Origin of the sequence: Streptomyces sp. NPDC006458 (assembly GCF_040612135.1) — a bacterium.
Classification (GTDB): Bacteria; Actinomycetota; Actinomycetes; order Streptomycetales; family Streptomycetaceae; genus Streptomyces.
Genome location: NZ_JBEXPR010000007.1, coordinates 99,121 through 155,200, shown reverse-complemented (window position 1 = coordinate 155,200; position 56,080 = coordinate 99,121). Strand labels below are relative to the sequence as shown.

51 protein-coding genes (1 of these 51 cut by a window edge) are annotated in these 56,080 nt (G+C 72.8%); 30 read left to right on the top strand and 21 right to left on the bottom strand.

The genetic code is table 11. The annotated features are described in order from the left end of the window. Positions 1-342: the 3' portion of a hypothetical protein gene (locus ABZZ79_RS11935; protein WP_356688772.1), read on the top strand. Its footprint begins 39 nt before the window's first position; the window shows 342 of its 381 coding nt (coding positions 40-381); the start codon falls outside the window, past its left edge; its stop codon occupies positions 340-342. Beyond that, positions 339-605: a DUF4031 domain-containing protein gene (locus tag ABZZ79_RS11930; protein WP_356688771.1), complete on the top strand. Its 267-nt coding sequence runs from the start codon at positions 339-341 to the stop codon at positions 603-605. The genes ABZZ79_RS11935 and ABZZ79_RS11930 overlap by 4 nt, the downstream gene beginning before the upstream one ends. Before the next feature lie 225 nt (positions 606-830). Here ABZZ79_RS11930 and ABZZ79_RS11925 read toward each other — a convergent pair whose 3' ends face one another. Continuing rightward, positions 831-1,925 carry a GNAT family N-acetyltransferase gene (locus tag ABZZ79_RS11925; protein ID WP_356688770.1) on the bottom strand — a complete coding sequence of 365 codons (1,095 nt, stop codon included), beginning with the start codon at positions 1,923-1,925 and terminating at the stop codon, positions 831-833. Positions 1,926-1,951: 26 nt separating this feature from the next. Next, a complete protein-coding gene (locus ABZZ79_RS11920; protein WP_356688769.1) occupies positions 1,952-2,596 on the bottom strand; it encodes a hypothetical protein in 645 nt (214 codons plus the stop codon). Positions 2,597-2,644: 48 nt separating this feature from the next. Between ABZZ79_RS11920 and ABZZ79_RS11915 the strand changes: the two genes are divergently transcribed. Then, complete coding sequence (locus ABZZ79_RS11915) at positions 2,645-3,316, top strand: maleylpyruvate isomerase family mycothiol-dependent enzyme (RefSeq protein WP_356688768.1); 672 nt, start codon at positions 2,645-2,647, stop codon at positions 3,314-3,316. A gap of 92 nt (positions 3,317-3,408) precedes the next feature. Continuing rightward, a complete protein-coding gene (locus tag ABZZ79_RS11910; protein WP_356688767.1) occupies positions 3,409-4,101 on the top strand; it encodes a copper homeostasis protein CutC in 693 nt (230 codons plus the stop codon). A 276-nt stretch (positions 4,102-4,377) separates the two neighbouring features. Here the strand turns inward: ABZZ79_RS11910 and ABZZ79_RS11905 are convergent, their stop codons facing one another. Beyond that, complete coding sequence (locus tag ABZZ79_RS11905) at positions 4,378-6,342, bottom strand: UvrD-helicase domain-containing protein (protein WP_356688926.1); 1,965 nt, start codon at positions 6,340-6,342, stop codon at positions 4,378-4,380. A 738-nt stretch (positions 6,343-7,080) separates the two neighbouring features. Here ABZZ79_RS11905 and ABZZ79_RS11900 point away from each other — a divergent pair. Further along, positions 7,081-7,266: a hypothetical protein gene (locus ABZZ79_RS11900; RefSeq protein ID WP_356688766.1), complete on the top strand. Its 186-nt coding sequence runs from the start codon at positions 7,081-7,083 to the stop codon at positions 7,264-7,266. Positions 7,267-7,301: 35 nt separating this feature from the next. Here the strand turns inward: ABZZ79_RS11900 and ABZZ79_RS11895 are convergent, their stop codons facing one another. Together ABZZ79_RS11895 and ABZZ79_RS11890 are read right to left on the bottom strand one after the other, a co-directional pair. Continuing rightward, positions 7,302-8,945 (bottom strand): DNA repair helicase XPB, encoded by a 1,644-nt coding sequence (locus tag ABZZ79_RS11895; protein WP_356688765.1) that lies wholly within the window; start codon positions 8,943-8,945, stop codon positions 7,302-7,304. A 113-nt stretch (positions 8,946-9,058) separates the two neighbouring features. Further along, positions 9,059-11,578 (bottom strand): helicase C-terminal domain-containing protein, encoded by a 2,520-nt coding sequence (locus ABZZ79_RS11890; protein WP_356688764.1) that lies wholly within the window; start codon positions 11,576-11,578, stop codon positions 9,059-9,061. Positions 11,579-11,937: 359 nt separating this feature from the next. Between ABZZ79_RS11890 and ABZZ79_RS11885 the strand changes: the two genes are divergently transcribed. Together ABZZ79_RS11885 and ABZZ79_RS11880 are read left to right on the top strand one after the other, a co-directional pair. Continuing rightward, the gene (locus ABZZ79_RS11885) at positions 11,938-12,873 is read left to right on the top strand and encodes a hypothetical protein (RefSeq protein ID WP_356688763.1); all 936 of its coding nucleotides are present in this window, start codon (positions 11,938-11,940) and stop codon (positions 12,871-12,873) included. A 67-nt stretch (positions 12,874-12,940) separates the two neighbouring features. Beyond that, positions 12,941-13,576: a haloacid dehalogenase-like hydrolase gene (locus ABZZ79_RS11880; protein ID WP_356688762.1), complete on the top strand. Its 636-nt coding sequence runs from the start codon at positions 12,941-12,943 to the stop codon at positions 13,574-13,576. Positions 13,577-13,594: 18 nt separating this feature from the next. Here the strand turns inward: ABZZ79_RS11880 and ABZZ79_RS11875 are convergent, their stop codons facing one another. Next, positions 13,595-13,849, bottom strand: coding sequence for a hypothetical protein (locus ABZZ79_RS11875; protein ID WP_356688761.1), 255 nt, complete (start codon positions 13,847-13,849; stop codon positions 13,595-13,597). Between the two features lie 154 nt (positions 13,850-14,003). Here ABZZ79_RS11875 and ABZZ79_RS11870 point away from each other — a divergent pair, with 154 nt between their 5' ends. Beyond that, positions 14,004-14,387 (top strand): cold-shock protein, encoded by a 384-nt coding sequence (locus ABZZ79_RS11870; protein WP_356688760.1) that lies wholly within the window; start codon positions 14,004-14,006, stop codon positions 14,385-14,387. Positions 14,388-14,399: 12 nt separating this feature from the next. On the opposite strand, the gene ABZZ79_RS11865 is transcribed toward ABZZ79_RS11870, so the two are convergent. The 4 genes from ABZZ79_RS11865 to ABZZ79_RS11850 form a co-directional block, all read right to left on the bottom strand. Next, positions 14,400-15,239, bottom strand: coding sequence for a 1,4-dihydroxy-6-naphthoate synthase (locus ABZZ79_RS11865; protein WP_356688759.1), 840 nt, complete (start codon positions 15,237-15,239; stop codon positions 14,400-14,402). Next, positions 15,236-15,934: a futalosine hydrolase gene (locus ABZZ79_RS11860; protein ID WP_356688925.1), complete on the bottom strand. Its 699-nt coding sequence runs from the start codon at positions 15,932-15,934 to the stop codon at positions 15,236-15,238. The genes ABZZ79_RS11865 and ABZZ79_RS11860 overlap by 4 nt, the downstream gene beginning before the upstream one ends. Before the next feature lie 17 nt (positions 15,935-15,951). Beyond that, complete coding sequence (locus tag ABZZ79_RS11855; RefSeq protein ID WP_356688758.1) at positions 15,952-16,431, bottom strand: DUF2771 domain-containing protein; 480 nt, start codon at positions 16,429-16,431, stop codon at positions 15,952-15,954. A gap of 187 nt (positions 16,432-16,618) precedes the next feature. After that, positions 16,619-18,043, bottom strand: coding sequence for an MFS transporter (locus ABZZ79_RS11850; RefSeq protein ID WP_356688757.1), 1,425 nt, complete (start codon positions 18,041-18,043; stop codon positions 16,619-16,621). A gap of 329 nt (positions 18,044-18,372) precedes the next feature. On the opposite strand from ABZZ79_RS11850, the gene ABZZ79_RS11845 reads away from it, so the two are divergent. Continuing rightward, a complete protein-coding gene (locus ABZZ79_RS11845) occupies positions 18,373-19,299 on the top strand; it encodes a DUF3027 domain-containing protein (RefSeq protein ID WP_356688756.1) in 927 nt (308 codons plus the stop codon). Positions 19,300-19,318: 19 nt separating this feature from the next. Here the strand turns inward: ABZZ79_RS11845 and ABZZ79_RS11840 are convergent, their stop codons facing one another. From ABZZ79_RS11840 to ABZZ79_RS11830, 3 genes are all read right to left on the bottom strand, one after another. Further along, positions 19,319-19,864, bottom strand: a complete 546-nt coding sequence (locus ABZZ79_RS11840) for a Uma2 family endonuclease (RefSeq protein WP_356688755.1) — start codon at positions 19,862-19,864, stop codon at positions 19,319-19,321. A 25-nt stretch (positions 19,865-19,889) separates the two neighbouring features. After that, on the bottom strand, positions 19,890-20,774 hold the full coding sequence (locus ABZZ79_RS11835) for a helix-turn-helix domain-containing protein (RefSeq protein WP_356688754.1): 885 nt from the start codon (positions 20,772-20,774) through the stop codon (positions 19,890-19,892). A 199-nt stretch (positions 20,775-20,973) separates the two neighbouring features. Continuing rightward, complete coding sequence (locus ABZZ79_RS11830; protein WP_356688753.1) at positions 20,974-21,465, bottom strand: ATP-binding protein; 492 nt, start codon at positions 21,463-21,465, stop codon at positions 20,974-20,976. Between the two features lie 153 nt (positions 21,466-21,618). On the opposite strand from ABZZ79_RS11830, the gene ABZZ79_RS11825 reads away from it, so the two are divergent. From ABZZ79_RS11825 to ABZZ79_RS11805, 5 genes are all read left to right on the top strand, one after another. Further along, a complete protein-coding gene (locus ABZZ79_RS11825) occupies positions 21,619-22,494 on the top strand; it encodes a helix-turn-helix transcriptional regulator (protein ID WP_356688752.1) in 876 nt (291 codons plus the stop codon). Further along, positions 22,491-22,736, top strand: a complete 246-nt coding sequence (locus ABZZ79_RS11820) for a DUF397 domain-containing protein (RefSeq protein ID WP_356688751.1) — start codon at positions 22,491-22,493, stop codon at positions 22,734-22,736. The genes ABZZ79_RS11825 and ABZZ79_RS11820 overlap by 4 nt, the downstream gene beginning before the upstream one ends. A 1,090-nt stretch (positions 22,737-23,826) precedes the next feature. Continuing rightward, positions 23,827-27,021: a molecular chaperone Hsp90 gene (locus tag ABZZ79_RS11815; protein ID WP_356688750.1), complete on the top strand. Its 3,195-nt coding sequence runs from the start codon at positions 23,827-23,829 to the stop codon at positions 27,019-27,021. Between the two features lie 395 nt (positions 27,022-27,416). Next, positions 27,417-28,172: a calcium-binding protein gene (locus ABZZ79_RS11810; RefSeq protein WP_356688749.1), complete on the top strand. Its 756-nt coding sequence runs from the start codon at positions 27,417-27,419 to the stop codon at positions 28,170-28,172. Positions 28,173-28,312: 140 nt separating this feature from the next. Then, positions 28,313-29,194 (top strand): calcium-binding protein, encoded by an 882-nt coding sequence (locus ABZZ79_RS11805; RefSeq protein ID WP_356688748.1) that lies wholly within the window; start codon positions 28,313-28,315, stop codon positions 29,192-29,194. 25 nt (positions 29,195-29,219) lie between these two features. Here ABZZ79_RS11805 and ABZZ79_RS11800 read toward each other — a convergent pair whose 3' ends face one another. Beyond that, positions 29,220-31,616 carry a cation-translocating P-type ATPase gene (locus ABZZ79_RS11800; protein ID WP_356688747.1) on the bottom strand — a complete coding sequence of 799 codons (2,397 nt, stop codon included), beginning with the start codon at positions 31,614-31,616 and terminating at the stop codon, positions 29,220-29,222. Positions 31,617-31,737: 121 nt separating this feature from the next. Then, a complete protein-coding gene (locus ABZZ79_RS11795) occupies positions 31,738-32,007 on the bottom strand; it encodes a DUF2530 domain-containing protein (RefSeq protein WP_356688746.1) in 270 nt (89 codons plus the stop codon). A gap of 86 nt (positions 32,008-32,093) precedes the next feature. On the opposite strand from ABZZ79_RS11795, the gene ABZZ79_RS11790 reads away from it, so the two are divergent. Next, positions 32,094-32,222, top strand: coding sequence for a hypothetical protein (locus tag ABZZ79_RS11790; RefSeq protein ID WP_356688745.1), 129 nt, complete (start codon positions 32,094-32,096; stop codon positions 32,220-32,222). A gap of 45 nt (positions 32,223-32,267) precedes the next feature. Here ABZZ79_RS11790 and ABZZ79_RS11785 read toward each other — a convergent pair whose 3' ends face one another. Then, on the bottom strand, positions 32,268-32,450 hold the full coding sequence (locus ABZZ79_RS11785) for a ribbon-helix-helix protein, CopG family (RefSeq protein WP_356688744.1): 183 nt from the start codon (positions 32,448-32,450) through the stop codon (positions 32,268-32,270). Positions 32,451-32,625: 175 nt separating this feature from the next. On the opposite strand from ABZZ79_RS11785, the gene ABZZ79_RS11780 reads away from it, so the two are divergent. From ABZZ79_RS11780 to thpR, 3 genes are all read left to right on the top strand, one after another. Next, positions 32,626-33,063: a MarR family transcriptional regulator gene (locus tag ABZZ79_RS11780; RefSeq protein ID WP_356688743.1), complete on the top strand. Its 438-nt coding sequence runs from the start codon at positions 32,626-32,628 to the stop codon at positions 33,061-33,063. Positions 33,064-33,087: 24 nt separating this feature from the next. Next, positions 33,088-34,485 (top strand): MFS transporter, encoded by a 1,398-nt coding sequence (locus ABZZ79_RS11775; protein ID WP_356688742.1) that lies wholly within the window; start codon positions 33,088-33,090, stop codon positions 34,483-34,485. Between the two features lie 97 nt (positions 34,486-34,582). Further along, entirely contained in the window at positions 34,583-35,155 is a 573-nt protein-coding gene (gene thpR / locus ABZZ79_RS11770) for an RNA 2',3'-cyclic phosphodiesterase (RefSeq protein ID WP_356688741.1), read from the top strand. Positions 35,156-35,425: 270 nt separating this feature from the next. Here thpR and ABZZ79_RS11765 read toward each other — a convergent pair whose 3' ends face one another. Together ABZZ79_RS11765 and ABZZ79_RS11760 are read right to left on the bottom strand one after the other, a co-directional pair. Beyond that, positions 35,426-36,415, bottom strand: coding sequence for an aldo/keto reductase (locus ABZZ79_RS11765; RefSeq protein WP_356688740.1), 990 nt, complete (start codon positions 36,413-36,415; stop codon positions 35,426-35,428). 75 nt (positions 36,416-36,490) lie between these two features. Next, entirely contained in the window at positions 36,491-37,171 is a 681-nt protein-coding gene (locus ABZZ79_RS11760) for an SGNH/GDSL hydrolase family protein (RefSeq protein WP_356688739.1), read from the bottom strand. A 124-nt stretch (positions 37,172-37,295) separates the two neighbouring features. On the opposite strand from ABZZ79_RS11760, the gene ABZZ79_RS11755 reads away from it, so the two are divergent. Both ABZZ79_RS11755 and ABZZ79_RS11750 read left to right on the top strand, forming a co-directional pair. Beyond that, positions 37,296-38,270 (top strand): WD40 repeat domain-containing protein, encoded by a 975-nt coding sequence (locus ABZZ79_RS11755; RefSeq protein WP_356688738.1) that lies wholly within the window; start codon positions 37,296-37,298, stop codon positions 38,268-38,270. Beyond that, positions 38,267-38,551 (top strand): hypothetical protein, encoded by a 285-nt coding sequence (locus ABZZ79_RS11750; protein ID WP_356688737.1) that lies wholly within the window; start codon positions 38,267-38,269, stop codon positions 38,549-38,551. The genes ABZZ79_RS11755 and ABZZ79_RS11750 overlap by 4 nt, the downstream gene beginning before the upstream one ends. Before the next feature lie 63 nt (positions 38,552-38,614). On the opposite strand, the gene serC is transcribed toward ABZZ79_RS11750, so the two are convergent. Then, a complete protein-coding gene (gene serC / locus ABZZ79_RS11745; protein ID WP_356688736.1) occupies positions 38,615-39,733 on the bottom strand; it encodes a phosphoserine transaminase in 1,119 nt (372 codons plus the stop codon). Positions 39,734-40,283: 550 nt separating this feature from the next. Here serC and ABZZ79_RS11740 point away from each other — a divergent pair. Together ABZZ79_RS11740 and ABZZ79_RS11735 are read left to right on the top strand one after the other, a co-directional pair. Continuing rightward, on the top strand, positions 40,284-43,160 hold the full coding sequence (locus ABZZ79_RS11740) for an FAD-binding and (Fe-S)-binding domain-containing protein (protein WP_356688735.1): 2,877 nt from the start codon (positions 40,284-40,286) through the stop codon (positions 43,158-43,160). Between the two features lie 143 nt (positions 43,161-43,303). Then, positions 43,304-44,215: an EamA family transporter gene (locus tag ABZZ79_RS11735; protein ID WP_356688924.1), complete on the top strand. Its 912-nt coding sequence runs from the start codon at positions 43,304-43,306 to the stop codon at positions 44,213-44,215. A gap of 374 nt (positions 44,216-44,589) precedes the next feature. Here ABZZ79_RS11735 and ABZZ79_RS11730 read toward each other — a convergent pair whose 3' ends face one another. Continuing rightward, the gene (locus ABZZ79_RS11730; protein ID WP_356688734.1) at positions 44,590-44,856 is read right to left on the bottom strand and encodes a DUF397 domain-containing protein; all 267 of its coding nucleotides are present in this window, start codon (positions 44,854-44,856) and stop codon (positions 44,590-44,592) included. Then, positions 44,816-45,661 carry a helix-turn-helix transcriptional regulator gene (locus ABZZ79_RS11725; RefSeq protein ID WP_356688733.1) on the bottom strand — a complete coding sequence of 282 codons (846 nt, stop codon included), beginning with the start codon at positions 45,659-45,661 and terminating at the stop codon, positions 44,816-44,818. The genes ABZZ79_RS11730 and ABZZ79_RS11725 overlap by 41 nt, the downstream gene beginning before the upstream one ends. 146 nt (positions 45,662-45,807) lie before the next feature. Between ABZZ79_RS11725 and ABZZ79_RS11720 the strand changes: the two genes are divergently transcribed. The 8 genes from ABZZ79_RS11720 to ABZZ79_RS11685 all read left to right on the top strand — a co-directional run bounded on the left by ABZZ79_RS11720 (position 45,808) and on the right by ABZZ79_RS11685 (position 55,906). Next, positions 45,808-46,602 (top strand): TIGR03084 family metal-binding protein, encoded by a 795-nt coding sequence (locus tag ABZZ79_RS11720; RefSeq protein ID WP_356688732.1) that lies wholly within the window; start codon positions 45,808-45,810, stop codon positions 46,600-46,602. Continuing rightward, the gene (locus ABZZ79_RS11715) at positions 46,599-48,284 is read left to right on the top strand and encodes an acyclic terpene utilization AtuA family protein (RefSeq protein ID WP_356688731.1); all 1,686 of its coding nucleotides are present in this window, start codon (positions 46,599-46,601) and stop codon (positions 48,282-48,284) included. Before ABZZ79_RS11720 ends, ABZZ79_RS11715 begins: the two co-directional genes overlap by 4 nt. Continuing rightward, a complete protein-coding gene (locus tag ABZZ79_RS11710) occupies positions 48,281-49,879 on the top strand; it encodes a carboxyl transferase domain-containing protein (protein ID WP_356688730.1) in 1,599 nt (532 codons plus the stop codon). Before ABZZ79_RS11715 ends, ABZZ79_RS11710 begins: the two co-directional genes overlap by 4 nt. Before the next feature lie 5 nt (positions 49,880-49,884). Beyond that, positions 49,885-51,735, top strand: coding sequence for a biotin carboxylase N-terminal domain-containing protein (locus tag ABZZ79_RS11705; protein WP_356688729.1), 1,851 nt, complete (start codon positions 49,885-49,887; stop codon positions 51,733-51,735). Positions 51,736-51,823: 88 nt separating this feature from the next. Then, positions 51,824-52,963 carry an acyl-CoA dehydrogenase gene (locus ABZZ79_RS11700; RefSeq protein WP_356688728.1) on the top strand — a complete coding sequence of 380 codons (1,140 nt, stop codon included), beginning with the start codon at positions 51,824-51,826 and terminating at the stop codon, positions 52,961-52,963. Between the two features lie 29 nt (positions 52,964-52,992). Next, positions 52,993-54,561, top strand: a complete 1,569-nt coding sequence (locus ABZZ79_RS11695) for a 4-coumarate--CoA ligase family protein (protein WP_356688727.1) — start codon at positions 52,993-52,995, stop codon at positions 54,559-54,561. Continuing rightward, positions 54,558-55,301 carry an enoyl-CoA hydratase family protein gene (locus ABZZ79_RS11690; RefSeq protein ID WP_356688726.1) on the top strand — a complete coding sequence of 248 codons (744 nt, stop codon included), beginning with the start codon at positions 54,558-54,560 and terminating at the stop codon, positions 55,299-55,301. The genes ABZZ79_RS11695 and ABZZ79_RS11690 overlap by 4 nt, the downstream gene beginning before the upstream one ends. Further along, on the top strand, positions 55,289-55,906 hold the full coding sequence (locus tag ABZZ79_RS11685) for a TetR/AcrR family transcriptional regulator (RefSeq protein ID WP_356688725.1): 618 nt from the start codon (positions 55,289-55,291) through the stop codon (positions 55,904-55,906). Before ABZZ79_RS11690 ends, ABZZ79_RS11685 begins: the two co-directional genes overlap by 13 nt. Positions 55,907-56,080 lie beyond the last annotated feature (174 nt).

Here is a 56,080-nt window from a genome sequence, read left to right as displayed (position 1 = left end):
GCACGCGCCCTCGTGCTGGCCGATCTCGTCGCGGGCCGGGTGGCCGAGGCCGACGTGGTCTCGCTCGTCGAGGAGTCCGTCGCCCGGCGGCGCTGGTGGGTCGAGCAGTGGCCGGAGGGCGCCGCCTACGTGGCCGGGCTGATCGCGCAGGACGTGCAGGACGCACTGCTGGAGCGGTACGGGCGCTGGCCGTTGTGCCCGGTGTGCGGCTCCGGTGACCCGCACGCGCTCGACGTGGAGCCCGAACTGGGTCCCGATCCGCACTGGGTGTGCCACAAGGCGGGCGTGCGGGTGGCCGCCGTGGGCTCGCTGGGGGCCGCGGGCGGGCCGTCGCCCTCGTGACCCTCTACATCGACCCGCCCCAGTGGCCGGGGCACGGTCGTCTGTGGTCCCACCTGGTCAGCGACGTCTCGTACGAGGAACTGCACCTCTTCGCCGACCGGTTGGGCGTGCCGCGCCGGGCCTTCGAGCGTGATCACTACGACATCCCCGCGCACCGCTACTCCGACGTGGTGCGGGCCGGAGCCGTGGAGGTCAGCAGCCGTGAGGTGGTGCGCCTGCTGCACGGCGCCGGGCTGCGCCGGCGCAAGAGACGGATTCCCTGACGCCGGTCGTCCGTGGGCGTGGAGGCGCGGAGGCGTGAAGGCGTGAAGGCGTAAAGGTGCGAAGGCGTGAAGGCGTGAAGGCGTGAAGGCGTGAAGGCGTAAAGGCGTAAAGGTGCGAAGGCGCGGAGGCGCGGAGGCGCGGAGGCGCGGAGGCGTGAAGGCGTGAAGGCGTGAATGTGCGGAGGCGTGTGCGGTGAGCGCGGCACGGGGGCGCGGTGGGCGGCCTCAGCCGCGGCGCTCGTACGCCAGCATCTCCCCCTGCTCACCGGCCTCGCTGACCAGTGTGAACCCGCTGCGGCCGACCACGGCCTGGGACGGCAGATTGTCCCGCTCGATCGTCGCGAACACCGAGGTGACGTCCTCGCGTGCCAGGGCCCACTCCGCCAGGGCGCGCAGCGCCTGCGTGGCGTGGCCCCGGCCGCGGGCGGACTCGGCCAGGTCGTAGCCGACCTCCACGCGGCCGTCCCCGTCCGGTGACCCGTGGAAGCCCATGCCGCCGATCGCGCGGCCGTCCTCCCGGCGAACCAGGACGTACACCCCGAACTCCGGTCGGTGCACCCCGGCCTCGTAAGCCTTGACCATCATCCCGGAGGCGGCCCGGGTGCCGTCGAAGGGGCCGTCCTCGACCCAGTCGAAGCCGCCGTCGCCGCCCGCCTGGAGGTCGGCCGCGGCGGCCGGGGTGACGCCTTCGAGGGTGAGGTGCTCGGTGGGCAGGACCAGATTGTTGGACCAGCGCCAGTCGGTGACCCGGGCACGGCCGGGCAGTTCGCCGCGGCCCGTGGCCCACAGCAGGGTCGGCCAGGGGGCGGGGCCGGGCTGGACGGCGGGGAAGATCGTGGTGAGGACGTACTCGGCGAGCTCGGCTGGAGCCTCGTAGGGCACACCGAAGCCCTGGGCGATGTCATGGGTGTGCAGCAGCGCCTCGGCGATGCCCATCGCGGCGAAGCCGTCGCGGTTCGCGCTGCGGAAGGGGTACGGATGGAAGGCGCGCACCTCGCGCGGCGTGGTGCGCAGGGTCGCGGCGAACAGCGCGCCCATCGTCGTGACCACGTGGATCAGGCCCGCGTTGTCCGCGCGGTAGAGGCCGTCCTCGGCGCCGTCGACGGTGATGTCGAAGGGCACGTACGACGACTGGGCGCGGCCGGCCAGATTGCTCGCGTAGCCGATGAAGTCGCTCGCGATGTGCGTGGCCGTGAACCGGCAACTCCACTCCAGGCCACCGGCCTTGGTGTTCTCCCAGTCCTCGCCGACCACCGTCCGCAGCAACGCCGCGCAGCTCTCGGCAGCCTGTTCCACTCGTTCCGCACCCATGAATCGCATGCGGGCAGGCTAGGCGGCGGGCGACCTCAGGTCGACAGCATTTCGAGCTCGCCGCGCAGGTTGTAGCGGGCGGTCGCCTCCCAGTGCCGCTCGCCGTAGGGGGTGTGGAACAGCCGTGGCAGACCGAGGAGTTGGCGCAGAATGTCCGAACGGCCCGCGCGGAAGGCGTCGTTCGGCACGAAGTGGTACTCCTCGCGCACGGCCGCCGTGTAGGCGGCGTACACCGACGGCGGCCCGGCCAGCACCGCGAGGTCCGCGTCGCACAGCACCTGCCCGTCGAAGTCGTCCTCGCCCGGGTCGTGGGTGACGGTCAGCCGCACCAGCCGGGCGACCTCCGCCGTCTTCTCCTCCGGCACCCCGGCCTCCGGCAGCGCCCGCTCGGCGAGCCGGGCGGACCGCTCCTCGTTCTCGGACCGGTCGGGCAGATAGACGGCGTCGTGGAACCACGCGGCCAGCCGGACGACGTCCGCGTCCGCCGCGTATCTCTCCAGCGTGTCAACGTGGTCGAGGACCGAGGTCAGATGCGCCAGCGTGTGGTAGTGCCGCTGCGGCTCCTGCCAGCGGGTCAGCAGATTGTCGGCGTACGGCGTCGGGTCGGGGCCCTCCTCCGAGCCGCGGGCGTCTTCCAGAGCACGGGCGAAACGGGCGCGCAGAACGTCGAGATCGGCCATGCGGCCATTCTCCCGCGTGTTCGAACGGGCCCGGCCTAGCGTGGCCGCATGAGTGATGTGACGAAGGACGAACGCGACCCCGAACTGCCCGGACTGCTGCTCACCGTCGAGCGGGACGCGCTGATCCCGCTGTTGCGGACGCTGCCGGAGGAGGACTTCGCGCGCCCCGCGCCCGCCTGTCCGGGGTGGACCGTACGGGATCTGCTGGCGCACTCCTCGTCCGCGCTGACGCGGGTGGTGGAGAGCCGCTTCGAGAAGGACTCGTTCTCGCCGGCGGCGAACGACCGTGACATCGCCGAGCGCGCGGGGTGGAGCGACCAGCAGGTCGTCGACGAGCTGGAGCGCGGGATGACGGAGGCGGGCGCGGTGATCGCGCGGGCCGGCGGGGTGCTGGACGCGGTCGGGCTCGGGGAGTGGGTGCACGCGGGTGATGTGCGCGACGCCCTCGGCAGGCCGGGAGCCTACGCGGGCGAGGGTCTGCCGCACGCCCTCGCGCTGCTGGCCGGGGTGACCCGGCACAAGGCGCACGTGCCGCTGATCGCCGACCTGGACGAGGCCGACGAGCCGCTGCTGCTGGGCGAGCCGAGCGGGGAACGGCCGCCCGCCCGCTACATCGGCGACGCGCCCACCCTCGTCCGGCTGTACGCGGGGCGGCCGCTCGGCGCGGCGACGTACGAACTGGCCGGGGTGGAGGCGGCCGAACTCAACATCTTCGACTGAGGTGCGATCTCGCGGGGCGGTGCCTTTCCGACGTACCCTTAGATTGGACTAGACCTGTAGTCGTTCCAGGGAACACCGACGGAAGGGGTCGTATGAGTACGCGTGCAGTCCTGGAGGTGATCGCCCTCGACGCCGAGGACGCGGTCGCCGCTCAGGCCGGAGGCGCGGACCGGCTGGAGCTGGTCACCGACATGGCGGCCGACGGGCTCACCCCGCGGCCCGGGACCGTCGCCGCGATCCGTGCCGCCGTCGACATTCCGCTGCGCGTGATGCTGCGGAATGTCGACGGGTTCGCCGCGGGGGAGGTCGACCGGCTGGTCGACGCCGCGCGGGAGATGAGGGGGGCCGGGGCACGGGAGTTCGTCCTCGGCTTCCTCGACGCGCACGGCGGGGTCGACGTGTACGCCGTGGAGCGGGTCGTCGCCGAGCTGTCCGGCTGCGCGTGGACCTTCCACCGGGCGATCGACGGGGCCGCAGACCGGGACGCCCTGCGCAAGCAGCTCGACGGGCTGCCGGGCCTCGACACGTATCTCACCGCGGGGGCGGCGGGCGGGGTGGACGACGGTCTGCCCACGTTGTTCGCCGAGGCCGCGCGTCGGGGTGAGCCGGGCTACCAGCAGCAGATCCTCGTGGGGGGCGGGTTGCGGCTGGAGCATGTGCCGCGGCTGCTGGAGGCGGGGATCGACGCGTTCCACATCGGCGGGGCGGCTCGCCCTGAGGGCTGGGCCGGGCCGGTGTCCGCCGCTGCGGTCGCCGAGTGGCGGAGGGCGCTGGACGGGGTGTGAACGGGCCCGTCGGCTCGCGCGAGGGATCGGCCGCGGGGCGAGGGGCCGCGTGCTCGAACTCCGCGCTGACCGCGTCCAGGCCGACCGCGCCGCCCCTTTGTGGGGGGTGACCGTCCGATCGCGGGCCGCGGGCCGCGGGTCCGTCGTGGTCGCTCGCGCAGTTCCCCGCCGCCCCTCGGGGCGGCGGGGACCCGGGGGCGCGGGGAACTGCGCGACCGGCAACGCACCACCCGCACCCCGCCGACGGCGGTCACCGCCCCCGAACGGACCCGGACCTCAGCCCAGCGCCGCTGGCAAGGGCGCCGCGTGGGTCACGATCAGGCCGGACACCGCCCGGGTGAGGGCCACGTACAGCCGCCGCAACCCCGTCCGCTCGTCCGGCTCGCCGTCCACCACCGCCTGGGGCTCGTCCAGGACCACGTAGTCGTACTCCAGACCCTTCGCCAGGGACGCCGGCACCAGCGTGAGGCGCGTGTCGGGAGTCGTCTCCTCACCGGGGTCGAGGTGACCGATCCCGGCCTCGCCCAGCGCCTCGGCCAGCGCGGCGACCCGCGCGTCCGCGGCGATCAGGCCGATCGACCCCTCCTGGCGGAGCGAGTCCCGCACGGCGGCGATCACCTCCGCGTCCCCGCCGACCGCGCGCACCTCGAAGGAGCCCGGGTTCTCCCGGACGGAGGCGACGGGCGTCAGACCGGGCGCGATGTGCTCAAGGAGCCGGGAGGCGTAGGTGATGACATCCGTCGGCACCCGGAAACCGGCGGTCAGTTCCTCGACCACCGCGTCGGACTTGCCGAGATGGTCCAGGGCTTCCGCCCAGCTCCGGGTCGCCCAGGGCGTCGTGCCCTGGGCGAGGTCGCCCAGCACGGTGGCGGAGCCGGTCGTGCAGCGGCGGCCCACCGCGCGGTACTGCATCGGCGACAGATCCTGCGCCTCGTCCAGCACGACATGCCCGAGCGAGGAGGTGCGGTCCACCAGGTCGGCGGTCTCGTCGATCAGCACCGCGTCGGCCGCGGACCACTTCGCCGACTTCACCGAGCGGACCGGCTTCGCCCACAGGATCGTCTTCCGCTCCTCCTCGGTGAGCACCCCCTCGGCGTGCTCCGCGAGGAAGTCGGCGTCCGTCAGCAGACGCAGCACCAGCCTGGCCGGGTCCACGGCGGGCCAGACCGCCTTCACGGCCGCCTTGACCGCGCTGTCGCGGGCCACCGCGTCCTGCACCCGGTCGTCCGGGGCCTCGCCGGACCGTTCCATCTGCACCAGCACCGCGTGCGCGATCCGCTGCGGCAGGGCCTCGCGCGCGGCGCCGTAGCGCAGGCCGCGGTCCAGCAACTCGCGGACGATGTCCTCCAGTTCGTAGGCCGCGACGCGCCAGCGCCGGGAGCCGCGTACCACGACGACGGGCTCGGTGGGCATCGTGACCTGCCCGTACACCGCCCGGCGCAGCACCTGCGCCATCCTCGCGTCGCCCTTGACGACCGCGGCGGCCGCGTCGTCCGCGCCCCGCACCTCCACGTGCGCCACCAGGTCGTCGACGGTGGCCTGACGGACGGTCAGCTCGCCCAGGGCGGGGAGCACTTGCTCGATGTAGTGGAGGAAGGACTTGTTCGGTCCGATGACGAGCGTGCCGGTGCGGGCCAGCCGCTCGCGGTGGGCGTAGAGCAGGTAGGCGACCCGGTGCAGACCGACCGCGGTCTTCCCGGTGCCGGGGCCGCCCTGGACGCAGACCGTGCCGCCGAGGCCGGAGCGGACGATCTCGTCCTGCTCGGGCTGGATCGTCGCCACGATGTCCCGCATGGGGCCGACGCGCGGGCGTTCGATCTCCTGCTGGAGCAGCTTGCTGGTCCGGGCCGTCTCGGCCGGGTCGGACAGATGCTCGTCCTCGTACGCCGTGAGGTCGCCGCCGGTGTAGCCGAACCTGCGGCGCAGCCCGACGTCCATCGGGTCCTTCTTGGAGGCGCGGTAGAACGGCTGCGACACCGGGGCACGCCAGTCGATCACCATCGGGTCGCCGCCGGCGTCATGGACGTGCCGCCGCCCGATGTAGAAGCGCTCGCCCTCCGCGCCCTCGGCCTGGTCCGCGCCCGGGGCGTGCAGGTAGTCGAGGCGGCCGAAGAACAGCGGGGTGTCGCTGAGGTCGGCCAGCGCCTTGATGCGCTCCTCGATCTGGCGGGCCAGGACCTCGGCGTTGACCCAGTTCGCGGTCACGTCGCTGATGTCCAGGGACTCCACGTCCTCGCGCATCGCGCGCAGGGCTGCCCGGGAGGCGGACAGGTGGGAGCGCTCTCGGGTGAGGGGGTCGACGGTGGGCGTGGACAAGGGGGTGCCTCCGGGTGACCTGCTGGGCTGCTGGCTGCGGGGTGCCGCCCGGTTTCCGTCCGGGCGGCCGCGCTCCGTGGGGAGGCGGGCAAGAGCGGAGAGTTTAGGTGGGGCGGGGGTGTGTGTGCCAGTCGTTTTTCGCGGGGTTGGGCGGGGCGTCGGCGGGGGCCGGCGGGGTCCGGGCCGAGTCCGCTCGGGGGTGGTGACCGTTCGTATCGGGCCGCGCGTGCGTAGTGGTGGTTCGCGCAGTTCCCCGCGCCCCTGACGTTGGGCTGCGGGTGCGTCGTGCGCGGTCGTGCGGTTCCTCGCGCCCCTGATGTCGGGGTGCGCGTGCGTCGAGGTCGTTCGCGCAGGTGGCCTTGCCCCCCGATCTCGGGTGTGGGTGGGTTGTGGTGGGGCTCGCGTGGGTTTCGGGTTTCTGTGAGGGGTCTCGGTGGCGTGTTTTTCAGGGGCGCGGGGAACTGCGCGACCGGCCACGGGCGACCTGTGCCCCGCAGACGGGACGTCACCACCCCGAACCGGTCGGGCCGGGCCCGCGCCCCCTAGGGGGCGGCCGGCCCTCCCCGGGGGGGACCGGGTCCGTCCCCGGGTGTACCCGGGCCTCCGCACGATTCCCTCTCAGGACCGATGCGCGCTTTATGTCGGAAATCGCACCATGGATGTATGAGTGCAGCGACCGTCCACCCCGCCCCCGTCATCCCATCCGGAGCGACCGCCGTCCAGACCGTCACCCACCACCAGCACCGCCTCGGCGACACCCTGCACGCGATACGCGTCTTCGTGGGCGCCGCCGTGGACGTGGTCCTGCTGGGGGAGTACGGCGAGGAAGCCGGAGTCCGCAGGCGTTAGGGCCCGCCGACCAGCTCCGAACCCCCCGACCAGCCCTAGTTCTCCGCGAGCAGCTCGTCCGCGTCCATGATCCGGTACGCGTACCCCTGCTCGGCCAGGAAGCGCTGCCGGTGTGCGGCGAAGTCCTGGTCGATCGTGTCGCGGGCGACGACGGAGTAGAAGTGCGCCTGATGGCCGTCCGCCTTGGGCCGCAGCACCCGGCCGAGGCGCTGGGCCTCCTCCTGGCGCGACCCGAAGGTGCCCGACACCTGGATGGCGACCGTGGCCTCCGGCAGGTCGATGGAGAAGTTCGCCACCTTCGACACCACCAGCACGCTGATCTCGCCCTCCCGGAACGCGTCGAAGAGCTTCTCGCGCTGCGCGTTGGAAGTCTCGCCCTTGATCACAGGCGCGTTCAGATGCTCGCCCAGTTCGTCGAGCTGATCGATGTACTGCCCGATGACCAGGATCTGCTGCCCGGCGAACCGGCGCACGATCGCCTCGGTCACCTTCCGCTTGGTCGCGGTGGTCGCGCAGAACCGGTACTTCTCCTCCGTCTCCGCGGTCGCGTAGGCCAGCCGCTCGGAGTCGGTCAGGTTCACCCGCACCTCGACACAGTCGGCGGGCGCGATGTACCCCTGCGCCTCGATCTCCTTCCAGGGCGCGTCGAACCGCTTGGGCCCGATCAGCGAGAACACGTCCGACTCGCGGCCGTCCTCGCGCACCAGGGTCGCGGTGAGGCCGAGGCGGCGCCGGGCCTGGAGATCGGCGGTGAACTTGAACACCGGCGCGGGCAGCAGATGCACCTCGTCGTAGAGGATCAGCCCCCAGTCCCGGGAGTCGAACAGCTCCAGGTGCGGGTAGACGCCCTTCCGCCGGGTGGTGAGCACCTGGTAGGTGGCGATGGTGACCGGGCGGATCTCCTTGCGCGTGCCGCTGTACTCGCCGATCTCGTCCTCGGTCAGCGAGGTCCGCTTCACCAGCTCGTGCTTCCACTGCCGGGCCGAGACGGTGTTGGTGACCAGGATCAGGGTCGTCGACTTGGCCTCGGCCATGGCCCCGGCCCCGACCAGCGTCTTCCCGGCGCCGCAGGGCAGGACGACGACACCGCTGCCGCCGTGCCAGAAATTCTCCACGGCCTGCTTCTGGTACGGCCGCAGCGCCCAGCCGTTCTCGTCCAGGTCGATAGGGTGCGCCTCACCGTCCACGTAACCGGCGAGGTCCTCGGCCGGCCAGCCCAGCTTCAGCAGCGTCTGCTTGATCTGCCCGCGCTCGGAGGGGTGCACGGCGACGGTGTCGGGATCGATCCGGGCGCCGACCAGCGGGGCGATGCGCTTGGAGCGCAGCACCTCCTCCAGCACGGGCCGGTCGGTGCTGGTGAGCACCAGCCCGTGCGCGGGGTGCTTGAGCAGGCTGAGCCGTCCGTAGCGGTCCATCGTCTCGGTGATGTCCACGAGCAGCGCGTGCGGCACGGGGTAGCGGCTGTACTGCACCAGCGCGTCCACGACCTGCTCGGCGTCGTGCCCGGCGGCGCGCGCGTTCCACAGGCCCAGCGGGGTGACCCGGTAGGTGTGGATGTGCTCGGGCGCCCGCTCCAGCTCCGCGAACGGCGCGATGACCCGGCGGCAGTCGTCCGCCTGCTCGTGGTCGACTTCCAGAAGCAGAGTCTTGTCCGACTGGACGATCAGCGGTCCGTTCACGTGTGCGTCCATCCCTTCCACGCGGGCCAAACCTCCAGTGTGCCGCACGCCCCGCCGAAGTGGGCCGGTCGTGGGCGAGCCGCCCCGTCGGTCGCCCTCCGGTCCCGGCCGGCTCAGTCGTCCGCGAGCTCGGCGACTCCCGTGATCCGGTGCAGCGGATAGGTGCGGACCTCGTCGGCGGTGTGGTCGTACGCCGTGACGAAGCCGCCCTCGACACGGACCGGGGCGATGACGCGCTGGCTGGCGGTGCCCTCGGCGTTGACGTAGCCGATCCACAGGGACTGGCCGGTCAGGACGGCGGCCTGCATGGTGGCGAGGGTCTCGGCGGAGGAGGTGCGGGGCAGCTCACCGGCCGCGAGCGGGGCGCTGTCGACCGGCTTGCGCGGGGCCGTGGAGGCCAGGTCGCCCGCCCGGATGGCACGGATCGCCGCCGTCAGCAGCGTGGCGTCCGGGGTCGGGGGCCCCTCCGGCACCGGCTCGGGGGCGGTGCGCGGCGGGGTGCGGTGGGCGTGGGCGCGGGTGATCACCACATCGCCCTCCGCCGACTCGGCCGCCGGTGCGAACCCCATCGCGCGCAGCCCCTCCAGCAGGCTCGCCGGGTCGGCCAGAGCGGCCAGCACGGTCGGCGCGAGGCGGCGCAGCCGCAGTCCGGCCGCCCGCTTGTCGGCGAGGATCTCGTTCAGCACGCCGTCGTCGTCGCAGCGGACGTACGCCGAGGCCGCGCCCACCCGCAGATGGCCGTGCCGGCGGGCCACGTCGTCGATCAGATAGGCGAGCGGCTGCGGCACGGGCGTACGGGAGTGCGCGGCGAGGAAGGCGTGCAGGTCGGAGGCGGTACGCCCGGCGTCCAGGGCGCGCCGGACCGAGCCGGGCGTGAAGCGGAAGACGGTCGCGCCGCCCTTGGACTCCACGTCGGCGAGCACGCCCAGCATGTCGGCCAGCGGCCGCTGAAGCGGGCCGGGCGCCACCGCCGTCAGGTCGGCCTGGAGCAGCACGTGGTCCAGCGGCTCGGGCAGCAGCGGCGCGAGCAGCCGGGCGGCGGCCGCGGAGGCGACGGCCTGTTCGGCGGGGGAGAGGGGTTCGGCGAGGGCGGTCCGGTGATGGACGGGCAGCTTGTCGCCGGGGCCCTTCGGGGCCCGCCGCTCCACCGCGGCCGGCAGCGCCAGCAGCGCCCGGCCCTGCGCGGACAGCGCGCCCCGCCCGGTCACGCCCAGCTGTTCCGCCTCGTCCAGGGTCCAGCGGGCGAGCCGGGTGCGCAGGTCGTCCTCACCGCGCTGCCCTCCCCGCAGGGGCCGCTCCCAGTGCAGGCGGGCCAGCACCGACCCGGCGTCCGGGGCCGCGCCCTGCGGCAGCCCGGCCAGCAGGCTCAGCACCCGGTGCCGCACCTCGGGGGCCGCGGAACGGTCCAGCCCCGGGCCCAGCGCCGACAACGGGCGGTCCTTGGCGTCCCGGCCGCCGACCACGCCCGAGGCGCGGGTCGCCGTCAGCCAGGTCTCGGCGAGGTGCGCCCAGCGCTCGGCGGCGGGGCGCTCCAGCCATTCGTCGTAGCCGGGGGTGGCCGCGTACCGCTCGTCGGCCTCGCCGTCGGAGGCGATCAGGCCCGCCGCGTAGGCCAGTTCCACCCAGAACGCGGCGACCGGCTCGGACACGTCCAGCGCGACGGCGGTCCGCTTCAGGTCGCGCACGCTCAGCCCGCCGGCCCGCATCACCGCGGGGCCGCCCTCGTCCCAGTCCTTCAGCAGCTCCTCGACCGTCGCCAGCGCGGTGAACGCCTGCCCGGCCGCGGTCGCGTCCACCAACTTCGGCGCGTGCGTGGCCGCCGCGACGACCGTGGGCGGTGCCGGCTCCGCCGCGCGGTGGGCGCGTCCGCCGCGCAGTGCGAGCGCGACCTCGCGGGGCAGCACGACCGTGCCCGGGGAGATCGGCAGCAGCAGCCCGCGGTCCAGCAGCCAGCGCAGCCGGGCCGCCGGATCGGCGGTGACCTGCCCGTAAGGCGGCCCCCACACGAGCCGCTCCAGCACCTCGACGGAGTCCCGCGGCGCCCCGCCGAGCAGGGCCGCGAGCCGCTCACGGTCCTGGAACAGTCCGCTCAGCGCGTCGGCGGCGGACACGGGGTCGTGCGTGGTGGGCAGCCCGGCGGTGGTCACGATCTCCTGGATCCGCCCCGGCGACATGCCGGCCGTCGCCTCCCGCACGCTCGGGCCGAGACCCGTCGGGGACGGGTGCTGCGGGGAGGGCGCGAGCAGCTCGCGGGCCGTGCGCACCAGCCGCAGCCGGTCGTCGCCGCCCCACACCAGGGCCTGCTCGCGCAGCGTGCCGAGAGCCTGCGGCAGCGCGGCCGCGACCAGCGGGTCGCCGTCGTCGCCCGCCATCAGCCCCAGCAGTTCGCCGTACGACGCCGGGTCCCCGGCCACGGCCAGTGCCTCCGCCGTCTGCAGCGAGAACCGGTCCAGCCGCTCCACCGCCCTGACGACGGACGCGCGCGTGCCGGCCCTGGTCGCCAGCTGCGTCAGATCGGTGGGGACGGGCGTGATGAGGTCGGGGCGGCTGCGCAACAGCGCCGCCAGCGAGGTGTCGTCCCTGCCGCGAAGCGCCTCCGCGAGGGACCGTGGAGCCGTGGCCTCGGTGCTCATCTGACCCACGTTAGCGGGTGAGTACGACAGCGAGGTGCGGCTCGATGACGGGCCGAGGGCCGCGGGGCGGCGCGGACGGGTCTCGGCTCACCCCCCGCGGACCGGCGCTCGTGGTCGCGACGGACTTCGGGCGCACCCGCCGGGCCTACGTACGCACTACCTCGGCTACGTACGAGGAGTCGCGCTGGTACGGAGCCCCGGTGGGGTGCGGGGCCGAGCCGGTGTGCGGCTCCGCCGCGTGGGCGCGGCCGGCCGCCCACCACCCGCGCCCCGGCACGGACATGAGCCACCCGGCACGGTCCGCGCGGTACCTTCGTCCCCGACGGGGTTACCAACACTGCCGCCCCGGAGGGGACTTCGTGGGGATCGAGAGCGACCAGGTCGTCTACGAGTATCTGAGCCGGGTCGGGGACGTGGCTCACCAGAGGCAGCTGCCCTCGGCCGAGCGCATGCGCCTCGTGTCGGCGCTGCGCGACGAGATCGACCGGCGGCGGGCGAAGTCGGTCGTGGACTCCCCGGCCGCGGTCCGCCGCATCCTGGACCGCATCGGCACCCCCGACGAGGTCGTCGACGCGGCGGGCGGCACCCGCGCGGGCGGCGGGCAGACGCCCCGGGCGGTACCGGCGCAGCGCGACGGCGAGGGGCAGACGCGCGGGGCCGTTCCCCGGCCGCGCTCCGGGGGCGCCCTGCCGCCCCATCTCGCGGGCGCGGACGAACTGGGCGGCAGCGCCGTCCAGCCCGACTGGTGGCGGGTGGAGAGCAGCCCCTTCGGCACCGGGGACGAGGTGCCCGGTTTCGTCGGCGGCGTGATCGTCCCCGAGCTGCTCAAGCGGCCCCCCAAGGACGCCGGGGACAAGGCGGAGCCGGAGGCCGAGGACGAGCCGGGGGAGGACACGCGGGAGGAGGCCGAGGAGGCCGGGGCTTCTGCCCGGCGGCGGCTGAAGGTGCCCGCCGTGCGGGAGTGGAACAACCCCCTGCTGCTGTGCGCGGCCGCGCTGCTCGTGGCCGGCGCGGTGCTCGGCAGCCTGCTGCCCCTGGCCCTGGGCTGGCTGATCGCCTGGGCCTCGAAGCGGCTGACCAGGGCGGAGGTCAAGGGCGCGGTGATCGTCGTGCCGAGCCTCGCCGTCGCGGCGGGCATGCTGTGGCTGTGGGGGCGCGACACCGGCCGCTGGGGCGAGCCGATCGTCGACGGCGGGATGCGGGACGCCCTGTCCGGCACCTGGCCCTGGGTGCTGCGCGGCGCGGCCGTCACCTCGGCCCTGTTCCTGGTGTGGCGCTCGCAGCGCCGCAAGTGAGACGGGGCGTGTCCGGGCCCTGGGCACCGGCGGCCCGGGCCGCACGGCCCTCGGCACAATGACCCGTATGGCCTACCCCATCGCATCCGCGCTCACCGTCGGCTTCGACCTCGACATGACCCTGATCGACTCCCGTCCGGGCATCCACGCCTGCTACACGGCCCTGGCCGAGCGGACCGGGACTTACATCGACGCGGACCTGGCGGTCACCCGGCTGGGGCCGCCGCTCGTGGACGAGCTGGCGAACTGGTTCCCGGCGGAGCACGTGGCGGAGATGGCGGACCTGTACCGGGCGATGTACCCGGCGCACGCGATCACCGGCACGGACGCGCTGCCCGGCGCGCGCGAGGCCATCGACGCCGTACGGCAGGCCGGCGGCAGCTCGGTCGTGGTGACGGCGAAGTACGAGCCCAACGCCCGGCTGCACCTCGACCACCTGGGCATCGAGCCCGACGCGCTGGTCGGCGATCTGTGGGCCGAACAGAAGGCGCGCGCGTTGCGCGAGCACGGCGCACAGGTGTACGTCGGGGACCACGAGGGCGACGTGCGCGGCGCACGCGCGGCCGGCGCGCTGTCGGTGACGGTGGCGACGGGACCCTTCGCCGCGGCGGAGCTGCGCGCGGCGGGCGCGGACGTCGTGCTCGGCGACCTGACGGAGTTCCCGGCCTGGCTGACGGGCCATCTGCAGACGTCAGGAGTCTGAGAGCACGCCTGGTCCGGGTCAGCCCGAGGCGTCCGCCCGCGCCCTGCGACGCCCCTCGGCGACCGAACGCAGCACCCCGGCACCGGCGACGAGGAATCCGACGCCCATGAGCATGCTCAGTCCGAACATGTAGGTCGGAAATGGTGTCGTCCCCAGCAGGAACGGGGCCACCGTGACGAGAGTGGCCACGGCACCGATGAAGAACACGACTGCACCGGCACGGATCAGTCCGTCACCGGGCGCGGCGGAATTCGTTTGGGTTTTGTCACGCACTCGACCAGGGTAGTTCCCTGCCCGAAGGAACAACCGGGCGACGTCTTGTCAGTCGCTCCGGGACCATTAGCCTTGGTACCGGCGGGTCAGGGACGACCCGCCTCACGGCGTTATAAGCAGCAGTTTTCCGACGAGTACGAGGACGAGGACAGACGTGCCTACCGGCAAGGTCAAGTGGTTCAACAGCGAGAAGGGCTTCGGCTTTCTCTCCCGCGACGACGGCGGTGACGTCTTCGTCCATTCCTCGGTTCTCCCCGCCGGCGTCGAGACGCTCAAGCCGGGACAGCGCGTGGAGTTCGGAGTGGTGGCCGGTCAGCGCGGCGACCAGGCCCTGTCGGTGACGCTCCTGGAGCCCACCCCGTCGGTCGCGGCCGCCCAGCGCAAGAAGCCCGACGAGCTGGCCTCCATCGTCCAGGACCTGACGACCCTCCTGGAGAACGTGACCCAGACCCTGGAGCGCGGCCGCTACCCCGACAAGGTCGCCGGCAAGCAGGTCGCGGGTCTGCTGCGCGCGGTCGCCGACCAGCTCGACGTCTGACCCCCGTATCCCTCAGGGGAATTCCAGCGCGTCCGGGCCGAGGGGCGGCAGCAGTCCCTCGGCCGCCGCGCGGGTGAGCAGCCCGCGCACGGCCGCGTAGCCGTCCTCGCCGAGGCCCGCGGTGAATTCGTTGACGTACAGCCCGATGTGCTGGTCGGCGACGGCCGGGTCCATCTCCTGGGCGTGCTCCATGACATAGGGGCGGGAGGCCTCGGGGTCGTCCCAGGCGGCCCGTACGGAGGTACGGATCGCGTCGGAGAGCCGTCGCAGGGTCTCCTCGCCGAGGGAGCGCTTGGCGATGATCGCGCCGAGCGGGATCGGCAGGCCCGTGGTGCTCTCCCAGTGCTCGCCCATGTCGGCGAGCTTGTGCAGGCCGTAGTTCCGGTACGTGAAGCGGGCCTCGTGGATGACCAGGCCCGCGTCGACCTTGCCGTCCCTTACGGCCGGCATGATCTCGTGGAACGGCATGACCACGATCTCGCCCACCCCGCCGGGCAGCGTGTCCGCCGCCCACAGCCGGAACAGCAGATACGCCGTCGACCGCTCGCTCGGCACCGCGACCGTACGGCCCGTCAGGTCCACCCCGTCCTCACGCGTGAGGACCAGCGGCCCGCAGCCCCGGCCCAGCGCGCCCCCGCAGGGCAGCAGGGTGTACGTGTCGAGGACGTACGGCAGGACCGCGTAGGACACCTTCAGCACGTCGTGCTCGCCGCGCTCGGCCATGCCGTTGGTGATGTCGATGTCGGCGAAGGTGACGTCCAGCTCGGGCGCGCCGGACACCCGGCCGTGCGCGAGGGCGTCGAAGACGAAGGTGTCGTTCGGGCAGGGGGAGTACGCGATCTGCAGCCTCATGCCGGTTTCCAACTCGTGAGGACGGGTGCGAGCTTCCCGAAGCCCTTGGTCAGCGCGGCCAGGGCCTCGCCGATGCGCCACGCGGCGCGGTCGCGGGGGCCCACGGGGTTGGAGACGGCGCGTACCTCCAGCACGGGCGTGCCGTGCAGGGCGACGGCCGCCTCGGCGACACCGAAGCCCTCCATGGCCTCGGCGAGAGCCCGGGGGTGGCGTTCGCGCAGCGCGTCGGCGCGGGCGGCGGTGCCGGTGACGGTCGAGACGGTGAGCACGGCCCCGGTGAGCGCCCCGGCCGCGGTGGCGGCCTGCCGGACGAGGGCCTCGGGCGGACGGTGGGTGACGGTCCCGAAGCCCAGCTCGGTGACCGGCAGGAAACCGTCGGCCGTCTCCGCGCCCAGGTCGGCGGCGGTGATCTCGTCGGCCACGACGAGCGAGCCGACCGGTGCGGCGGGCTGGAACCCTCCCGCGATGCCCGCGCTGACGACGAGCGTGTACGGCGTGCCGTCGAGGGCGGCCGCGGTGAGCGCGGCCGCGACCGAGGCGGCGGCGCGCGCGGGGCCCACTCCGGCGGCCAGCAGGTCCGGGCCGCCCGGGATCCGGTGCAGCAGCGCGCCGGGCAGGGGCGTCTCGACGGGCCGGTCCGGGAACGCCCGTGCCACCGCGTCCCGTTCGGCCGGGACGGCGGTGGCCACGAGGATCCGGGTGCGGGACGTGGTCAGGCGTCCTTGTTCTCGAGCTTGAAGGACCACATGCCCTCCACCGCCTTCTCGCCCATGCGGATGGAGACGGTGTTGGTGTTGCCCTCGGTGCCGTACTGGGCGTTGAAGAACGCGCTGCTGGGGATCGTGCGGTACGTGTTGTCGCTGAAGTCGATGAACTGGCGGCCGTTCACCAGGACCGTCCAGCCGGCGTCCGCGATCTTCGGGTCGACGCCGAAGCGGACGGTCTCGTCCTGCCCGACCTTGATCGACTCGACGTCGTCGGCGTTCTCGACGCACCCCTCCAGCGACTTGGCGTTCAGTGGGTCGCCGTCGTTGTAGCAGATGGCCTCGGCGTTGACCGAGCTGGAGCCGACGGTGACCGTCGCCACCGGCGTCGGCTTGTCGCAGGCCGTGAGGACGAGCAGTCCGGCGGAAACGGCGCCGGCGGCGGCGACTGCGCGGCGGCGTCGCACAGCGGATTGCATCGTGGTCATGGGCGAAGGTTATCGGGCCCTCATGTCCGCTCTCCCACCTGGGGGCCGGGCCATGCCGTGGGTTACGCCACTCGCGTCCGGGGGCGGCCGTGGGCACCCCGGCCGCGGGGCCGCCGCAGCCCCGGTGTCAGGGCGCGGACGCCCCGGTGTCAGGGGCCGGGCCCCGTGCGGTCCCGGTGCCCCGGTGTCAGGCCACGCGCGGTCTCGCCGAGCCGCCCTGCCGGGCCGAGCTCAGCAGGCCCCGTACCGTCGTCAGCCAGCCGGCCGCCACGATCGCCGCCCCCACCGACAGCCCCAGCGAGCCGTTCAGCGGCATCGCGATGCCGATCGCGCCGCCGAAGACCCACGACACCTGCAGCAGCGTCTCGGAGCGGGCGAAGGCCGACGTACGCACCTGTTCGGGCACGTCCCGCTGGATCAGCGCGTCCAGGGACAGCTTGGACAGCGCCTGCGCGAAGCCCGCGACCGCGGTCAGGGCGGCCACCAGCGCCGCCCCGAAGAACACGGCCGCGACGATCACCGCGCCCAGCACCAGCGCCACCACCGTCACGATGATGATCTCCGGGGCCCGGGAGCGCAGCCAGGCCCCGACCGCCGTGCCGCACGCGTTGCCCACGCCCGCCGAGACCGCGACCATGCCGAGCGAGACGGCCGCGCTCTGCCCGGTCAGCGGATGCTCGCGCAGCAGGAACGCCAGGAAGAAGATCAGGAACCCGGACAGACAGCGCAGCGAGCAGTTCGCGCCGAGGGCGTGGGTGACGGCGATGCCGACCGTGCGCAGGCCCGGCCGTTTGACCGGCTGGCGGTGCGGGCCGTGCAGATGCTGGGCGTCGGCCGCGAGCAGCGCGGTGTCCTCGCCACGGGCCGAGTCGACCTTGCGGGGCAGGGAGAACGACAGGAACGTACCCGCCATGAAGATCACGAACGCCCCGTACAGCGGCCAGCGCGGCCCGAGCGCCTGGAGCCCGGCCCCGACCGGCGCCGCGATGCCGGTCGCCAGCAGGCCGCCCAGGGTGACCCGGGAGTTCGCCTTCACCAGGGAGAACTTCGGCGGCAGCAGCCGCGGCACGACCGCGCTGCGGACCACCCCGTACGACCTGGACGCGACCAGCACGCCGAGCGCCGCCGGGTACAGCTGGATGCTGCCGCTGATCACCGCCCCGGAGAGCACCAGGGCGAGCAGCGCCCGCGCCAGCATCGCGCACGCCATCGCCGCGCGCCGGCCGTGCGGCACCCGGTCCAGGAGAGGGCCGATGACCGGGGCGAGCAGCGTGAAGGGCGCCATGGTGATGGCGAGGTAGAGCGCGACCCGGCCGCGGGCCTCGTCGGTGGGCACCGAGAAGAACACGGTGGAGGCCAGTGCGACCGTGATCATCATGTCGCCCGCGCCGTTCACCGCGTGCAGCTCGATCAGCTTGCCCAGGCCCGACTCGCCCGCGCCCTGCGCGTGCGTGGCCTTGCGGATGCCCCGGGCCGGCCCCGTCACCGGCAGGTGCAGGGCACGCCCGAGCGAGCGGACGAAGCCGCGGAACCGGCTCGAACCGCCACCCCGGCTGCTCCCCTTCACCCCACCGACCCCGGTGGCGTCCTGGGGCGACCTCGCGGCTGCCACGACGCCATAGTGCCCCGAAGAGGACGGGTGTAGTGCGGTTACCGCGCGTATGGCCCCGCAGTTTCGTGGTTCGGCGCGACCGGATTCCGTCGGCGTCCGAGGTTCCGGCCGCTCTGCAGGATCACTCCGATCGCACCGGAAACCACGTCGGTGTAGGCCGAGCGCCCGCGAACAGGTAGCGTGCGTATCTCAGCCATCCCGCACAATGGATGGCACAGGTGCGCCCGAGTGCGATCGGACGCGGACGTCGACGCGGCCCACAGGTCCGCTCCGTCCGCTCCACCGCCGGAGGCACCCCCGAGAGACGGCGTAGGAGAGAAGCGATACCTGTGAGCGCAGCGACCACGCGAAGCCGCACCCCCGACCGCCTGTGCGCCGAGGCGGTCGACCTCGCCCGCGCCGCCGCCGAGGAGGCGGCCGCACCCGGCGTAGTCGGTGAGCACTCCGGACTCGTGTCCGAGGGCGACCGCGTGGTCACGCACTTCTTCGAGTGCAAGGAGATGGGCTACCGCGGCTGGCGCTGGGCCGTGACCGTGGCCCGTGCCTCCCGCGCGAAGGTCGTGACCCTGGACGAGGTCGTCCTGCTGCCCGGCCCCGACGCCCTGCTGGCCCCCGAGTGGGTGCCGTGGAGCGAGCGGCTGCGCCCCGGCGACATGGGCCCCGGCGATCTGCTGCCCACCGACGCCGAGGACCTGCGCCTGGAGCCCGGCTTCTCCGGCGAGGACGAGCCCGGCCCGGACTCTCCGGTCTCCGAGGACATGGCCGAGCTGGCCGAGGCGGAGGACGCGGACGTCACGGCGGGCGTCCCGGCCCATCTGCCCAGCGCCCCGACGCGCGGCTCGATCGCCGCCGTCGCCGAGGAACTCGGCATGCGCCGCGCCCGGGTGCTGTCCCGGTACGGCCTGCACACCGCCGCCGACCGGTGGGACGAGGCGTTCGGCGCCAAGACCCCGATGGCCCAGGCGGCCCCCGCCACGTGCGTCAGCTGTGGCTTCCTCACCCGGATCGGCGGCTCCCTGGGCCAGGCCTTCGGCGTGTGCGCCAACGAGTTCTCGCCCGCCGACGGCCGGGTGGTCTCCCTGTCCTACGGCTGCGGCGGCCACTCCGAGGCCGCGGTCATGCCCAAGCCCCCGCAGCCCGCCCCACCGGTCATCGACGAGACCCGAGTGGACCCCTTCCCCCTCCGCCCGTCCCGCGACTCCGGCTCGGTCCCGGACATCCCGGACGAGGACTCGGCAGAACTGGGCCACTCCTGACGCGACAGTGTGACGTGGGTCACTTTTCGGCGGGGTGTCGCGGCAGACCCTCCGTCGGGATCGTCCACTCGGCGACGGTGACGTCCTCGCCGTAGACGAAGTCCGTGCGGGTCGCGTAGCGCGGCCCCTCGGGGGTGGCGTGGATGTCGCCGAGGACGGCTCCGGTGCCGGTGCGGGGATCGAAGATCGCGTAGACGGGGATGCCGATGAGGGCGTAGTCGCGGACCTTGCCGACCCAGTCGTTGTCGGGGTTGGAGCGGGAGACGACCTCGATGGCGGCGATGAGGTCACGAGGGTCGAAGGCTCCCTGTGCCTCCATGTCCGCCATGGCGATCACCATGATGTCGGGGCGCCGCATGATGCCTTCCGGCTCCATCTCGACATCGGGCCTGCCCGTGTGGGCCACGATCTCCTCGGGCATGACCTTCTCCAGGCGCTTGCGGAGCCGCGCCACGGTGAGTTCGTGGCGGCCGTTGGGCGAGAGCAGGTCGTGAACGATCCCCTCCACGGTGATCTCGAACTTGCCCGGGAGCGTGTCGTCCACGGACTGGAGTAAGTTCCGCATCGCCCGGTACCGGAGGCCGCCCATGTCACGCCACGCCTGGGGGAACGGGTCGGCAGTCGCGGCACCGGCCGGGTTCGGGGGCGCGGAACGGGCGGTCGCAGCCCTCGCAGTCCTGCCACGCGTGTCTGACGGCCGGTGGCGGGGCCGGGGCGCGGAACGGCGGCGGGGGCGGCAGCTTCGCGGCGAGACGGTGGGCCAGCAGGGCCGCCGGGCGGCACAGGGGCTCCTCCGGCAGGCCGTCGGTCAAGGCGTGGCGTACGGCGGCGGGGGTGACGTCGCGTTCCAGCCAGGCGGCTACGCCGGGGGCCAGGTGGGCCGTGTCGGGGGCCGACAGCAGCAGCCGGGAGTCGTGGCGCCGCAGGTCCGCGAGGAGGTCGACGGCCCGCTGGAGCAGGGCAGGGGCCGGGTACGCCGGTCGCGGCACGGGCGGGAGGGCCCTGGGCGGACTCTTCGGCCTGTTCAGCTGCTTCGGCCTCTCGGGCCTCTCAGGCCTCTTCGGGGCGGCCGCCGCAGGGCTGCCAGGTCCGGCCGTACGGCGGTGTCCCGGCTGGTTGCAGGAGACCGTGCGGGTGACGATCCGCCCGCCGGGCGCGCGCTCCCGCTCGCGGCGCAGATAGCCGTGCGCCTCCAGCTCGCGCAGGGCGGCGGCGATCCGGGTCGTGCCCTCGGGGAAGCGGGCGGCGAGGGCCTTGATGCCGACGCAGGAGTTCTTCGGCAGCGACTGGATGTGGACCGCGAGCCCGATCGCCAGAAGGGACAGGTCCGGGTGCTGGGCCAGATGGTTGCCGATCACCGTGAAGCGGGCGGTGTGGCGGGCGTTGTCGTGGACCAGACCCCCGGAAGGGGGGTGAATTTTCCGCGTGACGCCGGACCGGCCGCGCGGGGGCGCGCTAGGGTTTCGCGTATCCATCGGGAAGGTGCTTCTTCCTTGGTGGTCAGGCCCTCGCACTGGGATTGCCGTCCCGGCGAGGGCCGAAGTGTGTGTGCGGTTGTGATGCGCTGAGCGTAGAGCAGGCAACCTGCCCCTGAGCCAGCCCAGTTGACGATGTTCACCCGCGAGAGTGAGTTTGCGTTCGCGAGCGGGAAGGGTGGGGTTTGGTCGGGTTCTTTCACCTCTCCGGTTCTTGGGAAGAAAGACGGCTCACGTCACCGGGACTCGCGGAAATGGGTTCCGGTGCGAACAGCTCGATCTCCGCCCAGACGGTCTTGCGCGGCGAGGGCCCCTGGGAGACTCCCCAGCGGTCGGCCAGGGCTTCGACCAGCAGCAGGCCCCGCCCCGACTCCCCCTCCTCGGAAGGGTGTTGGGGACTCGGCAGGCAGTCACCGCGGGTGTCCGTCACCTCGACGCGCAGGGTCTCGCCGACGACGTGGACGGTGAGCCCGAAGCCGCGGCCCCTGACCCGGCCGTGCGTGACGGCGTTCGCGGCCAGCTCCGCCACGATGTGCGCCGCCGGGTCCGACGGGAGCCCCCAGGCGCGGAGTCGATCGACCGTGAGCAGCCGGGCGAGACGGGCACCGCGCGGCGTGGCGGACAGGCACAGGCTCAGATTGCGGACAGGGGTGACGACTTCGGCCTCGGGGGCGGCGCTTTGCTGATTCACGTCACTCAGCGTGGCCATGCGTGCCTACCGTGAACAGTGACGGAGTCGATGCGTACGGTGACTGTCCGGACGTTGTCCGGTGGTGTCCGGGCTGTCGGGGCGGGGTGTACGGGTACGGCGTCGTCGGAGGTTCCTACGGCGGAGGGGTGCGGGATGGCGGTGCAGGCGGAGGCCGGGCGGCTCAGGACCGAGGCGGACGAGCCGGGGTGGGAGGTGGACCCGGACGACGACTGGGGCGTCGCGGTCGTCGCGACGGTGGGCCGGCAGCTACGGCTGCGCAGGGAGGCCGTGGGGATGCGGGCGGCGGAGTTCGGGCAGGCGGTGGGGTATGGCGAGGACCTGGTCTACAAGATCGAGGGTGGCAAGCGGATTCCCCGGCCCGAGTATCTGGACAAGGCCGACGAGGTGCTGGGGGCGGGTGGGCTGCTCGCCGCGATGAAGGAGGATGTGTGGAAGGTCCGGTACCCGAAGAAGGTTCGGGATCTGGCGAAGATGGAGGCCAAGGCGGTCGAGCTTCAGCTCTACGACCCGCTGAACGTGCATGGGCTGTTGCAGACGCCGGAGTATGCGCGCGGGCTGCTGCTCATGCGACGCCCCGCGTACTCCCAGGACGAGATTGAGCGGTTCATCGCCGCGCGCGTCGCCCGCAAGGCGGTCTTCGACCGTGATCCGGCGCCGGAGATCAGCTTCGTTCTGGAGGAGTGGACCCTGCGCCGCCCGCTCGGCGGCATGGCGGTGCTGCGCGGCCAGCTCGCCTATCTCCTGGAGGTGGGGCAGTTGCGCAATGTCGAGCTTCAGGTGATGCCGATGGACTGCGAGGAGCACGCCGGCCTGGCCGGTGGCATCGAGGTGCTGAAGTTCGAGGACGGCTCGGCGGTGGGGCGTTCGCCGGTGGTGGCCGGTGGCCGACCGGTCTCCGAACCCCGGCACCTCCGTATCCTTGAGCTGCGCCACGGCATCATCCGGGCTCAGGCGCTCACGCCCCGTGAGTCGACTGCCTTCATTGAGCACCTGCTGGGGGACACATGACCGACCTGCACTGGTTCAAGAGCAGCTACAGCAGCAGCAGCGAAGGCGATTCGTGCGTGGAGGTGGCCTACGCCTGGTTCAAGAGCAGCTACAGCAGCGGCAGCGAAGTCGACTCCTGCGTCGAAGTCGCCCCCACCCCCACCACCATCCACATCCGCGACTCCAAGCAGACCGACGGCCCCCGCCTCCAGGTCGCCCCCGCCGCCTGGACCGGCTTCGTGGCCTTCGCGTCGGAGGGCTGAGCGCACCGACGCGTGCACGCGGAGGGCGGGGCGGTTACGCGTCTTGGGGATGCCGACGAGTCCGACCCGTGCCCCCAGACCGACTCGAAGCGGCCCGCCCAACGCTCGACGTGCTTGAAGTACACGGAGCTGCGGCCCCGGCGGTAGTCGGCGTCCCCTTGTTCCTCCTCCAGCAGGACCGCCGCCATCGACACCACGACGAAGTCCACGGCCTGGTCGGCCCGCAAGCGGTCCCGCACCGCGAGCGCGCACTGTACGCCCAACGAGCGGTGGTGATCGACGAGTGCGAGGAAGGAGCGGGCGAACTCCTCCCTCAGGAGATCGTCCTGCCAGCAGATGAATAGCCGCTGGACCGACCCTCCGGCCTCGATCAGGCGCCGGTTGACGGCCAGATCCTCCCGCCGCTGAGTCAGCAGGTTCGGGCTGTTGGTGAGGTCGGCCGCCAGTACCCGCTTGGGCTCGGTGCCGCTGTCGATGAGCGCCTGGAAAAGCAGCACGGACAATCGAGGTACCTCGGACGCGTACACCTGGAGGTGGCCGTCGGCGATCTCACCGAACCCGGCGATGAGTTCCCGTTCCAACTGCTCACGGACCAGCGCGAAGTACCGGGCGTCCGCCATGTGCCGGTCGTTGGCCCGGCGAAGCTGGATATAGATGCGGCGTAACCACATGTGGTTGGCACCATGAGCAACAGGAGTACGGTCTCCGCCGCCAGCAGGGCGTCCTTGAGGACGCTCCTCTCGGCAACCCACGCCGCCACCGGAAGGGCGATACCGGCGATGCCCACCAGCGCGTTGAGTACCTGGGAGGACAAGGCCTCGGCCACACGAGCACTGAGGTCCCGGCGCGGCTGTGTTGTCGTCGTCATGCTCGCCATCCCCCGGAGCCCTCTGTCCGCCTGGGCGCGAGTCCGCACCCGTGTCACATTTTCTGACGTCCGGTCGCACGCGGACAAGTACGCGATGTAGTCGGCCACCACTTCTGAGTCATGGCCTGCCCGGGCCTGCGGCCCCGCACCGAGCCGCCCCTCCTCATCGGGACTCACTCCGCGCGGTACCTTCATGGTCACGCCGATGAGGAGAGTGTGGACGTGAGCAAGTTCGTGCGGCCCGCGGCCGAAGGCGCCGACCCCTTCGGGACGGCCCGTCTGCGCCGCGGCGTTCTCGACGCCTGGGCCACCAGCCCCGCCCGTTTCCGCGAGGACGCGAACGCCGAGGAGGACCTGGTCTACGGCGGCTACCGGGACCGGCTCGTCATCGAGCTCGCCCAGAACGCCGCCGACGCCGCCGCCAGGGCCAACGTGCCCGGACGGCTGCGGCTCACCCTCCGCGACGGCGTCCTGGTCGCCGCGAACACCGGCGCGCCGCTCGACGCGGCGGGCGTGGAGTCACTGGCCACCCTGCGCGCCTCCGCCAAGCGGGACACCGGCACCGCGGCCGTGGGCCGGTTCGGCGTCGGCTTCGCCGCCGTCCTCGCCGTCACCGACGAGCCCGCGGTCGTCGGCCGCCACGGCGGCGTGCGCTGGTCGCTCCCCGAGGCCCGCGACCTGGCCGCCGAGACCGCCCGGCACAGCCCCGGCCTGGGCGACGAGATCCGCCGCCGCGACGGCCACGTGCCGCTGCTGCGGCTGCCGTTCGCCGCCGAGGGCAGTGCCCCCGCCCCGTACGACACCGCCGTCATCCTGCCGCTGCGCGACGCCGCCGCCACCGACCTCGCCGAACGGCTCCTCGCCGCCGTGGACGACGCTCTGCTGCTGGCCCTGCCCGGCCTCGACGAGGTCGTGATCGACACGGGTGGGGGTACCTCCTCCGGGGGAGAAACCCGCACCCTGCGCCGCGGCACCGACGGCGCCCTGACCGTCGTGGAGGACTCGCGCGACGGCACCACCCGCTGGCGCACCACCGCCGCGCACGGGCAGCTGCGACCCGAGCTGCTCGCCGACCGGCCCGTCGAGGAGCGGCTGCGCCCGTACTGGTCGGTCACCTGGGCCGTGCCCGTCGACGCCGACGGCACGCCCGCGCGGCCGCGCACCAATCCGGTCGTGCACGCGCCGACGCCCAGCGACGAGGCGCTCGGCGTGCCCGCGCTGCTCATCGCCTCCTTCCCGCTGGACCCCACCCGTCGGCACGCCGCGGCCGGCCCGCTGACCGACTTCCTCGTCCAGCGCGCCGCCGACGCCTACACCGAGCTGCTCGCCGAGTGGCGGCCGGTGACGACGGGGATCATCGACCTCGTGCCTGGCCCGCTCGGCAAGGGCGAGCTGGACGGGGCGCTGCGCCAGGCGATCCTGGAGCGGCTGCCGCGCACCGCCTTCCTGCCGCCCGCCGTGCGGGACGGCGAGGACCGCGAGGACCACCAGGACCACGAGGACCGCGAGGACCACCAGGACCACGAGGACCACGAGGACCTGCCGGAGGCCCTGCGGCCGCGCGAGGCCGAGGTCGTCGAGGGCGCGGGAGCCGACACCGTGCGGGTGCTGGCCGAGGTGCTGCCGACGCTGCTGCCCGCCGGGCTGGAGCGCCGGGCGGAGCTGCGCACGCTGGGCGTGGCCCGGGTGCCGCTGACCGACGCCGTGGACCGGCTGGCCGGGCTGGAGAAGGACCCCGACTGGTGGCGGCGGCTCTACGACAGCCTGGCGGGTGTGGACCCCGACCGGCTGACCGGCCTGCCGGTGCCGCTGGCCGACGGGCGGACGACGATCGGGCCCCGGCAGGTGCTGCTGCCCGCCCCGGACGCCGTGAGCATCGACCCCGGGGTGCTGTCCCGGCTCGGGCTGAAGGTCGCCCACGCGGACGCCGCGCACCCCCTGCTGGAGAAGCTCGGCGCGCTGCCCGCGACGCCGCGGGCCGTGCTGACCACGCCCCAGGTGCGGGCGGCGGTGGCGGCCTCGCTGGACGACGACGGCGCCCTGGACTGGGAGGCCGAGGCCCCCGACGCCGAGGAACTCGCCGACACCGTGCTCGGGCTGGTCCGCGACGCCGGCCTCGAACCGGGTGACGAGCCCTGGCTGGGCGCGCTCGCCCTGCCCGACGAGGACGGCGAACTCGCCCCGGCCGGTGAGCTGGTGCTGCCCGGCAGCGCCTTCCACCAGGTCATCCGCGAGGGCGAGCTGGCTGCCGTGGAAGCCGAGTTGGCCGAGAAGTGGGGCCGGGGACCGCTGGCCGCCTGCGGGGTGCTGGCCGACTTCGCGCTGGTCCGCGCCACGGACGTGGTTCTCGACCCGGACGAACTGGAGCCGCGCGAGGGCGACTTCGCCGAGCCCGACGACGCCGGACTGCTGGACGCGGTCGACGTGTGGTGCGAGGACATCCTCGACCGGTTCCCCGACTCGCCGGTGCCGCCGGTGGCCACCGAACTGGTCGCCGTGCGCGATCTGGACCTCGTCGACGACGACCGCTGGCCGCAGGCGCTCGCCCTGCTCGCCCAGCCGCCGCTGAGGGACGCCCTGACCCAGCCGGTGCGCATCCTGCTGCCCGACGGCACCCATGAGGTCGTACGGCCCTACACGGCGTGGTGGTTGCGCGGGAACCCGGTGCTGGACGGCCGCAAGCCCGCCGGTCTGCTCGCGGCGGGCGGCGACCCGCTGCTGCGGGGCCTGTACGAGGAGGCCGACGCGACCGGCTTCGACGACGAGCAGGTGCTGCGGGCGCTGGGCGTGCGCACCTCGGTCGCCGCGCTGCTGGACGAGCCCGGCGGCGCCGCCGAGCTGCTCGACCGGCTCGCGGACCCCGAGCGTGAGGTGACGGGCGCCCAGCTGCACGGTCTGTACGGGGCACTGGCCGATCTCGACCCCGAGCAGGTCACGCTGCCCGACGAGGTGCGGGCGGTGGTCGACGGGCACACCGAGGTGGTCGACGCGGCCGACGCGGTGGTCGTCGACTCGCCCGATCTGCTGCCCTTCACCGGGGGTGTGCCGCTGCTGCCGGTGCGTCCGGTGCGGGCCGCCGAGCTGGCCGAACTGTTCCAGGTGCGGCGGCTGAGCGAGTCCGTGTCCGGGGTGATCGACTCCGAGGGCGCCGAGCACGACGTGCCCGAGTCGGTGCGGGTGCTGCTGGGCCCGCGCACGCCCGCCTCGTACGTCGAGCACGAGGAGCTGGTGGTCGACGGCGTGGAGATCGACTGGCGGCTGACCGACGACGGTGTCCTGCACGCCTCGACCCTGGAGGGCGTAGCCGCCGGACTCGCCTGGGCGGCCGGGCAGTGGCCGCGCCGGTTCGAGGTGGCCGCGCTGCTCGAAGACCCGTCGCGGACCGCGGAGCTGGCGCGAGACCGCTGGTTCGACTGAGGCACGTCCAGCTCCGGTGCGACACGTCCGGCTCCGGTGCGGGAGGAGGGCTTCCAGCGACTGCAAGACGGTCGACCACCCTCGCCGAGGCGACGGGCTCGCACAACGGGCACCACCGGCTGCGGCACTGCGTCCGCGAGGGCGGCCCGTTGGGGCCTACGAAGCCGCGACGGACACCGCGGACCACGCCACGGCGTTCATTACAGGGCCGACAGGGACCGGCGAGGGTGTGCGAAAGACCTCGCACAGAATCTCCGTACCCCGTACAACCATTCTCCCGTGTCACTGATCTGATCTTCCGAGTCAACAGACTCCTCGATCACTGGGACCTCGCCGCGCTCACGGACCGTGTGCGCCGAAGGGCAACGGGGTCCCTCTCCACGTGGGGAACAGATATGCGTATGCGTGCCACCCTCGGCGTCGTCACCGGCGCCCTGGTCCTGTCCGCTTTCGCCGCGCCGGCCGCCCTGGCCGACGACTCCGACGGCGACACCAAGATCACCAAGGTTGTCGTGGACAGCGACAACGCCGTGGCCGTCGGCACGACCGCGAAGAAGTTCAAGGTCGTCGTCACGGCGACGGACGACTCCGGCATCGAGGGCGCCGCGGAGTTCGACCTGTACGGCCCGAACTACGGCATCCTCAGCACCACCGACGAGCCCACCTGCGTGGTCGTCAACGCCACCACCTCGACCTGCACCGGCTGGGTCACGGTCGACCCGAACATCGAACTGCTCAACAACAACGCCGGCACCTGGTACGTCGACGCGTGGATCGACGCGAACGACGGCAACCACATCTGGAAGGAGAAGGCGGGTCCCTTCAAGTTCCAGCGGCACACCAAGCTGACGACCAACGCCTCTCCCGAGCCGGTCCGCAAGGGCAAGGCCATCACGGTCACCGGCAAGCTGACCCGCGTCAACTGGGAGACGCTGAAGTACAACAACTTCAGCAGCCAGTACGTGAAGCTCCAGTACAAGAAGACGAACGCGACCGCCTGGTCCACGCTGAAGACGATCAAGTCGAACAGCCTCGGCAACCTGAGCACCACGACGACGGCGACCTACGACGGTTACTACCGCTTCGTCTACGCCGGCACCAGCGCCGCCGCGCCGGTCAACTCGGCCGCCGACTACATCGACGTCCAGTAAGCACCCGCGGTCCCTGTGACCGCCTCCCGGCCCCGGCACCCGGCCGGGGCCGGACCGTTTAGCGCACCACCCTCCTCGTCCTGCCCCGGCGACCTGTCCGGGGCCGGACCTCTCTCATTCCGCCAGATTTGAGGAACCGTATGGCTACTCGTGCCACCATCGCCGCCGTTTCCGGGGCGCTCGTTCTGTCCGCGCTGACCGTTCCGGTGGCGCAGGCCGTCTCCGGGGACTCGGCCCGGATCGACCGGCCCGGTGCGGCCGAGCGTTTCAAGGCGGGCGCGGCCCGGTCCGCGGGCGTCTCGGCGGCCGAGGCCCCGACCGTCTCCAACGTCACGGTCAACGGCGGCAAGGGGGTCGTCGTCGGCAGCAAGTCGGCCAAGACGTTCACCGTGTCCCTGACGGCCAGCCACCCGAGCGGCATCCAGGAGGTGTACATCGACCTGTGGCACGGCTCGGACCCCGAGACCGGGCTCGACGGCTGGCTGCCGCCGAACGACGACCTCACCTGCACCGCGGCCTCCGCCACCACGTCCAACTGCAAGATGACCATCACGGCCACCCCCGGTGACAACTCCGAGGACGGCATCGGCGACCTGTACGCCAACGCCCTGGCCGGCACCTGGCACGTGGGCGTCGGCGCGCTCGCCAACGACCAGAGCGAGTACTGGGACGACTACTACACGACCCACCGGGTCCAGCGGAACGCCGTGCTCACCATGAACGCCGCCCCCGAGCCCGTCGCCAAGGGCAAGACCCTCTCGGTCAAGGGCACGTTCACCCGCGCCGACTGGCAGACGGGCACCTACAGCAAGTACACCAACCAGTACATGCAGCTTCAGTTCAAGAAGTCCGGCAGCACCGCCTACACCAAGGTGAAGACGGTCAAGTCGAGCACCACCGGCGCCGTCAGCAGCACCGCCACCGCCACCTACGACGGCACCTGGCGCTTCTACTTCTCCGGTGCCTCCACCACGACGTCCCCGCTGACCGTGTCCCCGGGCGACTTCGTCGACGTGCGCTGACCCCCAGCGGCACCAGCGGCACCACTCACGCCGGGAAGCGGCGGTCGACCCACCTCCACAGGAGCTCCAGGGTGACCGCCGCGACCGCGGCGATGCCGACGGCGAGCCACGGCATCGTCACGCCCACCAGCCGCAGCGCGAAGAACTCCTGGAGCCAGGGCACCACCAGCACCAGCAGGAAGGCGCCGCCCATGGCGGCGACCAGCAGGACGCGCGACCAGGTGTAGGGGCGGGCGACGATGGCCAGCACCCACATCGACACCAGGAACAGGGTCAGGGTCGCCGCACTGGTCTCGGCGTCCAGCGCGCCCTCGCCCGAGTAGTGGTGACCGGCGATCAGATACGTCGCGAAGGTCGCCGCGGCCGCGACCAGCCCGCCCGGGATCGCGTAGCGCATGACCCGCCGCACGAAGTGCGGTTTCGCCCGTTCCCTGTTGGGCGCGAGGGCCAGGAAGAAGGCTGGGACGCCGATCGTCAGGGTCGACAGCAGCGTCAGGTGGCGGGGCAGGAACGGGTAATCGACGCTCCAGCACACCACCAGGACGGCCAGCAGCACCGAGTAGACGGTCTTGACCAGGAACAGGGTCGCCACGCGCGTGATGTTCCCGATCACCCGGCGGCCCTCGGCGACCACCGACGGCAGGGTGGCGAAGCTGTTGTCCAGCAGCACGATCTGCGCGACCGCCCGGGTCGCCTCCGAGCCGGATCCCATCGCTACGCCGATGTCGGCGTCCTTCAGCGCGAGGACGTCGTTCACGCCGTCGCCGGTCATGGCGACCGTGTGCCCGTGGGACTGCAGGGCCCCGACCATGTCCCGCTTCTGCTGCGGGGTGACCCGCCCGAACACCGTGCCCTCGTCCAGGGCCCCGGCCATGCCGTCCGGGTCGGCGGGCATCCGGCGCGCGTCGACCGCCGACCCGTCGAGGCCCAGCTTGCCCGCGACCGCGCCCACCGACACCGCGTTGTCGCCGGAGATGACCTTCGCGCGGACGTTCTGCTCGGCGAAGTAGCGCAGGGTGTCGGCGGCGTCCGGGCGCAGCCGCTGCTCCAGCACGACCAGCGCGGCCGGCCGGGCACCGAGGCCGGCCTCCGGGTCGTCCAGCTCGCGCGAGGCGCGGGCGAGCAGCAGGACCCGCAGCCCCTCCTCGTTCAGCCGTCCGGTCTCGGCGAGGGCCGGGTCGTCGTCGGCGAGCAGCACGTCCGGGGCGCCCAGCAGCCAGCTGCTGGACTCGCCGTCGCCCTCGCTGAAGGAGGCGCCGCTGTACTTGCGGGCGGAGGAGAACGGCAGCGACTGCACGCACCGCCATTCCTCGCTGTCCGGGTAGGCGTCGATGATCGCCTTCAGGGAGGCGTTGGGCCGCGGGTCGGACTCGCCGAGCGCGCCCAGCACCTGACGGACGTAGGGCTCGTCGAAGCCGTCGAGGACGCGCAGGGCGGTGACGTCCATGCCGCCCTCGGTGAGGGTGCCGGTCTTGTCCAGGCAGACGGTGTCGACGCGGGCCAGGCCCTCGATGGCCGGCAGCTCCTGCACGAGGCACTGTTTTCGGCCGAGCCGGATCACCCCTATGGCGAAGGCGACGGAGGTGAGCAGTACCAGGCCCTCGGGAACCATCGGCACGATGCCGCCGACCGTGCGGGCGAGGGAGTCGTGCAGGTCCTTGTTCTCGACGACCAGCTGGGTGACGACCAGGCCGAGCGCGGCCGGGATCATCATCCACGTCACGTACTTCAGGATCGTGGAGATGCCCGAGCGCAGCTCGGAGTGGACCAGGGTGAAGCGGGAGGCCTCCTCGGCGAGCTGGGCGGCGTAGGCCTCGCGTCCGACCTTGGTGGCCCGGAAGGCGCCGCCGCCCGCGACCGCGAAGCTGCCGGACATCACCGGGTCGCCGGGGCGTTTGACGACCGGGTCGGCCTCACCGGTCAGCAGCGACTCGTCGATCTCCAGGCTGTCGGCCTCGACGCACACCCCGTCCACGACGGCCTTGTCGCCCGGCCCGATCTCCAGCACGTCGTCCAGCACGATCTCGGAGGTGCCGACCTCCACGGCCGTCCCGCCGCGGCGCACGGTCGGCCGCACCTCGCCGATCACCGCGAGTGAGTCCAGGGTCTTCTTGGCCCGCCACTCCTGGAAGATGCCGATCCCGGTGTTCGCGATGATCACGAAGCCGAACAGGCCGTCCTGGATCGGCGCCACGAACAGCATGATCAGCCACAGCACACCGATGATCGCGTTGAACCGGGTGAAGACGTTGGCGCGGACGATCTCGGCCATGGACCGGCTGCTGCGCACCGGTACGTCGTTGACCCGGCCGGCGGCGACCCGTTCGGCGACCTCGGCCGCGGTCAGACCGTCCGTCGCCCGGGACGGGACGGGGACGGGATGCACAGGATCGAGTTCGGCGCCCGCGTCGATGTGCGTCATGCATTCGACGGTACGTGCGGACAGGGGTGTTCACCCGCCGAGTGCGCGCATGTTCCGACCGCGGGAGGAGGCTGCTCCCGCCGTGGTCGTACGGGGGTCGTCGATCGTCGGGGAGGGCGCGCTAGGGGGCCGGTACCTCGCGCGCGGCCGCCTCGGCGCGCTTGAGCGCGGCGTCGCGGCCGCGGACGTACCAGATGCCGATCAGTCCGAGGCCGCCGCCGGCCAGGCAGGTCCACACCCACCAGGCGTGGCCCTGGTCGTCGAACCAGCCGTAGAACGGCACCTGTGCCAGGAAGAGGACGAACCAGAGGATCGTGCCGCCGACGATGACGGGTACCACCGGGCCCTCCAGGGGTTCCGGCGCCTCGTGCTTGGGGGTCCACTTCGCCATGCGCACAGCTTACGAGGCCGATCGGGCCTGCCCGCAGGTGCACGCCCCGAAACGGGTCTACGCGCGGAGATGGCGACGGTATCGGCATGGGCTTCATCACCTTCGTGGTGATGCGCCTCGCGGCGGGCCGGGGCAAGGACATCCCGGCCGCGATGTACGTCGTGTCCGCCGTGTTCCTCTTCTACTACCTGATGCCCGCCCTCCAGCTCACCTGACGGTTCGGCGGTCAGGGCTTCGGCGGGAGACCGTCGCGAGGCGCCTCAGGCGTGGCCGTAGAACTTCTCGGTCTCCTCCACGGCGGCCTGGAACCGCTCGTCGAAGTCATCACGAATGAGCGTCCGGACGACATAGTCCTGGACGCTCATTCCTCTTTTCGCCGCATGGTGCCGGAGCCGTTCGAGCAGCTCCCCGTCTAGCCGCAGGCTGAGCACGGTGGTCCCCATGCGTACGAGATTCGCGGCAGGAGGGCGGCCCGTGTCTCACTTTTCGGAGCCGGCTCACTCATATGGGTGACCTCGCATGGGGCCGGATGACGTGGGCGTTTGAGTGGCGGGGGTCACGGCCGTCCATGCGTGTCCCGAGTGGTCCTTAGCGAGAGTAATGAGTTACGCTAAAGAGATGCCGGACCTCACCCATGGCGACGACGCTGCCGCCGTGAACTCCCTGCGCTCCGCCGTGATGCGGCTCTCCCGACGGCTCAAGCACCAGCGGGTCGACGAGTCGCTGAGCCCCACCGAGATGTCGGTGCTGGGCACCCTGTCGCTCTGCGGTCAGGCGACCCCGGGCGAACTGGCCCGCAAGGAGCACGTCCAGCCGCCGTCGATGACCCGCATCGTCGCGCTGCTGGAGGCCAAGGGCCTGGTCCGGCTGGAGCCGCACCCCGAGGACCGACGCCAGAAGGTGGTCACCCGTACCGAGCAGGCCGAGGCGATGCTGGAGGAGAGCCGCCGCAAGCGCAACGCCTTCCTGGCGGCTCTGGTCGAGGACCTCGACGAGGACGAGTGGGCGAAACTGCGCGCCGCCGCCCCCGTGCTGGAGAAGCTCGCGCATCTGTAAGCAGTCACCGAGGAGGCGACCCTTTTGAGTTCGGGATCCGGAGCACACTCCGCCCCCGCACCGACCACCCACGACTCCGACTCGCCCCCTGCCGGGGGTGCCCGCCGGGCACCCTCACCGCCTACCGAGGCCCGTCGCCGGACCTCGATGTTCGCTTCGCTGAAGATCCGTAACTACCGCCTCTTCTTCCTGGGCCAGGCGGTGTCGAACATCGGCACCTGGATGCAGCGCATCGCCCAGGACTGGCTGGTCCTCAGCCTCACCGGCTCGGCCACCGCCGTGGGCGTCACCACGGCCCTGCAGTTCCTGCCGATGCTGCTGCTCGGCCTCTACGGCGGCGTCCTCGTCGACCGGCTGCCCAAGCGCGGCACCCTGCTGGTCACGCAGGTCGCGATGGCGGTCACCGGCCTGGCACTGGCGCTGCTGACCCTCACCGGCCGGGTGGAGGTCTGGCACGTCTACGTCGCCGCCCTCGCCGTCGGACTCGCCACCGTGGTCGACAACCCGGCCCGGCAGTCCTTCGTCACCGAGATGGTCGGCCCGGACCAGCTGCAGAACGCCGTCAGCCTGAACTCGGCCAACTTCCAGTCGGCCAGGCTGATCGGCCCCGCCGTCGCGGGCCTGCTGATCACCGGTGTGGGCACGGGCTGGGCGTTCCTGTTCAACGGCCTGTCCTTCGTGGCACCGGTCGCCGGACTGCTGCTGATGCGGGCCCGTGAGCTGCACGCGGTCGAACGCGCCCCGCGCGCCAAGGGCCAGCTCCGCGAGGGCCTGCGGTATGTCTCCGGCCGGCCCGAGCTGATCTGGCCGATCGTGCTCGTCGGGTTCGTCGGCACCTTCGCCTTCAACTTCCCGGTCTATCTCTCCGCCTTCGCCGACGACGTCTTCCACATGGGCGCGGGCTCCTACAGCCTCTTCAACACCCTCATGGCCGTCGGCTCGCTCGCCGGTGCCCTGCTGGCCGCCCGGCGCGGCACGGCCCGGCTGCGGGTGATGAGCGTGGCGGCCCTGGCCTTCGGCGTGATCGAGATCGTCGCCGCCGCGAGCCCCACCCTGTGGATGTTCGCGCTGCTGATGATCCCGCTGGGCCTGTTCGGCATGACGATCAACGTCACGGCCAACACGGGCATCCAGATGGCCACGGACCAGGCCATGCGCGGCCGCGTGATGGCCCTCTACATGATGGTGTTCCTCGGCGGATCGCCGATCGGCGCCCCGATCGTCGGCTGGGTCACGGACACCTACGGCCCGCGCGCGGGCCTGGCGGCGGGCGGCGCGGTCGCCGCGCTCGCGGCCACGGTGATCGGCCTAGTCATGGCCCGCACGGGCGGCCTGCGGCTGTCGGTGGGCTGGGCGCACGGCCACCCCGTGGTGCGGTTCGTGCCGCGGGAGCGGTGCGAGGAACTGGCCGCGGTGGCGTGATCCGGGGCGCCCGTCCGGACCGGGCCGGCGGCCGTGAGCGGCGCCGGACCGATCCGAACGGCGGCCCCGGGGCCCGTCCGATGACAGGGTGGGCCGTATGAGACTGTTCGCCGCCGTGCTGCCCCCCGCCGAGGTGGTCGGCGAACTGGCCGCAGAGGTGGCCGAGTTGAAGAAGCTGCCCGGTGCGGACCGGCTGCGCTGGACCGGCCGGCCGGGCTGGCACTTCACGCTGGCCTTCTACGGCGAGGTCGACGACACCGTCGTACCGGAGCTGTCGGCGCGGCTGGAGCGGGCCGCGCACCGCGGTGACCCCTTCCCGCTGGCGATGCGCGGAGGGGGTCAGTTCGGTCATGGGCGGGCCCTGTGGGCGGGGGCCGAGGGCGACCTGGAGGCGCTGCGGCTGCTGGCCGACCGCAGCGAGGCGGCGGCGCGCAGGGCGGGCCTCGACATGGGCGCGCACCGGCGCTACACCCCTCACCTCACGGTGGCCCGCAGCCGCGACTCGGTCGACGTGCGGCCGTTTGTCGACGCGCTCGCCTCCTTCACCGGCAGCACCTGGACGGTGGCCGAGCTGACCCTGGTGCGCAGCCACCTGCCGGCCTCCGGGGCGCCCGGCGAGCAGCCCCGCTACGAGGTGGTCGCCCGACTGCCGCTCGGCGCGTCCGGTTAGGCTCGTTGCCGTGGACCCGAAGACCCGGAACCGGATCATGGCCGGTGCGCTCGTACTGATGTTCGTAGTCGTGGCGATGGCGGCTGCCGTGGGGAAGTAGACCAGGCCGCCGCCGAGGGGCTGTCGTCGGGATCAGGTTGGCCACGAGGGCGCAGCACCTTGAGCCGACGCGACGCCTGAGCCGACGCGACGCCTGAGCCGACGCGACGCCTGAGCCGACGCGACGCCGACATGATCCAAAAGACAGCCCCTGGGCATGCCGTGCGGCGTTTACCAGGCGAAGGCCTCCGGGGAGGGCCCCGGCCCGGGGAAGATCTCGTCCAGCTCGGCGAGCAGCTCGTCGGCGAGCTCCAGCTCGACGGCCCGCAGCGCGGAGCCGAGCTGCTCGGCGGTGCGCGGGCCCACGATCGGCCCGGTCACGCCCGGCCGGGTCAGCAGCCATGCCAGCGCGACCTCGCCGGGCTCCAGCCCGTGCTTGTCGAGCAGGTCCTCGTAGGCCTGCACCTGCGCCCGCACGGCCGCGTCGGTGAGCGCCTCGGCGGTACGGCCGCCGGCGCGCCGTCCGCCCTCGACCTCCTTGCGGATCACACCGCCCAGCAGTCCGCTGTGCAGGGGCGACCACGGAATGACGCCGAGCCCGTACTCCTGCGCGGCCGGGACGACCTCCATCTCGGCGCGGCGCTCGAAGAGGTTGTACAGGCACTGCTCGCTCACCAGGCCGTACGAGCCGCGCCTGGCGGCGGTCTCGTTGGCCTGGGCGATCTTGTAGCCGGGGAAGTTGCTGGACCCGGCGTAGAGGATCTTGCCCTGGGCGACGAGGGTGTCGACCGCCTGCCAGATCTCCTCGAAGGGGGTGGCGCGGTCGATGTGGTGGAACTGGTAGAGATCGATGTGGTCGGTGCCGAGCCGCTTGAGCGAGGCGTCCACGGCCCGCCGGATGTTCACCGCCGAGAGCTTGTCGTGGTTGGGCCAGGCCTCCCCGTCCACGGCCATGTTCGCGTACACCTTCGTGGCGATCACGACCTTGTCCCGCCGGTCACCGCCCTTGGCGAACCAGCTGCCGATGATCTCCTCGGTGCGGCCCTTGTTCTCGCCCCAGCCGTAGACGTTCGCCGTGTCGAAGAAGTTGATGCCCGCGTCCAGCGCCGCGTCCATGATGGCGTGGCTGTCCGCCTCGTCCGTCTGGGGTCCGAAGTTCATCGTGCCGAGGACCAGTCGGCTGACCTTGAGTCCGGTGCGTCCGAGCTGCGTGTACTCCATGGATCCAAGCCAACGGCCTGGAGTGCGCTCTAGGCAAGGACCCGCCTGCGCCTGGCGCCCGCCCGGCCACCGAGTTCATATGCGTGACACGTACGGGTCCCCCAGCCCCCATGCCTGCCGCATCGCCTCCGCGAAGGCCGCCGCCATCTTGTGCTCGCCGCTCGCGCTCGGGTGGGTGCCGTCGTAGGTGTCGGTGAGCAGGTCGTAGGACTCCTCGACCGAGGCCAGCAGGAGCGGGGAGGCCGGTTCGTCGAGGTCGGCGATCTCCTTGGCCAGCAGCACGTTGAACAGCGAGACCTGCTCGGCGAAGTCCGGGTCGTCCTGGGCCCGGACGTTCGGGATGACCGGCAGGAAGACCATACGCACGCGCGGGTTGGCCGACCGTGCCGCCGTCACGAAGGCGCGGACGTTCTCCGCCGTCTGCTCGGCGTTGGTGTAGAAGCCCAGGTCGATCAGGCCGAGCGAGACCAGCAGGACGTCGGCCCGGCAGCGGCGTACCGCGTCGGCGATCAGGGGGGCCATGTGGAGCCAGCCCTCGCCCCAGCCGGCCAGATGCGCGCGGGGGAAGCCGGGGTCGGCGTACTCGTAGGAGGTCGGCTCGCCCGTGGCCTGGTCGTGGAGCGTCTCGCGCGGGCCGACCAGGGCGAAAGGCCCGCCGTAGGTGTCGCGCAGGTGCTGCCACATCCGGTACCGCCAGGTGTGTTCGCCCGCGCTGCCTATCGTCATCGAGTCGCCTACGGGCATGAACCTGAGCATCCGCTCATCATGGATGATCGCGCGCCCCGCCGGAGTCCCCCGCAGGTGTGAGGACCACCACCCGACCGGTCCCGGCCGATCTCCGAGCCGATCAAAGTGCCGCCGAGGTGGCAGGCTTGAGCGCATGCGCCGATCCCTCGCCGCCGTGCTGTCCGCGGCCGCCGCCTGTCTGCTCGTGGGCCTCGCCCCGCCCGCCTCCGCCGCCGACGGGGACGAGGGGTTCACCATCAAGGACCCGCGCATCACCGAGTCCAGCGGCCTGACCGCCTCCCGGCAGCACCCGGGCATCTACTGGACCCACAACGACCAGGACACAGGCGCCTACCTCTACGCCGTCGACAGCCGCACCGGCGAGACCGTCGCCACGGTCACCATGACCGGCGTCGGCGCCCCGCGGGACGTCGAGGGCATCGCCATGGGACCCGGCAACCAGCTCTACGTCGGCGACATCGGCGACAACCTCGGGGGCTCCTGGGACCACGTCTGGGTCTACAAGCTGCCCGAGCCCGAGGAACTGAAGGACCAGTCGGTCCGGGCCACCCAGTACGTCGTCAAGTACGCCGACGGCCCCCGCGACGCCGAGTCGATCCTGGTCCACCCGAAGACCGGGCGCGTCTACCTCATCGACAAGAACGAGGACGGCGGGCACCTCTACGCCGCCCGCGACCCGCTGTCCGCCTCCGGCACCAACACCTTCGAGCCGGTCGCCCCGATCGACCTGTGGGCCACCGACGCCGCCTTCTCCCCGGACGGCGCACAGTTCGTCGTGCGCGGCTACCTGGGCGGGATCGCGTACGACTGGAACGACGGAAAGCCCCGGCGGCTGGAGCGGGTCAGCGTGCCGCTGGGACAGGGGGAGTCCGTCAGCTACTCGGCCGACGGCACGAAGCTGATGCTCGGCATGGAGGGCGCCGGCAGCCCCGTCGAGGCGCAGGGCGCGCCCGCCGGGGCCGGCTCCGACTCGCCCTCGGCGAAGGGCGGTTCGGGCGCCTCCGCCGACTCCGACGACGGCTCCGGCCTGCGTGTCGAGTACGTCGTCATCGGCGCGGTGGCCCTCGGCCTGTTCGGCGTCACGCGGCTCAGGAAGCGGCGCTCATGACCGTCGGCTTCCTTCGCGTACCCAAGGGCACGGACATGGCATCGGCGTTCAAGGGCCTGCCGGACGACATGTGCCCGTGCCCGCACTACGGGTATCTGCTCAGCGGCCGGATGAGGATGCGGACCAAGGACGGCGAGCATGTCTACGAGGCGGGCCGGGCGTACTACTGGGCGCCCGGGCATGTCCCCGAGCCGCTGGAGGACTGCGAGCTGGTGGAGTTCTCGCCCACCGAGGAGTTCAAAGAGGTGATCGCGCACATCGGCCGCAGCGCGCAGGGCTGAGACGGGGACGGCCCCGGGGGACAGGTGCCGTCCCCCGGGGCCGTGGTGCGAAGCGGGTGCGTGTCAGAGCTTCTCGATGACGTAGTCGACGCACTTCGTCAGCGCCTCGACGTCCGCCGGGTCGATCGCCGGGAACATCGCGATGCGCAGCTGGTTGCGGCCGAGCTTGCGGTAGGGCTCGGTGTCCACGATGCCGTTGGCGCGCAGCACCTTGGCGACCGCGGCCGCGTCCACGTCGTCGGTGAAGTCGATCGTGCCGATGACCGCCGAGCGCTTGGCCGGGTCGGTGACGAACGGGTTGGCGTACTTCACGTCCTCCGCCCAGCCGTACAGCGTGCGCGCGGAGGTGGCCGTGCGGCGGACCGCCCAGTCCAGGCCGCCCTGGCCGTTGATCCACTCCAGCTGCTGGTTCAGCAGGAAGAGGGTGGACAGGGCCGGGGTGTTGTACGTCTGGTTCTTGCGGGAGTTGTCGATCGCCGTGGGCAGCGAGAAGAACTCCGGGACATGGCGGCCGGAGGCGTGCACCCGCTCGGCGCGCTCGATCGCGGCGGGGGAGAACACGCCGATCCACAGGCCGCCGTCGGAGGCGAAGGACTTCTGCGGGGCGAAGTAGTAGACGTCCGTCTCGGCGATGTCGACCGGCAGACCGCCCGCGCCGGAGGTCGCGTCGACCAGCACGAGGGCGCCCTCGTCGGCCTTCGCCACGCGCTGGATCGGCATGGCCACACCGGTGGAGGTCTCGTTGTGCGTGAACGCGTAGACGTCCACGCCCTCCTGGGCGACGGCCTGCGGGTGGGTGCCCGGCTCGGAGGAGATGACGTCCGGCTCGGCCAGCCACGGGGCCAGCTTGGCCGCCTTGGCGAACTTCGACGAGAACTCGCCGAAGTTCAGGTGCTGCGACTTGTTCTCGATCAGACCGTGGGTGGCGACGTCCCAGAACGCGGTCGAGCCGCCGTTGCCGAGGATCACCTCGTAGCCCTCGGGCAGCTGGAACAGCTCGGAGATGCCCTCGCGCACCTGGCCGACCAGGTTCTTCACCGGGGCCTGGCGGTGGGAGGTACCGAGCAGGGACGTACCGGTGGCGGCCAGGGCGTCCAGCGCCTCCGTCCGCACCTTGGAGGGACCCGCGCCGAAACGTCCGTCGGCGGGCTTGATGTCAGCGGGAATCTGGATCTCAGCCACGAGGGGAGCGTAGCCGGTGGGAGTCTGCTCGGTGAAACCTCGTCCGTCGCGTGAGACGGCTTCGGTGTCTTCTGCTGACCTTGGGGGCTGTGCCCCCAGGCCCCCTATCGGCCTGAACGGCCTCGTCCTCAAGCGCCGGACGGGCTGGGAGTGGCTGAGCTGGGCTCGTCTGTGGGGGGTGGTGGGGTGGGTGGTGTCTTGACGGCCTTGTCCTCAGGCGCCGGACGGGGTGGATGTGGCTGAGCTGGTGGGGTGGCTGAACGGCCTCGTCCCCAAGGGCTGGGGATGCCTGCGGCGGCGTGGTCCTGTTCGGTGGGGGTTGGTGCGGCGCGTTGGGTGGGCGAGGGTGCGGGGCCGCGCCGGGGGGTGTCCGTCCTCGGTCCGCCGAACTGGTCGGTCATGGGTGCGGGGCGTTCCCGGCGGCCGCTGCGGGCGGACACCCCCCGACACGTCCCCTCCCCGCCGTACGCGGCTGCCCGGCGCCCGCGGGTTCGGGTTCCGCCGCGCTGTGAGGGGTGGGGAAATGCGGCCGGGCTGGTTGAGTGAAGGCATGTCCGAGTCCGAATTGCTGGCCGCTCTGCGTACCTCCGTCCGGGGTGACGTCCGTTTCGATGTCACCTCCCGTGCCCTGGTCACCATGGACGCCTCCAACTACCGGCGGGTCCCGGTCGGCGTGGTCGCGCCGCGCGACGCCGACGACGTGGCGGCCGTGCTGGAGGTGTGCCGGACGCACGGTGTGCCGGTCGTGCCGCGCGGCGGGGGGACGTCCATCGCCGGGCAGGCGACCGGGACGGGGGTCGTCCTGGACTTCACCCGTTACATGAACCGCCTGGTGGCCCTCGACCCCGAGGCGCGCACGGCGGCCGTCCAGCCCGGTCTCGTCCTCGACCGGCTCCAGGAGGCCGCCGCCCCGCACGGGCTGCGGTTCGGCCCGGACCCCTCCACGCACAGCCGCTGCACGCTGGGCGGGATGATCGGCAACAACGCGTGCGGCTCGCACTCGGTGGCCTGGGGCACGACCGCGGACAATGTGCGGGAGCTGGAGGTGCTCACCGCGCGCGGGCGGCGGCTGCGGCCCGGGCCGGGCTGGGCCGGGGCGCCCGGGGGACTGCGGGAGCTGGCCGAGGGGGAACTCGCCCGGCTGCGCACCGGCTTCCCCGACCTGCCCCGCCGTATCTCCGGCTACGCCCTGGACGCCCTGCTGCCGGAGAAGGGCGCGGACGTCGCCCGGTCCCTCTGCGGCTCCGAGGGCACGCTGGCGGTGCTGACCGAGGCGGTCGTCACCCTCGTCGAGGCGCCCCGCGCGCGTGCCCTGGCGGTGCTCGGGTACGCCGACGAGAGCGCGGCCGCGGAGGCGGCGCCGGGGCTGCTGCCGCATCGGCCGCTGACCGTGGAGGGCATGGCGGCCGATCTGGTGCCGTCCCCCGCCGATCTGCCCCGGGGCGGCGCCTGGCTCTTCGTGGAGACCGGCGGCGACACCCTCGCCGAGGCACGCGCGCGTGCGGACGCGGTCGTGCGCGCGGCCGACGCACTGGACGCGCAGGTGGTGACCGATCCGGCGGGGCAGCGGGTCCTGTGGCGGATCCGCGAGGACGCGGCGGGCACGGCCACCCGGATGCCTGACGGCACCGAGGCCTGGCCCGGCTGGGAGGACTGCGCGGTGCCGCCCGCCCGGCTGGGGGCGTATCTGCGCGAGTTCCGGGCGCTGCTCGCCGCGCACGGCCTGCGCGGGACGCCGTACGGCCACTTCGGGGACGGCTGCGTCCATGTCCGTATCGACTTCGACCTGGTGAGTGAGTCCGGCGTGGCTCGCTTCCGCCGCTTCTCCGAGGAACTGGCCCATCTGGTCGTCGCGCACGGCGGCTCGCTGTCCGGCGAGCACGGCGACGGGCAGGCGCGCGCGGAACTGCTGCCGGTGATGTACGGCACGGAGACGGTCGCGCTGTTCGAGCGCGCCAAGGGTGTGTGGGACCCCGACGGCCTGCTCAACCCGGGCATCCTGGTGCGCCCCGCGCCGCTGGACGCCGGCCTGCGCTTCTCGGTCCTCCCGCGCCGGCCGGTCGACGTGGCCTTCGGCTACCCGGCCGACGGCGGTGACTTCTCGGCCGCCGTCCGCCGCTGCGTGGGCGTCGCCAAATGCCGTACGACGACGTCGGCCGGCCCCTCCGTCATGTGCCCGTCCTTCCGGGCGACCGGCGAGGAGGAGCACTCCACGCGCGGGCGCGCCCGGCTGCTGCACGAGATGCTCGCCGGGGAGCTGGTGACCGACGGCTGGCGCTCCACCGAGGTCCGCGACGCCCTCGATCTCTGCCTGGCCTGCAAGGGCTGCCGCTCGGACTGCCCGGTCGGCGTCGACATGGCCACGTACAAGGCGGAGTTCCTGCACCACCACTACGCGGGGCGCCGCCGCCCGGCCGCGCATATCGCCATGGGGCGGCTGCCGCAGTGGCTGCGGTGGGTGACCCGGGTGCGCGGGGCGAGGCTCCTCAACGCGCTGGCCGCCCGGCGGCCCCTCGCGCGCGTCGCCAAGCGGCTGGGCGGTATCGCCGCCGAGCGGGAGATCCCGCGGCTGGCGACGGAGCCGTTCAGCCGGTGGTGGCGGCGCAGGAAGCCCGCCGTGGGCCCGGGGGCGCTGGTGGTGCTCTGGCCGGACACCTTCACCGAGTACCTGTCCCCGTCCGTGGGGCGGGCGGCCGTACGGGTGCTGGAGGCGGCCGGACTGCGGGTGGCGCTGCCGCCGACGCTGCTCACACACGGGCGGCGGCTCGCGGACGGACGCACCCGTTCCGCCGCCGCGCTGCTGGGGGTGCGCCGGGGGCGGGTGTGCTGCGGGCTGACGTACGTCTCCACCGGGCAGCTCGACCGGGCCCGTACGGTGCTGCGCCAGACCCTGGACCTGATGCGGCCGGTCCTCGACGCCGGGGCGCCGGTCGTCGTCCTGGAGCCGAGCTGCGCGGCCGCGCTGCGCACCGATCTGCCGGAGCTGCTCGCGGACGACCCCCGGGCGGCGCGGCTGGCCAAGCTGGTGCTGACCTTCGCGGAGGCCCTGGAGCGGCACGCGCCCGACTGGCGGCCGCCCGCGCTGGACCGGCCGGTGGCCGGGCAGACCCACTGCCATCAGCACGCGGTCCTCGGCGACGCGGCCGAGCGGCGGCTGCGGGCGGCGGCGGGCCTGACCGGGGAACTGTCCGGCGGGTGCTGCGGTCTCGCCGGGAACTTCGGCTTCGAGCGGGGGCACTACGACGTCTCGGTGGCCTGCGCCGAGGAGCAGCTGCTGCCGTCCGTGCGCTCGGCCCCGGCGCAGGCGGTGGTGCTGGCGGACGGCTACTCCTGCCGTACCCAGCTGGAGCAGCTGGGCGGGGTGCGGGGGCGGCATCTCGCCGAGGTGCTGGCGGAGGCCCTGACCGAGCGGAAGTCAGGTGCGTGAGGGCTGTACCTGCCTGACGTGAGTCCATTACTGTGGACCGGAAAGTGCATCGTGATGAACATGATCGCATCCGCGCCCAGCCTCAGGAAGCCCCCGTGAGCACTTCGAGCACCACTCCCGCGCCGACCCCGGCGTCCGCGCCGGTGACCGCGGCCGGGACCGGCGGGCGACGAGGCGGCTCCCTCGGCTCCCTGGGCCCCGTCGGGCTGGTGCTGGCGGGCGGGATCTCGGTGCAGTTCGGCGGGGCGCTCGCCGTGACGCTCATGCCGCGTGCCGGGGCGCTCGGCGTGGTGACACTGCGGCTGCTGGTCGCGGCGGTCGTGCTGCTGATCGTCTGCCGGCCCCGGCTGCGCGGCCACTCGCGGGCCGACTGGGGCACGGTGGTCGTCTTCGGCATCACCATGGGCGCGATGAACGGCCTGTTCTACGAGTCCGTCGACCGCATCCCGCTCGGTGCGGCCGTCACCCTGGAGGTGCTCGGTCCGCTCGCCCTGTCCGTGATCGCCTCCCGGCGCGCGGTGAATCTCATCTGGGCCGGTCTTGCCCTCGCCGGGGTGTTCCTGCTCGGCGGTGGGGGCTTCAGCGGGCTCGACCCGGTGGGCGTGGCCTTCGCGCTGGGGGCGGGCGCGATGTGGGCGGCGTACATCGTCTTCAGCGCCCGCACGGGCCGCCGCTTCCCCCAGGCCGACGGCCTCGCCCTGGCCATGGCCGTCGCGGCCCTGCTCTTCCTCCCCCTGGGCCTCGCCGAGTCGGGCGCGAAGCTCGCCGACCCGGTGACGATCGGCCTGGGCGCGGGCGTGGCGATCCTCTCCTCCGTCCTGCCCTACACCCTCGAACTCCTCGCGCTGCGACGCCTGCCCGCGCACACCTTCGCGGTCCTGATGAGCCTGGAACCGGCCATCGCCGCGACGGCCGGCTTCCTCATCCTCGACCAGGCCCTCACGACCACCCAGTCCGCCGCGATAGCCCTGGTCATCGCGGCGAGCATGGGCGCGGTGCGGACACAGGTGGGGCGCCGGAGCGCCAAGGCGACTGCGGCGCAGGCCGGTCTCTGAGCGTCAGCCCGCGTGGCAGGGTGTGGCTGCCCGACGGGCATGACCCTGCGCCGTGCCGAGTCCGTCGCCCGGGTCGCGACGGACCCCGACGCGGCCCGCGAGTACCTGACCGCCGCCGGCGGCATCTACCGGAACGCCGCGAAGGCGGTGCGTGTGGAGTGGCCAGGCCGTAGGTCGGCGCCGGGCCGGCCCGGCCTCAGCTCACATGCACGTTCCTGGCGTGGATGTACACCCTGACGCGCAGAGGCTCGGGCCGGTCGACCTGGCCGCGGAGAATCACCTCGCTGTTGTCCTGGGGCACCACGTTGTGCACGACCGTCGGGGCGGTGTCCCCTTCGCCCGGTTTCCTTGCCGCGGCCGCCTGCGCCGGGGAGTCAGCCCTTGACCGACTCCAGGAACACGGACCAGGCCCCCGCCGCGAACAGCAGCGCGGGGCCGTCCTGCTTCTTGGAGTCGCGGACCGCGAGGTGCGGGGTGAGGTCGGCGATCTCGATGCAGTCGCCGCCGGTGCCGCCGCTGTAGGACGACTTGCGCCAGGTGGCCGTGCCGAGGGGGACGCATTCGACGCAGGCCCCGCCGGTGTCGCCGCTGTAGGAGGATTTACGCCAGCTCGCGTCCGTCAGCTTCAGGTTCGCTCCCATACCGTTCCTCCATCACGCGGATGATCAGAGCCGCAGAGTCGTCCACGGAGAGCGCGGCCGCTTGCAGATGATCGTAACGGACCGAACCCTCCCTGAGAGCTTGCGGATTGGCCGTCATGTGCCCCTGGACGAAGTCCTCGGTGTAGACGATGTCCGGGTCGCTCTGGAACCGCAGCAGGTAGTACGAGCCCATCAGTCCAGCGTGTGCCCCGGCCTCGAATGGCAGGATCTGGATCTCCAGCCAGCGCCGCTTCTGCAACGCCAACAGATGCGCGAGTTGCCCTCGCATGACTTCGCGGCCGCCGACTTCCTGGTGTAGGACGGCCTCGCTGAGCACTGCCCAAATCGCCGGTGGCTCAGTTCGGTCCATGATGCGCTGGCGGTCCAGACGCGCGGCGATCCTGCCGTCAAGGTTGCCTTCGTCTCGCGCGCCGAGCACTGCGCGGGCGTATGCCTCGGTCTGGAGGAGTCCGTCCACTAGCTGCGCCTGGAAGCTGGAGATGTAAGCCGCCCTCGCCTCCATCTCCGCATACGGCTGGAACCAGCTGGGCAACTGGCTCCGCAACACCAGCCCCACCAGCCGGGAGAACACCCCGTCCGTCCCCAACGCCGCGTCCACCCGTTCGGAGAACTCCCGCGTCGGCACCTTCTGCGTCGTCTCGATCTGCCCGATCAGTGACCCCGTGCAGAAGACGATCGAGCCGAGCGCCTTCTGCGTGAGCCCCGCCGCCTCTCGCGTACGGCGCAGCTCATAGCCGTAGTAGTCCAACGGCGACGCGCTGGGATCGAGTTCGCGGATATGCACGACCACCACCTCCTGTCACCGAGAGTAGCTACGTGACTGCGAACAGGTGGGGTGGATGTGGAAAACCAATTAATGCAAGCACGCTTGATTGTTTCTGCGCCCGCTGCCATGCTCCCCACCACGACACCCCGGAGGGGAGCGCACCCGTGTCCGATCCGACGCCCGTGTTCGACGACCTGCGTGCCGAGAGCGAGGAACTCGACCGCCTGGTGGCCGAGTTGGAGCCGGAGAGGTGGGCCACGGCCACCCCCGCGCCGCGCTGGAGCGTCGCGCACCAGATCGCTCATCTGGCCTGGACCGACCACTCGGCCCTGCTGGCCGTGACAGACGCCGACGCCTTCACCGCCCTGGTGGAGCAGGCCCTCAAGGCACCCGGGTCGTTCGTCGACGACGGCGCCGACGAAGGGGCCGCCCTGCCGCCCGCCGTGCTGCTCGCCCGCTGGCGCCAGGGGCGTCGAGACCTCGACGCGGCCCTGCGGGCGGCGCCCCACGGCGCCCGTTTCCCCTGGTACGGCCCGCCGATGTCGGCCGCCTCGATGGCCACCGGCCGCCTGATGGAGACCTGGGCGCACGGGCAGGACATCGCCGACGCCCTCGACGTCGTACGACAGCCCACCGACCGGCTGCGCCACGTGGCGCGCATCGGCGTCCGGGCCCGCGACTTCGCCTTCGGCGCGCACGGGATGACCGCTCCGGCGGAGGAGTTCCGGGTCGAACTCGTCGCGCCCTCCGGGGATCTGTGGGCCTACGGCCCGGAGGACGCGGCCCAGCGGGTCACCGGCAGTGCCCTGGACTTCTGCCTGCTGGTCACCCAGCGGGCTCATCGGGACGACCTCGCCCTGACTGTCTCGGGCGCGGACGCCGACCGGTGGATGGACATCGCGCAGGCCTTCGCGGGCCCGCCCGGTGAAGGCCGTGCGCCCAAGGGGGCCGGGGCGTGACGCTGCGCATCGGCAACGCCTCCGGCTTCTACGGCGACCGCTTCGACGCGATGCGCGAGATGCTCACCGGCGGTGAACTCGACGTCCTCACCGGCGACTACCTCGCCGAACTGACCATGCTGATCCTCGGCCGGGACCGCCTGAAGGACCCCGAGGCGGGCTACGCGCGCACGTTCCTGGCCCAGTTGGAGGAGTGCCTGGGCCTGGCCCGGGACCGCGGGGTGCGGATCGTCACCAACGCGGGCGGCCTGAACCCAGCCGGACTGGCCGTGCGGATCCGGGAGTTGGCCGACCGGCTCGGCGTCCCCGTCCGGGTCGCGCATGTCGAGGGCGACGATCTCACCGCCGCCCACCCCGGCAGCCTCGCCGCGCACGCCTATCTGGGCGGCTTCGGCATCGCCGAGTGTCTGAAGCAGGGCGCGGACATTGTCGTCACCGGGCGGGTCACGGACGCCGCGCTGGTCACCGGCCCGGCCGCCGCGCACTTCGGCTGGGGTCCGGGCGACCTGGACCGGCTCGCGGGCGCGGTCGTCGCCGGGCACCTGCTGGAGTGCGGCCCCCAGGTCACCGGCGGCAACTACGCCTTCTTCGCCGACGGCGACGTCACCCGCCCGGGCTTCCCGCTCGCCGAGATCCACGAGGACGGCAGCAGCGTCGTCACCAAGCACCCCGGCACCGGCGGCTTCGTCGACGTCGGCACGGTCACCGCCCAGCTGCTGTACGAGACGCAGGGCGCCCGCTACGCCGGACCCGACGTCACCGCCCGCCTGGACACCGTCACGCTCACCCAGGACGGCCCCGACCGGGTCCGCGTCGACGGCGTGCGCGGCGAGGCCCCGCCCCCGACCCTCAAGGTCGGCCGCAACATCCTCGGCGGCTGGCGCAACGAGGTCGTGTTCGTGCTCACCGGCCTCGACGTCGACGCCAAAGCGGCCCTGGTGCGGCGGCAGTTGGAGCCCGTCCTCGCCAAGGTCGCCGACGCCCGCTGGGAGCTGGCCCGCACCGACCACACCGACGCCGCCACCGAGGAGACCGCCAGCGCCCTGCTGCGGCTCGTCGTGCGCGACCCCGACCAGGCGGCCGTGGGCAAGGCCCTCAGCGGCGCCGCCGTGGAACTGGCGCTGGCCAGCTACCCCGGCTTCCACGTCGCCGACCTGCCCGGCAAGGGCACGCCCTACGGCGTGTTCGAGGCGGCGTACGTCCCGCAGGAGACCGTCGACCACGTCGCCGTACTGCACGACGGGCGGCGCGTCCCCGTGCCGCCGCCCGACGCCACCCTCGTACGCGAAGGACTCGAAGGACTCGAAGACGTGCCGGAACCCGCCCTTCCCGAACCGCTGCCCGACGGGCCGGTGCGCCGCGCCCCCCTCGGGCTGGTCGCCGGGGCCCGCAGCGGGGACAAGGGCGGGAACGCCAACGTCGGCGTGTGGGCGCGCACCGACGACGCCTGGCGGTGGCTGGCGCACGAGCTGACCGCCGACCGGTTCCGGGAACTCATCCCGGAGAGCCGCGACCTGCCGGTCACCCGGCACGCGCTGCCCGCCCTGCGCGCCCTGAACTTCGTCGTCGAGGGCGTCCTCGGCCAGGGCGTCGCCGCCCGGCACCGCTTCGACCCGCAGGCCAAGGCCCTCGGCGAGTGGCTGCGCTCCCGCCACCTGGACATCCCGGAGGTTCTGCTGTGACGGTCCTGTCCTCGGCCCTGGATCCCGCGAGCGCGGAGTACCGGGCGAACCGCGAGGCGATGCTCGCCAAGCTCGCCGAACTGGACACCGAGCACGCCAAAGCGCTGGCGGGCGGCGGTGAGAAGTACGTCGAGAGGCACCGGGGGCGCGGCAAGCTGCTCGCCCGTGAGCGCGTCGAGCTGCTGCTCGACCCCGACAGCCCGTTCCTGGAGCTGTCGCCGCTGGCCGCCTGGGGCAGCGAGTACGCCGTCGGCGGCTCGCTGGTCACCGGCATCGGCGTGGTCGAGGGCGTGGAGTGCCTGATCACCGCCAACGACCCCACCGTGCGCGGCGGCGCCAGCAACCCGTGGTCGCTGAAGAAGGCCCTGCGCGCCAACGACATCGCCCTCGCCAACCGGCTGCCCTGCATCAGCCTGGTGGAGTCGGGCGGCGCCGACCTGCCCTCCCAGAAGGAGATCTTCATCCCCGGCGGCGCGATCTTCCGGGACCTCACCCGGCTGTCGGCCGCCGGAATCCCCACGGTCGCGGTCGTGTTCGGCAACTCCACCGCCGGCGGCGCCTACATCCCCGGCATGTCCGACCACGTGATCATGGTCAAGGAGCGGGCCAAGGTCTTCCTCGGCGGTCCGCCGCTGGTGAAGATGGCCACCGGCGAGGAGAGCGACGACGAGTCACTGGGCGGCGCCGGCATGCACGCGCGCGTGTCCGGTCTCGCCGACTACTTCGCCGTCGACGAGCACGACGCCCTGCGCCAGGCCCGCCGCGTCGTCGCCCGCCTCAACCACCGCAAGGCGTACGGCGATCCGGGCCCGGCCGAGCCGCCCAAGTACGACCGCGACGAGCTGCTGGGCATCGTGCCCGGCGACCTCAAGGTCCCCTTCGACCCGCGTGAGGTGATCGCGAGGATCGTCGACGCCTCCGACTTCGACGAGTTCAAGCCGCTGTACGGGACGAGCCTGGCGACCGGCTGGGCCGCTCTGCACGGCTATCCCGTCGGCATCCTGGCCAACGCCCAGGGCGTGCTGTTCAGCGAGGAGTCGCAGAAGGCGGCCCAGTTCATCCAGCTCGCCAACCAGCGGGACATCCCGCTGCTGTTCCTGCACAACACCACCGGCTACATGGTCGGCCGCGAGTACGAGCAGGGCGCCATCATCAAGCACGGCTCGATGATGATCAACGCGGTCAGCAACTCGAAGGTCCCGCACCTGTCCGTCCTCATGGGCGCCTCCTACGGCGCCGGGCACTACGGCATGTGCGGCCGCGCCTACGACCCGCGCTTCCTCTTCGCCTGGCCCAGCGCCAAGTCGGCCGTCATGGGCCCGCAGCAGCTCGCCGGCGTGCTGTCCATCGTGGCCCGGCAGTCCGCCGCCGCGAAGGGGCGGCCGTACGACGAGGACGCCGACGCCGCCCTGCGCGCCATGGTGGAGCTGCAGATCGAGTCCGAGTCGCTGCCCATGTTCCTGTCCGGGCGGCTCTACGACGACGGCGTCATCGACCCGCGCGACACCCGCACCGTCCTTGGCCTGTGTCTGTCCGCCGTCCACACCGCGCCCTTCGAGGGCGTGCGCGGCGGCTTCGGCGTCTTCCGGATGTGAGACGAATGATTACTTCAGTTCTGGTGGCGAACCGGGGCGAGATCGCCTGCCGCGTCTTCCGCACCTGCCGTGAGTTGGGAATCCGGACCGTCGCCGTGCGTTCGGACGCCGACGAGAACGCCCTCCACGCGCGCGTGGCCGACATGGCCGTACGGCTCCCCGGCGCGGCCCCCGCCGACACCTATCTGCGCGCCGACCTCGTCGTGAAGGCCGCCCTCGCCGCGGGCGCCGACGCCGTCCACCCCGGCTACGGCTTCCTGTCCGAGAACGCCGACTTCGCACGGGCCGTCCTCGACGCCGGGCTGGTGTGGATCGGGCCGCCGCCGCGGGCCATCGAGGCCATGGCGTCCAAGACCCGCGCCAAGCAGCTCCTGGGCGTCGCCCCGCTCACCGACGTCACCGAGGCCGACCTGCCGGTGCTGGTGAAGGCCGCCGCGGGCGGCGGCGGCCGCGGCATGCGTGTCGTACGCCGCCTGGACGAGCTGACCGCCGCCCTGGAGGGCGCCCGCGCCGAGGCCGCGAGCGCTTTCGGCGACGGCGAGGTGTTCGTCGAGCCGTACGTCGAGAACGGCCGCCACGTCGAGGTGCAGATCCTCGCCGACACCCACGGCACGGTCTGGGCCCTCGGCACCCGCGACTGCTCCCTCCAGCGCCGCCACCAGAAGGTCGTCGAGGAGGCACCCGCGCCCGGCCTCTCCGCGGAGCTCGCGGAGGAACTGCGCGCGGTGGCCGTACGCGCCGCGCTGGCCGTCGACTACGTCGGCGCCGGCACGGTCGAGTTCCTCGTCGCCGACGGCAGGGCCCACTTCCTGGAGATGAACACGCGCCTGCAGGTGGAACACCCCGTCACGGAGGAGATCTTCGGCCTCGACCTCGTCGCGGAGCAGATCAGGATCGCCGAGGGCGAGCCCCTGACGGAGAACCCGCCCGCCGCCCGCGGCCACGCCGTCGAGGCCCGCCTGTACGCCGAGGACCCCGCCCGCGACTGGGCCCCCCAGACCGGCACCCTGCACCGCCTCAACCCCCCCGACGCCGTCCGCCTGGACACCGGCTACACCGACGGCGACGACATCGGCGTCCACTACGACCCCATGCTCGCCAAGCTGGTCGCCCACGCCCCGACCCGCGCCGAGGCCGTCCGCAAGCTGGCCGGCGCCCTGGAACGGCTGACCCTGCACGGCCCGACCACCAACAGGGCCCTGCTCCTGGCGTCTCTGCGCCACGAGGAGTTCACCTCGGCCCGCATGGACACCGGCTTCTACGACCGCCACCTCGCGGACCTCGGCCGGCCGGGCGACCCGCTCGCCCCGCTGGCCGCCGCCCTGGCCGACGCCGCACACGGCGGCTCCCGCTTCGGCGGCGGCTGGCGCAACGTCCCCTCCCAGCCGCAGATCAAGCGCTACGAGATGGCGGGGGAGGAGCACGAGGCCCGCTACCGCCCCACCCGCGAGGGCCTCCGGGCGGACGGGGTGCGAGTGGTCCACGCGAGCGACCGTCTCGTCGTACTCGAAGTGGACGGCGTGGAGCGGAAGTTCGAGGTGACGGCCTACGGCGATCAGATCTACGTCAACTCCACCGAGCTGCGGGCCCTGCCCCGCTTCCCGGAGCCGGAGACCCAGCACGCCCCGGGGTCCTTGCTGGCCCCGATGCCAGGAACGGTCGTCCGAGTGGTCGACGGGCTGACGCCCGGGGCCGTCGTGAAGGCGGGCGATCCCCTGATCTGGCTGGAGGCGATGAAGATGCAACACCAGATCACAGCCCCCGCGACCGGAACACTCACGGCTCTGCACGCGGCCCCGGGACAGCAGGTGGACGTAGGAGCACTTCTGGCAGTGGTCGAGATCGACGCTGTCTAGGGGCGCGGGGAACTGCGCGGCGGCCAGCCATCGACGACGGAAAGCCCGACACGATCAGCCATCGACGACGGAAAGCCCGAGGAGAAAAGTGACCACCCACATCGAATCGGAAGAGCAAAAGGCCCTCCGCGACGCCGTCGCCGCCCTCGGCAGACGTCACGGCCCCGACCACAACCGCGAGCACCTCTGGGCAGAAGCAGGCAAACTGGGCTACCTGGGCGTCAACCTGCCGGAGGCGTACGGCGGTGGAGGCGGCGGCATCACGGAACTCTCCATCGTCCTGGAGGAACTCGGCGCCGCGGGCTCACCCCTGCTGATGCTGGTGGTCAGCCCGGCGATCTGCGGCACGGTGATCGCCCGCTTCGGCACCGACGCCCAGAAACAGCATTGGCTCCCGGCCCTGGCCGACGGCACGAAGACCATGGCCTTCGGCATCACCGAACCGGACGCCGGCTCCAACAGCCACCGCATCACGACGACCGCCCGCCGAGACCCGGCGTCGGGCGACTGGCTCCTCACCGGCCGCAAGGTCTTCGTCTCCGGCGTCGACATCGCGGACGCGACCCTCATCGTCGGCCGCACCGAGGACGCCCGCACGGGCAGCCTCCAGCCGTGCCTGTTCATCGTCCCGCGGGACGCCGACGGCTTCCAGCGCCGTCGGATCGACATGGAACTCCACGCCGCGGAGAAGCAGTTCGAGCTGGTCCTCGACGACGTGCGGCTGCCCGCCGACGCGCTGGTCGGCGACGAGGACGCCGGTCTGCTGCAACTGTTCGCCGGTCTCAACCCCGAGCGGATCATGACGGCCGCGTTCGCGATCGGCATGGGCCGTCACGCGCTCGGCAAGGCCATCGAGTACGCCCGCGACCGCACGGTCTGGAAGACCCCCATCGGCGCCCACCAGGCCATCGCCCACCCCCTCGCGCAGGCGCACATCGAGCTGGAACTGGCCCGGCTGATGATGCGGAAGGCGGCCCACCTCTACGACGCCGGTGACGACATGGGCGCCGGAGAAGCCGCGAACATGGCGAAGTACGCGGCGGCGGAGGCCTGTGTGAAGGCCGTCGACCAGGCCGTGCACACCCTCGGCGGCAACGGCCTCACACGGGAGTTCGGGCTCGCCCGGTTGATAACGGCCGCGCGCGTGGCTCGTATCGCACCGGTGAGCCGGGAGATGATTCTCAACTACGTCTCCCACCAGACCCTGGGCCTGCCCAAGTCGTACTGAACCGGCGCCGCGCCCAGCGAGGAGGAACCGTGTTCCGCAGCGAGTACGCAGACGTCCAGCCCGTAGAACTGCCCATCCACGAAGCGGTCCTGGGCCGGGCCGCCGAGTACGCGGACACGCCCGCGCTGATCGACGGCACGGACGGCAGGACCCTCACATACGCCCAACTGGACCGGTTCCACCGGCGGATCGCCGCCGCGCTCGCCGACGCGGGCGTGCGCAAGGGCGACGTCCTCGCCCTGCACAGCCCGAACACGGTCGCCTTCCCGGCCGCGTTCTACGCCGCCACGCGCGCGGGTGCCTCGGTGACCACCGTGCACCCGCTCGCCACCGCGCAGGAGTTCGCCAAGCAGCTCGACGACAGCGCGGCCCGCTGGATCGTCACCGTCTCACCGCTGCTGGAGACCGCCCGACGGGCCGCCGAACTCGCGGGCGGGGTGCGGGAGATCTTCGTGTGCGACAGCGCACGGGGCCACCGCTCGCTGCTCGACATGCTCGCGTCCGAGGCGCCCGACCCGGAAGTCGGCATCGACCCGGCCGAGGACGTCGCCGCCCTGCCCTACTCCTCCGGCACCACCGGCGTCCCCAAGGGCGTCATGCTCACCCACCGGCAGATCGCCACCAACCTCGCCCAGCTGGAACCGGCGATCAGCGCCGAGCGGGGCGAACGCATCCTCGCGGTGCTGCCGTTCTTCCACATCTACGGCCTCACCGCCCTGATGAACGCCCCCCTGCGCCAGGGCGCCACCGTCGTCGTGCTGCCCCGCTTCGAGCTGGAGACCTTCCTCGCGGCGATCCAGAACCACCGCATCACCGGCCTGTACGTCGCCCCGCCGATCGTGCTCGCCTTGGCCAAGCACCCGGCGGTCGCGCAGTACGACCTGTCCTCGCTGAAGTACGTGGTCAGCGCGGCCGCCCCGCTGGACGCCGAGCTCGCCGCGGCCTGTTCCGCACGACTCGGCCTGCCACCCGTCGGGCAGGCGTACGGCATGACCGAGCTGTCGCCCGGCACGCACGTCGTCCCGCTGAACGCCATGGCGCAGGCCCCGCCCGGCACGGTGGGCCGGCTGATCGCCGGCACCGAGATGCGGATCGTGTCCCTCGACGACCCGGGCAAGGACCTCGGCATCGGCGAGGCCGGCGAGATCCTCATCCGCGGCCCCCAGGTCATGAAGGGCTACCTCGGCCGCCCCGACGCCACCGCCGCGATGATCGACGGCGAGGGCTGGGTGCACACCGGGGACGTCGGCCGGGTCGACGAGGGCGGCTGGCTGTTCGTCGTCGACCGGGTCAAGGAGCTGATCAAGTACAAGGGCTACCAGGTGGCGCCCGCCGAGCTGGAGGCCCTGCTGCTCACCCACACCGGCATCGCGGACGCCGCCGTGATCGGCGCGTACGACGCCGAGGGCAACGAGATACCGCACGCCCACGTCGTACGGCAGCCGGGCGCCGCGGACCTCACCGTGGAGGACGTCATGGCCTACGTCGGCGAGCGCGTCGCCCCCTACAAGCGGGTCCGCGAGGTCACCTTCATCGACAGCGTGCCGCGGGCGGCCTCCGGGAAGATCCTGCGCCGCGAACTCAGGGAGCGCACGTGACACTGATCGGCCGAACCCGCGCACGGGGAGTCGAGACGCTGGCCCTCGACTCCCCGGGCACCCGCAACGCGCTGTCGGCAGCCCTGGTGGGCGAGCTGGCGGACGCGCTGCGGGACTGCGGCAAGGACGCCGAGGTGCGCGCGGTCGTCCTCACGCACACCGGCAACACCTTCTGCGCGGGCGCCGACCTGCGCGATCCGCCCGACCCGGACGCGACGGTCGCCCTGCTGCGGCAGATCGTCGAGCTGCCCAAGCCGGTCGTCGCCCGGGTCACCGGACACGTCCGCGCGGGCGGCCTCGGCCTCGTGGGCTGCTGCGACATCGCGGCGGCCTCCGGCGCGGCGAGCTTCGCCCTCACCGAGGTCCGCATCGGGGTCGCCCCGGCCGTCATCTCGCTGCCGCTGCTGCCCCGCACCGACCCGCGCGCCCTGGCCCGCTACTGCCTCACCGGCGAGCGCTTCGACGCCGCCGAGGCCGCGCGCATCGGCCTGCTGACCGCGGCGGGCCGGGACGGCGAGGACGTCGACGCCGTACTGGAGCCCGTACTGGACGGTCTGCGGCGCTCCGCGCCCGAGGCCCTGGCCGAGACGAAACGGCTGCTCACGGCTAGGGTTCTGGAGGCATTCGACCGGGACGCGGCCCTGCTCACCGCGCTCTCGGCCCGGCTGTTCGCCTCCGCGCCCGCCCGCGAGGGGATGACGGCCTTCCTCGAACGACGGGATCCCCCATGGGTGCTGTGACGACGGACGAACGTGTCGACCGCGCCGACCGCGTCCCCAAGCAGGACCGCAGCCGGGCCACCCGGCAGCGGCTCCTGGAGGCCGCCGTGGCCTGCCTCGCCGAGCACGGCTGGGCGGGCTCCACGGTGTCCGCGGTCGCCGAGCGCGCCGGCGTCTCGCGGGGCGCGGCCCAGCACCACTTCCCGACCCGCGAGGACCTCTTCACGGCAGCCGTCGAGTACGTCGCCGAGGAGCGGTCGACTGCCCTGCGCGACCTGTTCCCCGAGGGCGCAGGGGACCGGCGGGCGGTCGTCTCCGCGCTGGTCGGCCTCTACACCGGCCCCCTCTTCCGGGCCGCCCTGCATCTGTGGGTGGCCGCGTCCAACGAGGAGCAGTTGCGCGGCCGGGTGACCGAGCTGGAGGGCCGGGTGGGCCGGGAGAGCCACCGCATAGCCGTCGAGTTGCTCGGCGCCGACGAGTCCCGGCCCGGTGTGCGCGAGAGCGTCCAAGGGCTGCTGGACATGGCGCGGGGCCTGGGGCTGGCGAATCTGCTCACGGACGACGGGGCGCGGCGGGAGCGGGTCGTGGCGCAGTGGGCGCAACTGCTGGACGAGGCGCTGGACTGACGTCCGCCTCCCGGGGCGGCCGGGCTTCCCGCCGTCCTGGCCGGCCCAGGTGTCGCCGCTCCGGGTCCGCCGGGTCTCCCGCTGCCCGGGTCGGTCCGGTCTCCCGCCGCTCCGGCCTGCCCGGTCTCCCGCTGCCCGGGTCGGTCCGGTCTCGCGCCGCTCCGGGTCCGCCGG

What these genes read in the sequence shown, in the direction of transcription:
- ABZZ79_RS11925 (WP_356688770.1), bottom strand. Translation starts at nt 1,925, where the DNA reads ATGCGATTCATGGGTGCGGAACGAGTGGAACAGGCTGCCGAGAGCTGC.
- ABZZ79_RS11920 (WP_356688769.1), bottom strand. Translation starts at nt 2,596, where the DNA reads ATGGCCGATCTCGACGTTCTGCGCGCCCGTTTCGCCCGTGCTCTGGAA.
- ABZZ79_RS11915 (WP_356688768.1), top strand. Translation starts at nt 2,645, where the DNA reads ATGAGTGATGTGACGAAGGACGAACGCGACCCCGAACTGCCCGGACTG.
- ABZZ79_RS11910 (WP_356688767.1), top strand. Translation starts at nt 3,409, where the DNA reads ATGAGTACGCGTGCAGTCCTGGAGGTGATCGCCCTCGACGCCGAGGAC.
- ABZZ79_RS11905 (WP_356688926.1), bottom strand. Translation starts at nt 6,342, where the DNA reads ATGCGCGAGGACGTGGAGTCCCTGGACATCAGCGACGTGACCGCGAAC.
- ABZZ79_RS11900 (WP_356688766.1), top strand. Translation starts at nt 7,081, where the DNA reads ATGAGTGCAGCGACCGTCCACCCCGCCCCCGTCATCCCATCCGGAGCG.
- ABZZ79_RS11890 (WP_356688764.1), bottom strand. Translation starts at nt 11,578, where the DNA reads ATGAGCACCGAGGCCACGGCTCCACGGTCCCTCGCGGAGGCGCTTCGC.
- ABZZ79_RS11880 (WP_356688762.1), top strand. Translation starts at nt 12,941, where the DNA reads ATGGCCTACCCCATCGCATCCGCGCTCACCGTCGGCTTCGACCTCGAC.
- ABZZ79_RS11865 (WP_356688759.1), bottom strand. Translation starts at nt 15,239, where the DNA reads ATGAGGCTGCAGATCGCGTACTCCCCCTGCCCGAACGACACCTTCGTC.
- ABZZ79_RS11855 (WP_356688758.1), bottom strand. Translation starts at nt 16,431, where the DNA reads ATGACCACGATGCAATCCGCTGTGCGACGCCGCCGCGCAGTCGCCGCC.
- ABZZ79_RS11840 (WP_356688755.1), bottom strand. Translation starts at nt 19,864, where the DNA reads ATGCGGAACTTACTCCAGTCCGTGGACGACACGCTCCCGGGCAAGTTC.
- ABZZ79_RS11835 (WP_356688754.1), bottom strand. Translation starts at nt 20,774, where the DNA reads ATGGATACGCGAAACCCTAGCGCGCCCCCGCGCGGCCGGTCCGGCGTC.
- ABZZ79_RS11825 (WP_356688752.1), top strand. Translation starts at nt 21,619, where the DNA reads ATGGCGGTGCAGGCGGAGGCCGGGCGGCTCAGGACCGAGGCGGACGAG.
- ABZZ79_RS11820 (WP_356688751.1), top strand. Translation starts at nt 22,491, where the DNA reads ATGACCGACCTGCACTGGTTCAAGAGCAGCTACAGCAGCAGCAGCGAA.
- ABZZ79_RS11810 (WP_356688749.1), top strand. Translation starts at nt 27,417, where the DNA reads ATGCGTATGCGTGCCACCCTCGGCGTCGTCACCGGCGCCCTGGTCCTG.
- ABZZ79_RS11805 (WP_356688748.1), top strand. Translation starts at nt 28,313, where the DNA reads ATGGCTACTCGTGCCACCATCGCCGCCGTTTCCGGGGCGCTCGTTCTG.
- ABZZ79_RS11800 (WP_356688747.1), bottom strand. Translation starts at nt 31,616, where the DNA reads ATGACGCACATCGACGCGGGCGCCGAACTCGATCCTGTGCATCCCGTC.
- ABZZ79_RS11795 (WP_356688746.1), bottom strand. Translation starts at nt 32,007, where the DNA reads ATGGCGAAGTGGACCCCCAAGCACGAGGCGCCGGAACCCCTGGAGGGC.
- ABZZ79_RS11790 (WP_356688745.1), top strand. Translation starts at nt 32,094, where the DNA reads ATGGGCTTCATCACCTTCGTGGTGATGCGCCTCGCGGCGGGCCGGGGC.
- ABZZ79_RS11785 (WP_356688744.1), bottom strand. Translation starts at nt 32,450, where the DNA reads ATGGGGACCACCGTGCTCAGCCTGCGGCTAGACGGGGAGCTGCTCGAA.
- ABZZ79_RS11780 (WP_356688743.1), top strand. Translation starts at nt 32,626, where the DNA reads ATGCCGGACCTCACCCATGGCGACGACGCTGCCGCCGTGAACTCCCTG.
- thpR (WP_356688741.1), top strand. Translation starts at nt 34,583, where the DNA reads ATGAGACTGTTCGCCGCCGTGCTGCCCCCCGCCGAGGTGGTCGGCGAA.
- ABZZ79_RS11765 (WP_356688740.1), bottom strand. Translation starts at nt 36,415, where the DNA reads ATGGAGTACACGCAGCTCGGACGCACCGGACTCAAGGTCAGCCGACTG.
- ABZZ79_RS11760 (WP_356688739.1), bottom strand. Translation starts at nt 37,171, where the DNA reads ATGCTCAGGTTCATGCCCGTAGGCGACTCGATGACGATAGGCAGCGCG.
- ABZZ79_RS11755 (WP_356688738.1), top strand. Translation starts at nt 37,296, where the DNA reads ATGCGCCGATCCCTCGCCGCCGTGCTGTCCGCGGCCGCCGCCTGTCTG.
- ABZZ79_RS11750 (WP_356688737.1), top strand. Translation starts at nt 38,267, where the DNA reads ATGACCGTCGGCTTCCTTCGCGTACCCAAGGGCACGGACATGGCATCG.
- ABZZ79_RS11740 (WP_356688735.1), top strand. Translation starts at nt 40,284, where the DNA reads ATGTCCGAGTCCGAATTGCTGGCCGCTCTGCGTACCTCCGTCCGGGGT.
- ABZZ79_RS11730 (WP_356688734.1), bottom strand. Translation starts at nt 44,856, where the DNA reads ATGGGAGCGAACCTGAAGCTGACGGACGCGAGCTGGCGTAAATCCTCC.
- ABZZ79_RS11705 (WP_356688729.1), top strand. Translation starts at nt 49,885, where the DNA reads ATGATTACTTCAGTTCTGGTGGCGAACCGGGGCGAGATCGCCTGCCGC.
- ABZZ79_RS11685 (WP_356688725.1), top strand. Translation starts at nt 55,289, where the DNA reads ATGGGTGCTGTGACGACGGACGAACGTGTCGACCGCGCCGACCGCGTC.